This is a genomic window from Yersinia alsatica (assembly GCF_025133195.1).
Taxonomy (GTDB): domain Bacteria; phylum Pseudomonadota; class Gammaproteobacteria; order Enterobacterales; family Enterobacteriaceae; genus Yersinia; species Yersinia alsatica.
Genome location: NZ_CP104006.1, coordinates 4,035,784 through 4,093,454, shown reverse-complemented (window position 1 = coordinate 4,093,454; position 57,671 = coordinate 4,035,784). Strand labels below are relative to the sequence as shown.

Below are 57,671 nucleotides of genomic sequence, written 5' to 3'. Positions count from 1 at the left end.
TGCTCCCTTAACTCGGCAGGGATATATTTTTCGCCAGCGTATTAATAGCTATTTCATTAGTCATGCTCATCTTGACCATGTTTCTGGTCTGATCATTGGCTCGCCAGAAGACAGTAAAAAAACCATTTATGCCTCGGTAGATACCATTGATGTGCTGCGAAACTACTATTTTAACTGGCGTGTCTGGCCCAATTTTACTGACAGTGGCAGTGGCACTCGATTAGGAACTTATCGGATGCAATTGGTGCGTCCGGCTCAGTCGTTGAGTATGGGGCTGACCCGCTTAACCGGCGAGATGTACCCGCTGAGCCATGATAAATCACCCTCTTCGATGCTACTTATCAGCAGTAACAATGCCAATTTTGCCTATTTTGGCGATACCGGGCCGGATGAAATAGAAAAGTCGAAAAATCTGGATACGGTGTGGCGTAAACTGGCTGAAAAGGTTAAACAGCAGCAACTAAAAGGGATGATTATTGAGGTTTCCTATCCCAATGATGCCCCGGACAGCAAGTTGTATGGCCATATGACGCCAAAATGGTTGCTGAAAGAGCTGAAGAAACTCGCCGCCTACAGCGGGGAAGGGGAACCATTAAAAGATTTTCCGGTGGTGATTAGCCATATCAAGCCGTCACTCCAACAAGGGCCAGATGTGCGTAAAACCATTGCCGCTGAATTAGCACAGGGTAATGATATGGGCATTAATTTTATCATTATGGAACAAGGCGATAGCCTGAAGTTCTAAAGCAAAAGCACCTAAACAGATATTTTAAATTTATACTTTCCACCAGTATTGATAATTAACGAGACTAAAAAATGCGTAACACGGAACTGGAAACCCTTATCAATAATAAGCTGGATATCACGGCTTTTCAGGATTACGCACCCAATGGTTTGCAGGTTGAGGGGCGTGAAGAGGTGCGTCGTATCGTCACCGGAGTGACTGCCAGTCAGGCATTGCTCGATGCAGCTGTTGGGCAGCAGGCCGATGCTATTTTGGTGCATCACGGTTATTTCTGGAAAAACGAACCGACGGTGGTTCGTGGGATGAAGCGCAACCGCCTGAAAACCTTGCTCGCCAATGATATTAATCTGTATGGCTATCATTTGCCGCTGGATGCCCATCCAGAGTTAGGTAATAACGCGCAGCTAGCAAAATTGCTTGATATCCGAGTGTTGGGGGAAATTGAAACTCTCTTACCTTACGGTGAATTTGATACTCCGGTAAATGCCGTCATTTTACGTGAGCGGTTAGAAACATTATTGGATCGTCAGGTGCTGCATTGTGGTGATCATGCACCAGCAAGTATCCGCCGTATTGCTTGGTGCAGCGGCGGTGGGCAAGGTTATATTCAGCAAGCCGCAGAGTTTGGTGTGGATGCATTCATAACTGGCGAGGTTTCTGAGCAGACAATTCATATCGCTCGCGAGATGGGTGTGAATTTTTATGCGGCGGGGCATCATGCAACTGAGCGTTATGGCATCAAAGCTCTTGGTGAATGGCTAGCAGCTCAACATCAACTTGAGGTTATCTTTATTGATATCCCTAACCCAGCCTGAGTCTGGGTTAGCTCTGTCTAAGCACTGGTGATGAAGATTACCGGTACTTAATGTAATCTGCAGTCCGCAGTCTTGACATTAAACACTTAACCACAATAAAAATAAGGACTTAATCACTGTCAGGCTGCTTAAAATAATCATCTAGTCATAGTTGTATGATAAAACTGCAATTTATAAGAATATTTCCCCGCTGAACTCTGATTTTAAATAAGAAATAAATCGCCTCACACCCTCAAACATCATTAAAAAACCATGAAAACAACTATTCATAGTGATTAATATCGCCATTACATTCAGAACTAGTGATTGCCCGCAATTATTGGTTGATTCACTTCTATTGACAGCGGCTAGGTGCTAACGCATAAATATGTACTTATGGCTGTTATTTATCTAAAAATTAAAACTATAAATTAATCAGGGGGACGGGAGTGCAACGAGCACGATGTTATTTATTAGGAGAGAGTGCGGTGGTTCTGGAGTTGGAACCGCCGGTAACATTAGCCAGTCAGCAGCGGATTTGGGGCTTAGCTGATCGTCTGATTCATCACCCGGATATCCTTGAAGCGATTCCGGGCATGAATAATCTGACTTTATTGCTGACAGATCCGCAAAATACCGCGTGGGATGCGATTGAGCGCCTGCAACGCTGGTGGGAAGAGAGTGAGTCATTAGTACCTGAGTCGCGTGATATCACCATTCCCGTGATTTATGGCGGTGAGGCTGGCCCTGATCTGGCTGAAGTGGCACGCCATACCGGTATGACCGAGCGGCAGGTAGTTGAGTGCCATGCAGAGGCGAGTTATATCGTCTATTTCCTTGGTTTCCAACCGGGCTTCTCCTATTTGGGCGGTATGCCTGAGCAGTTGGCTACCCCACGACGCGCCGAGCCACGTTTGGTGGTTCCGCCGGGTTCTGTCGGGATAGGTGGCAGCCAAACGGGGATCTATCCACTGGCGACCCCTGGCGGCTGGCAGTTAATTGGCCGAACCTCACTGGCACTGTTTAACCCGATAGAGATGCCGCCAACCTTGTTGCGGCCGGGTGATAATGTGCGCTTCCTGCCTTTAAAGGAGGGCGTATGCTGAATATTATTCGTTCAGGTATTTATACCACGGTACAAGATAGTGGCCGTGGCGGTTTTCGTCGTTTGGGTATCAGTCAGGGCGGGGCGCTGGATTTACCGGCGCTGATGATGGCGAACATGTTGGTCGGGAATGATGCAGGGGCGGCTGGGCTGGAAATCACGCTTGGTCAGTTTACTGCTGAATTTACCCAACCGGGCTGGATAGCCTTAACTGGCGCGGGTTGCGATGCGCGGCTTGAGGGCCAACTGCTCTGGACGGGGTGGCGTTATCCGGTCAAACCCGGGCAACAGTTGAAACTCAGTGTGCCACCGCGCGGCATGCGCAGTTATCTGGCGGTTTCTGGCGGTATTGATGTACCGGAAATGCTGGGTTCGCGCAGCACAGATCTGAAAGCGGGCTTTGGTGGTTATCAGGGGCGGTTAATTAAAGAGGGCGACCGCCTACCACTCGGCAAGCCGACACGTTTGCCCCGTGAATCCGTTGGTATCAAACAATTGTTATTCGGTAATCGTGTACGCGCTGTAGCGGGGCCGGAATATCATGAATTTGACGACATTGCCCAGGGCGCTTTCTGGCGTGAAGCCTGGCAACTCAGCCCGCAAAGTAACCGGATGGGGTATCGCCTGACGGGGCGCGAGTTAATGCGCACCACCTCCCGCGAGATGTTATCCCACGGTTTATTACCTGGCGTGGTGCAAGTCCCGCATAACGGTCAGCCGATTGTCTTGATGGCGGATGCCCAAACCACGGGCGGTTATCCGCGTATTGCCTGTGTTATCGAGGCCGATCTCTACCACTTAGCGCAACTTCGCCTCGGTGAACCGGTGCATTTTGTCCAATGTAGTGTGGAAGAGGCGCTGCGGGCCAAGACAGAACAGCAGCATTTCCTGCAACAGATTGAGTGGGGTTTACAGCAAGGTTTCGATGCCACGGAGGCCAAATGAACGTTGATTTAAATGCCGATTTGGGTGAAGGCTGTGCCAATGATCAGGTGCTGTTGCAATTGGTCAGTTCCGCCAATATAGCCTGTGGTTTCCATGCCGGTGATGCACAAACTATGCGCCAGTCGGTGCGTTGGGCTATCGAATATGGGGTGGCTATTGGCGCGCACCCGAGTTTCCCGGATCGCGAGAATTTTGGGCGCACGGCGATGCAGTTGCCGCCAGAGACCGTCTATGCCCAAGTGGTTTATCAGCTTGGTGCTCTTGCCGCCATTGTGAAAGCGGAAGGCGGCGTGATGCAGCATGTTAAGCCCCACGGCATGCTGTACAACCAAGCCGCAGTTGATCCGCAGTTGGCTGATGCTATTGCTCAAGCAGTCAAGGCGGTAGACCCAACATTGCGATTGGTCGGGTTGGCAGGGGGCGAATTGATCCGTGCCGGTGAACGCGCGGGATTAGCCACTCGTCAGGAAGTGTTTGCCGATCGCCGCTATCAATCTGACGGTACTTTAGTGCCGCGCAGCCAGCCGGATGCCTTAATTGAAAGTGACGAGCTGGCTTTGTCACAAACCTTGGCTATGGTGCAGCACCAGCAGGTTCAGGCTCGCGATGGTCATTGGGTGCCAGTGCAGGCGGATACGGTCTGCGTACATGGTGATGGTGCCCATGCATTGAATTTTGCCCGCCGTTTACGTGAGAGTTTTCAGCAACACAACATCGATGTCACTGCACAATAATTATATAGCTTTTGAATTAACTGCTTTTGGGCATTAAAAACATAACCGCCAAGCCCGGGTGGAATCATATTTTGGGTTAAATAATTACTCAAAGCCATTGGCGTTGCAGCTAACATCCCTGCGGCGTCAAGGACGAAAAGTAATCATATTTTATGACAGGAGAGTCACCTTGGAACAAACGGTAAACTTATGGCCGCTGATTGGTATCGCGGCGATTGTGATTGGATTTTTACTGCGGATAAACGCTGTGTTGGTGGTTATCACCGCCGGGATCATCACCGGTGTAGCCGCATTGATGCCAATAGCAACTATTTTGGAGAAACTGGGTGAAGGGTTTCTTAACACCCGTAACCTGCCATTGATTCTGTTACTGCCTTTGGCGGTTATCGGGTTGCTCGAGCGCCATGGCTTGAAAGAGCGAGCGCAGGCATGGATTTCGCAGATCAAAAGTGCCACGTCTGGCCGCTTACTGATTGTGTATCTGTTTGTGCGTGAGGCCACGGCAGCACTGGGTTTAACCAGCCTTGGCGGCCATGCTCAGATGGTGCGCCCGTTATTGGCGCCAATGGCGGAAGGTGCGGCAACCACTCGTTATGGCGAATTACCAGAGAAAGTGCGTTATCGTCTGCGGGCAATGTCTGCGGCTACGGATAACGTCGGTTTATTCTTTGGTGAAGATATTTTTGTCGCCTTTGGTGCCATTATCTTTATGCACAACTTTATGTTGGAGTCCGGCGGGATTCAGACCGAGCCACTGCACATTGCGCTGTGGGGGATCCCGACCGCAATTTGTGCCTTCCTGATTCATTCTTATCGTTTACAACGTTTAGATAAACACCTCGCCGCTGAATTAACCGCGCTGAATCAGTCTGCTTTGGCTGCCAAAGGAGACGCAAAATGATTTTCCAACAGCAATATTTATACTGGTTGGCGGGTGTCGTATTACTGATAGTCGCGGTAATGTCATTCCGTGATAAAGCCAACCCGCGCCGGATCACCACCGGCCTATTCTGGGGGTTGTACGGGCTGGTTTTTCTGGTGGGGGATTGGACCTACCGTCTGGCAAGTACATTAGGGGGGGAAGGGCCAGATGAAAAACGCATCCTGAATATCACGGTCGGCGTAGTAGTAGTCATCATGGCGCTGATCGCCGGCTTTGGTGGCGTCAAGTTGGGCAGCTACCATCAGCGTACAGCACAAGAACGTGAAGTGAGTGCCAAACGTTTGGGGAATAAGCTGTTTATTCCGGCGCTGACCATCCCTATCGTAACGGTTATCGGCGTGCTGTTGTTTACTAATATTCCAGCATTGGACCAGTGGCTGTTTGGTGCGGGTAATCACTCAACCTTGGTGACCTTATTCTCGATGACGGTCGGCTGTGTGCTCGGCTTGCTGATTGCGGTGGTAATGACCCGCGAGACTGCCGCACAACCGGTGCAGGAAGCTCGGCGTTTGCTGGACTCCATTGGCTGGGCATTTATCTTGCCGCAGATTTTGGCAACACTCGGCCTGCTGTTTACCACTGCTGGCGTTGGCACGGCGATTGCCCATTTAACTCAGGAATATCTGGCGGTAGATCATCGCTTTATTGCGGTGGCGGTCTATGCTATTGGCATGGCGCTGTTGACGATGATCATGGGGAATGCGTTTGCTGCTTTCCCTATTGTGACGGCGGGTATCGGCATTCCAATCTTGGTATTGCAGCACGGGGGTAACCCAGCAGTGATGGCTGCTATTGGGATGTTCTCGGGTTATTGCGGCACCTTAATGACCCCTATGGCGGCCAACTTTAACATTGTTCCTGCCGCATTATTGGAGCTACCGGATAAAAATGCGGTGATCAAAGCGCAGATCCCAACCGGGGTTGCTTTGTTGATTGTTAACGTATTTTTGCTGTATTTCCTGATGTTTCTCTAGGAGAGATGATGAGAAGTGTATTAATTACCGGGTTTGAGCCATTTGGTGGTGAACGGGTGAATCCCTCTTGGGAAGTGGTCAAGCAACTGAATGATTTGATGATGGGTGGCGTCAGAGTGGTGGCCCGTCAGTTACCCTGCGCTTTTGGTGAAGCCCTGACCGCGCTGAATGCGGCGATAGATGATATTCAGCCAGTGTTAGTGTTAGCCATTGGTCAAGCGGGTGGGCGTGCCGATATCACCATCGAGCGAGTTGCCATTAATATTGATGATGCCCGAATTCCCGATAATCAGGGTCATCAGCCTGTCGATCAACCTATCGTCGAAGACGGCCCGGCGGCCTATTTTACCCGCTTGCCTATCAAGGCGATGGTGCAAGGGATTCGTGATGCAGGCATTCCAGCCTCGATTTCCCAGACCGCAGGAACGTATGTCTGCAACCATGTAATGTATGGTTTATTACACCGCTTAAATTCAGCTAATAGCGAGGTTAAGGGCGGATTTATCCATATTCCTTACTTACCTGAACAAGCTGTCGATCACCCCGGTGCACCGAGTATGTCGACACAATCGGTGTTGATAGCCTTGGAATTGGCAATTTCTATTGCCTTGCAAATTGAGCACGATTTGCATATTCCTGGTGGCGCAATTCATTGATTCAGCCATAAAAAACGCCACCGAAAGGTGGCGTTTTGCATTTTCTCAGCGCAATAAAAAACTTACTTTTTCAACTGGCTCTTAAATTCACGCTCTGCATAACCGGTATAAAGCTGACGCGGACGCGCAATTTTGATGCCCTCGTCGTGCATTTCATTCCAGTGAGCAATCCAGCCGATAGTGCGCGCAATCGCAAAGATTACGGTAAACATTGAAGACGGAATACCCAATGCTTTCAGGATGATACCTGAATAGAAGTCAACGTTTGGATACAATTTACGCTCGATGAAATACGGGTCGTTCAGCGCAATATGCTCCAACTCCATCGCCACTTTCAGCAGATCGTCTTCCAGTTTTAACTCTTTCAGCACTTCATGGCAGGTTTCACGCATCACAGTGGCGCGCGGATCGTGGTTTTTATACACACGGTGACCAAAGCCCATCAGGCGGAATGAGTCATTTTTATCCTTCGCACGGCGGATAAATTCTGGAATATGCTCAACAGTTTTAATCTCTTCCAGCATCTTCAGGCAGGCTTCGTTCGCGCCGCCGTGCGCTGGTCCCCACAGGGAGGCAATCCCGGCAGCAATACAAGCAAACGGGTTAGCGCCAGAAGAACCCGCAGTACGAACTGTCGAGGTTGAAGCGTTTTGCTCGTGGTCGGCGTGCAGGATGAAAATACGATCCATTGCGCGTTCCAACACTGGGTTAACTTCATATTCTTCACATGGAGTAGAGAACATCATGCGCAGGAAGTTACCGGCATAAGACAGGTCGTTACGCGGATAAACAAACGGCTGGCCGATTGAATATTTGTAGCACATCGCCGCAACAGTCGGCATTTTGGACAGCAGACGGAAGGCGGTGATTTCACGATGACGCTCGTTATTCACATCCAGCGCATCATGGTAGAAGGCGGCCAGTGCGCCAGTTACCCCGCATAATACTGCCATTGGGTGCGAGTCACGGCGGAACCCACGGAACAGACTGGTGATCTGCTCGTGAATCATAGTGTGGCGGGTGACGGTCGCTTTGAAAGTTTCATACTCTTCAGCCGTAGGGGCTTCGCCGTACAGCAGAATGTAGCAAACTTCCAAATAGGTAGAATTGTTAGCTAACTGGGCAATCGGGAAGCCACGGTGCAACAGAATACCTTCATCACCATCGATATAAGTGATTTTTGATTCGCAGGATGCGGTAGAAGTAAAGCCTGGGTCAAAGGTAAAATAACCTTTCGAACCTAAGGTGCGGACGTCGATAACGTCAGTGCCGAGGGTTGGGGATAGCACGCCCAGTTCGATCGCAGCTTCGCCTTCTAAATTCAGCGTCGCTTTCTTGTTAGCCATTTACAGTCTCCTTAGCGCTTATTTTAAAACCTCTAACAACTGAAATATCTTAGATGTCCGCAAGGCCATCACCTCATCAGCATAGTTCTGTTTTATTCACCATTAAAAATGTGATTTAGGGTACAGAGTATCTTGCCAATGCGGCCGGTGATCCAAAGCTCTGGATCAGCAATCGATGTTATAAAGTTGTTAACGATTTGTCGGATACTTATCGTTTATGGTTCATTGCCTACGATATCTATGGGGATATTTACTAAATACACTGTTGCATAACTTAGGCTTATGGGGAAGTGTATCCGCAGACCTTTAGTGCATCATAGGGCTTATTTCTACCCTAGTTGTAATAGAAATGTTTATTCTTTGTCAAATCAGATAATTAATTTTATATAAATTGTGTAAATCGTGATCCTAATCACTGTTCAGGGGAAATGTTACCAATCAGTTTGTGTGGGAATTGTAATAAGAATGTGAACCACCTATACTGCCGCCAGGTCTCCGGATTACCCTGAAGTAGGAGCACCCAGCGTTATATAGAGCACACCGTTTAAGCATTCAGGATGTTATGTCTAAACGTGTGATGTGAAGGGTTTCGGCTCTTAACGCTGTCTGACCCCCACCCAGATCCGGAGGATGGAAAATAATAAAAGCTGTGTGGGCAAAAACGTGAAAAAACAAAGACCTGTCAATTTGGATCTGCAAACGATTCGATTTCCTGTTACTGCGATAGCGTCCATTTTACACCGAGTCTCTGGCGTAATTACTTTCGTTGCCGTTGGTATCCTCCTTTGGCTGTTAGGTTTGTCTGTTTCCTCGCAAGAGGGATTCATGCAAGCCGCGGCGATCATGAATAGCTTTTTTGTTAAATTCATCTTCTGGGGAATACTCACTGCGCTGGCCTATCACATTTGCGGTGGCATTCGTCACTTGTTAATGGATTTCGGCTATATCGAAGAGAGCTTGGCTGCGGGGACCCGCTCCGCCCAAGTCGCAATGGTGTTAACCTTGGTGCTGTCAGTTTTAGCTGGAGTCCTTGTATGGTAAGCAATGCTTCTGCGTTAGGGCGTAATGGAGTACACGACTGGCTGTTACTACGTGCTTCTGCAATCGTCATCACTCTGTATGTTCTCTATATTCTGGGCTTTGTTGTTATTGTCCCAGATATCACCTACGAAATCTGGCGTGGCTTCTTCGCTTCGCACATCACAAAAGTGTTTACCCTGCTGACATTACTGTCAATTTTGGCTCACGCCTGGATTGGTCTGTGGCAGGTATTAACGGACTATATAAAGCCGCTGGCGGTACGTCTGGTGTTACAACTGGCCGTCGTGATTACGCTGCTGGTCTATCTACTGTATGGAACAATTGTGGTGTGGGGTGCTTAAATGAAACTGCCGGTCAGAGAGTTTGATGCTGTTGTTATCGGTGCAGGTGGCGCAGGTATGCGCGCAGCACTGCAAATTTCACAAATGGGGTTGTCTTGCGCCCTGATATCTAAAGTTTTCCCAACTCGTTCCCATACCGTATCTGCGCAGGGGGGTATTACTGTCGCACTGGGTAACACCCACGAAGATAACTGGGAATGGCATATGTACGACACGGTAAAGGGTTCCGATTATATCGGTGACCAGGATGCCATCGAATATATGTGTAAAACTGGCCCGGAAGCGGTTCTCGAACTGGAGCACATGGGCTTGCCTTTCTCCCGTTTAGAAGACGGCAGTATTTACCAACGGCCATTCGGTGGGCAGTCGCTTAACTTCGGCGGTGGGCAAGCGGCGCGTACAGCGGCTGCGGCTGACCGTACTGGGCATGCACTGTTACATACCCTTTATCAGCAAAACCTGAAAAACCACACCACCATTTTCTCCGAGTGGTATGCGCTGGATTTAGTGAAGAATCAGGACGGCGCTTTTGTTGGCTGTACCGCTATCTGCATTGAAACCGGTGAAGTGGTCTATTTCAAAGCGCGCGCCACGATATTGGCTACCGGCGGTGCCGGGCGTATTTATCAATCAACAACCAATGCGCACATTAATACCGGTGACGGTGTGGGCATGGCCCTGCGTGCCGGTGTTCCGGTGCAGGACATGGAAATGTGGCAGTTCCATCCGACGGGTATCGCCGGGGCGGGGGTATTGGTGACTGAAGGTTGTCGTGGTGAAGGCGGTTATCTGCTGAATAAACACGGCGAGCGCTTTATGGAACGTTATGCCCCGAACGCCAAAGATTTGGCGGGTCGTGACGTAGTGGCACGTTCTATCATGATTGAAATTCGTGAAGGCCGCGGTTGTGACGGTCCTTGGGGCCCTCATGCCAAATTGAAACTGGATCATTTGGGTAAAGAGGTTCTGGAATCCCGTCTGCCGGGTATTCTTGAGTTATCTCGCACCTTTGCCCACGTCGATCCAATCAAAGAACCTATCCCGGTGATTCCAACTTGTCATTATATGATGGGCGGGATCCCGACCAAAGTAACCGGTCAGGCCATCACGGTAAATGAAAAGGGCGAAGATGTTGTTATCCCTGGCTTGTTTGCGGTAGGTGAAATTGCCTGTGTTTCCGTCCATGGTGCAAACCGTCTGGGTGGCAACTCCTTACTGGACTTGGTGGTATTTGGTCGCGCCGCCGGTATGCATCTGCAAGAGTCCTTAATGGAGCAGGGTAGCAGCCGCGATGCCAGTGATTCAGATATTGAAGCTTCACTGGATCGAATGAACCGCTGGAATAACACCCGTTCCGGTGAAGATCCGGTTGAGATCCGCAAAGCATTACAATCCTGCATGCAGAATAACTTCTCGGTATTCCGTGAAGGCGATGCCATGGCAAATGGATTGGAAGAACTGAAAACTATCCGTGAGCGTCTGCGAAATGCCCGTCTGGATGACACTTCCAGTGAGTTCAATACCCAACGTATTGAATGTCTGGAGTTGGATAACCTGATGGAAACTGCGTTTTCCACCGCGGTGTCAGCAAACTTCCGTACCGAAAGTCGTGGCGCTCATAGTCGCTTTGACTTCCCGGAACGTGACGATGCGAACTGGCTGTGTCACTCGCTGTATTTGCCGGACACTGAAAGCATGACCCGCCGTGAGGTAAACATGCAACCTAAGCTACGCGCGGCGTTCCCGCCGAAAGTGCGTTCTTACTGATGCCCGTTACGGAGGAATAGGTCATGAAGCTTGAATTCTCGATTTATCGCTATAACCCGGACGTCGATAACGCGCCGCACATGCAGGATTACACCCTGGAAGCGGAAGAAGGCCGGGATATGATGTTGCTGGACGCACTTATCCAGTTAAAAGAAAAAGATCCGACTTTGTCGTTCCGCCGCTCATGCCGTGAAGGTGTTTGTGGTTCCGACGGCCTGAATATGAATGGCAAAAATGGCTTGGCCTGCATTACGCCGATTTCAGTTTTGCAAAAGGGCAATAAAAAGATTGTGATTCGCCCATTGCCGGGGTTACCGGTGGTGCGGGATTTAGTGGTCGATATGGGGCAGTTTTATACTCAGTATGAGAAAATTAAACCTTACCTGTTGAATGATGGCAAAAATCCGCCAGCACGTGAGCATTTACAGTCGCCGGAGCAGCGCGAAAAACTGGATGGTTTGTATGAATGTATCCTGTGCGCTTGTTGCTCAACCTCTTGCCCGTCATTCTGGTGGAATCCGGACAAATTTGTTGGCCCGGCAGGGTTACTGGCAGCCTATCGCTTCCTGATAGACAGCCGTGATACCGAAACAGCAGCACGTTTGGATGATCTGGACGACGCTTTTAGTGTTTTCCGCTGCCATAGCATCATGAATTGTGTCAGTGTTTGTCCTAAAGGTCTTAACCCGACCAAAGCAATCGGCCACATTAAGTCTATGTTGTTGCAACGTAGTGCATGATGTGAGTTTATTAACCCGGGGAATGTATTCCTCGGGTTGCTTCAAGGTAGGGAATCTCTAAAAGCTGGCGAGCTGTCGGTTTTTAGAGGTTCCTTGAACGGGACCGTTAAGGTCCATAACAGAATGTGCATTGAGCACATCGAGTGAACCGTTTTTACGGCAAACCGTTGATATTACGGTGTATATGTTAACCACGGCGAAAACTGAAGCTTCAAAGCTTAAGGGATCATGATGCAGAACGGCGCAATGAAGGCCTGGCTGGATTCCTCCTATCTGGCGGGCGCGAACCAGTCCTACATAGAGCAGCTCTATGAAGACTTTTTAACCGATCCTGGTTCCGTTGATGATAGTTGGCGTTCAATTTTTCAACAACTACCGACGACGGGTGTAAAACCTGATCAGTTCCACTCTCAAACTCGTGAGTATTTCCGTCGCCTGGCGAAGGATACCTCTCGTTATAACTCATCCATCAGCGATCCTGAAAATGATGCCAAGCAAGTTAAGGTGTTGCAGTTAATCAACGCCTTCCGCTTTCGCGGCCATCAACATGCCAACCTTGACCCACTCGGTTTGTGGAAGCAGGAGTCTGTTCCAGACCTTGAGCCTTCCTATCATAATCTGACCGAAGCCGATTTCCAGAACACCTTCAACGTCGGCTCTTTTGCTATCGGCAAAGAGACCATGAAGCTGTCTGACCTGTACGCAGCCCTGAAGCAGACTTACTGCGGCCCGATTGGCGCTGAGTACATGCACATTACCAACACCGAAGAAAAACGCTGGATCCAGCAGCGTATTGAGTCGGTGGTCGGGAAACCGACATTCAGCGATGAAGAGAAGCGCCGTTTCCTGAGCGAACTGACTGCCGCTGAAGGTTTGGAACGTTATCTAGGGGCTAAATTCCCGGGCGCTAAGCGTTTCTCGCTAGAGGGCGGCGATTCGCTGGTCACTATGCTGAAAGAGATGATTCGCCATGCGGGTAAGAACGGCACTCGTGAGGTCGTGCTGGGGATGGCTCACCGTGGCCGTCTGAACGTATTGATTAACGTGCTGGGTAAGAAACCGGAAGATTTGTTCGATGAGTTCTCTGGTAAGCATAAAGAACATCTGGGTACCGGTGACGTTAAATATCACCAAGGTTTCTCTTCAGATGTCGAAACTGAAGGCGGGCTGGTTCATCTGGCGTTAGCCTTCAACCCATCGCATCTGGAAATTGTTAGTCCGGTAGTTATTGGTTCGGTACGTGCCCGTCGTGACCGCCTCGACGAAGCTCGCAGCAACATGGTATTGCCAATCACCATTCATGGTGACGCGGCGATTGCCGGGCAAGGTGTGGTGCAAGAAACCTTGAACATGTCTCAGGCCCGTGGCTATGAAGTGGGCGGGACGGTGCGCATTGTTATCAATAACCAGATTGGTTTCACCACCTCGAACCCACTGGATGCGCGTTCTACCCAGTACTGTACTGATATCGCCAAAATGGTACAGGCACCTATTTTCCACGTAAATGCTGATGATCCTGAAGCTGTGGCGTTTGTTACCCGTCTGGCGTTGGATTTCCGTAACACCTTTAAACGTGACGTGATGATCGACCTGGTTTGCTACCGTCGCCATGGGCATAACGAAGCCGATGAGCCAAGTGCCACACAGCCAGTGATGTATCAGAAGATCAAAAAACACCCGACGCCGCGCAAAATCTATGCTGACAAGCTGACCGAGCAAAATATCGCCAGCCTGGAAGATGCCACGGAAATGGTCAACCTGTATCGTGATGCTCTGGATCACGGCGACTGTGTGGTGGAAGAGTGGCGTCCGATGAATCTGCAATCCTTCACGTGGTCACCTTATCTGAACCATGAATGGGACGAAGAATATCCAAGCAAAGTTGAGATGAAACGCCTGCAAGAGCTGGCGCGTCGTATTAGCCACGCGCCGGAAGCCATTGAAATGCAATCGCGTGTTGCCAAGATCTATGGCGATCGCGCCTTGATGGCCGCAGGCGAGAAGCCATTTGACTGGGGTGGCGCTGAAACTCTGGCCTACGCCACATTGGTAGATGAAGGTATTCCGATTCGTTTATCCGGTGAGGATGCGGGGCGCGGTACTTTCTTCCATCGTCATGCGGTAATTCATAACCAGAAAAATGGTTCTGTTTACGTGCCACTGGCAAATGTTCACAGTGGGCAGGGTAACTTCCAGGTATGGGACTCGGTGCTGTCGGAAGAAGCTGTTTTGGCATTTGAATATGGCTACGCCACGGCTGAACCTCGCACCCTGACTATCTGGGAAGCGCAGTTCGGTGACTTTGCCAACGGTGCTCAAGTGGTTATCGACCAGTTCATCAGCTCCGGCGAGCAGAAATGGGGCCGGATGTGTGGTCTGGTGATGTTGCTGCCACATGGTTACGAAGGGCAAGGTCCAGAGCACTCCTCTGCGCGACTGGAACGCTATCTGCAACTTTGTGCTGAACAAAACATGCAGGTATGTATCCCGTCAACGCCAGCACAGGTTTACCACATGATTCGCCGTCAGGCATTACGTGGTATGCGCCGTCCGTTGGTGGTCATGTCGCCTAAGTCGCTGTTGCGTCATCCGCTGGCGATATCTTCTCTGGATGAATTGGCGAATGGCAGCTTCTTGCCAGCGATTGGCGAAGTTGACGAGCTGGATCCGAAAGGCGTCAAACGTGTCGTGATGTGCTCAGGCAAAGTCTACTATGACCTGCTGGAACAGCGTCGCAAGAATGGGCAAACCGATGTCGCCATCGTGCGTATCGAGCAACTTTATCCGTTCCCGCATCAAGCTGTGCAAGCGGTGTTGGAACAGTTTGCTCATGTACATGACTTCGTCTGGTGTCAGGAAGAGCCGCTTAACCAGGGTGCCTGGTATTGCAGTCAACATAACTTCCGTGAAGTGATTCCATTTGGTGCTTCCCTGCGTTACGCAGGCCGCCCAGCCTCAGCTTCACCGGCAGTTGGATACATTTCCGTACACCAGAAACAACAACAAGCTCTGGTTAATGACGCGCTGACCGTTGAATAGCGAGCCGGTTAACACATAAAGGATAGAGAATGAGTAGCGTAGATATTAATGTTCCTGACCTCCCTGAGTCTGTCGCCGATGGCTCTGTAGCAACTTGGCACAAGAAACCGGGCGATAGCGTCAAACGTGATGAAGTGCTGGTTGAGATTGAAACGGACAAAGTGATTCTGGAAGTTCCGGCCAGTCAGGACGGTATTTTGGACGCCATTTTGGAAGACGAAGGTGCCACAGTCGTTTCACGTCAGGTACTGGGTCGTATTCGTCCAAGTGACAGTTCCGGCCTGCCGACGGAAGAGAAAAGTCAGAGCACTGAGTCAACTCCTGCTCAGCGCCAGACGGCTAGCCTGGAAGAAGAAAGCAACGATACCCTCAGCCCGGCGATTCGTCGTCTGATTGCTGAGCACTCTCTGGATGCAGCGGCAATCAAAGGCAGCGGTGTCGGTGGTCGTCTGACGCGTGAAGATATCGAGAGTCATTTGGCAAACCGCAAGTCGGCACCCGCAGCGGCAGCAGCCAAAGTTGAAACCGCAGCACCTGTCGCACCTATCGCCGGCCGCAGTGAAAAACGTGTTCCGATGACGCGCCTGCGTAAACGTGTTGCCGAGCGCCTGTTGGAAGCGAAAAACAGCACTGCAATGTTGACGACGTTTAACGAAATCAACATGAAGCCGATCATGGATCTGCGCAAGCAGTATGGCGAAGCTTTTGAGAAACGCCACGGTGTTCGTCTGGGCTTTATGTCCTTCTATATTAAAGCCGTTGTTGAAGCACTGAAACGTTATCCGGAAGTGAATGCTTCCCTCGATGGCGAAGATGTGGTCTACCACAATTACTTCGATGTCAGCATTGCGGTTTCGACTCCGCGCGGCCTGGTAACTCCAGTACTGCGTGATGTAGACACCATGGGCATGGCTGATATTGAGAAAAAGATCAAAGAACTGGCTGTAAAAGGCCGTGACGGCAAACTGAAAGTTGAAGAACTGACTGGCGGTAATTTCACTATTACCAATGGCGGCGTATTCGGCTCACTGATGTCGACTCCGATCATTAACCCACCACAAAGCGCGATCCTTGGCATGCATGCCATTAAAGATCGCCCAATGGCGGTAAATGGTCAGGTAGTGATTCTGCCAATGATGTATTTGGCACTGTCCTACGATCACCGTTTGATCGACGGCCGCGAGTCTGTTGGTTATCTGGTGACAGTGAAAGAGATGCTGGAAGATCCAGCTCGCTTGCTGCTTGATGTATAAAAAAGATAAATGACAAGGTCAGTCTGATTGCAAGGTGTTAATAACCTGCCTCCGCGCAATCAGGCTACCTGGAAGGCTTCGGCCCATCTCAGACCTTATATGGATAGAACATCATGAATTTACACGAATATCAGGCAAAACAACTGTTTGCTCGGTATGGCATGCCCGCTCCAACGGGTTACGCCTGTACCACACCGCGTGAAGCAGAAGAAGCCGCATCTAAAATCGGTGCTGGCCCGTGGGTGGTTAAATGTCAGGTACATGCTGGCGGTCGCGGTAAAGCGGGCGGCGTGAAACTGGTTAATAGCAAAGAAGATATTCGTGCTTTCGCTGAACAGTGGCTGGGTAAAAAACTGGTAACTTACCAGACAGATGCCCATGGCCAGCCGGTTCACCAAATTTTGGTTGAAGCTGCAACAGATATTGATAAAGAGCTCTATCTGGGCGCAGTTATTGACCGTAGCTCCCGTCGTGTGGTGTTTATGGCATCCACTGAAGGCGGTGTTGAAATTGAAAAAGTGGCTGAAGAGACACCAGAACTGATCCACAAAATCGCGTTGGACCCGTTGACTGGCCCGCAACCTTATCAAGGTCGTGAATTAGCCTTTAAACTGGGTCTGACTGGTAAGCAAGTGACTCAGTTCAGCAAGATCTTTATGGGTCTGGCAACCATGTTCCTGGAACGTGATTTGGCAATGGTCGAGATCAACCCACTGGTTATCACCAAACAAGGCGATTTGATCTGCTTGGATGGCAAGCTGGGTGCTGATGGCAATGCTTTGTTCCGCCAGCCTGAACTGCGCGAAATGCGTGACCCAAGTCAGGAAGATGCCCGCGAAGCACATGCTGCGCAGTGGGAACTGAACTACGTCGCGCTGGATGGCAACATTGGTTGCATGGTAAACGGCGCTGGTTTGGCGATGGGTACCATGGATATCGTGAAACTGCACGGTGGCGAACCGGCTAACTTCCTCGATGTTGGCGGTGGTGCCACCAAAGAGCGCGTGACTGAAGCCTTTAAAATCATTTTGTCTGATGACAAAGTGAAAGCGGTTTTCGTTAACATCTTCGGCGGGATCGTGCGTTGTGACCTGATTGCTGACGGCATTATTGGTGCGGTTGAAGAAGTGGGTGTCAACGTGCCGGTCGTGGTTCGTCTGGAAGGGAATAATGCCGAACTGGGTGCCAAAAAACTGGCAGACAGCGGTTTGAATATCATTGCTGCGACCAGCCTGACAGATGCGGCTCAGCAAGTTGTAGCGGCAGTGGGGGCTAAATAATGTCTATTTTAATTGATAAAAACACCAAAGTTATTTGCCAGGGCTTTACCGGTAGCCAAGGGACTTTCCACTCAGAACAAGCTATCGCCTATGGTACCAAAATGGTTGGCGGTGTTACGCCAGGCAAAGGCGGAACCCAGCATCTTGGTCTGCCGGTGTTCAATACCGTTCGTGAAGCTGTAGAAACGACCGGTGCCACAGCCTCTGTTATCTATGTGCCAGCGCCGTTCTGTAAAGATTCAATTCTGGAAGCTATCGACGCCGGTATAAAATTGATCATCTGTATTACTGAAGGCATCCCGACACTGGATATGCTGGTCGTAAAAGTCAAATTGGATCAATCCGATGCGCGCATGATCGGCCCTAACTGCCCGGGTGTTATCACCCCAGGTGAATGTAAGATTGGCATCATGCCTGGCCATATCCACTTGCCGGGTAAAGTCGGTATCGTTTCGCGTTCAGGCACTCTGACTTATGAAGCGGTAAAACAGACTACTGATATCGGTTTCGGCCAATCAAGCTGCGTTGGTATTGGTGGCGACCCAATCCCTGGTTCTAACTTTATCGATATTCTGAAGTTATTCCAGGAAGACCCACAAACTGAAGTCATCGTGATGATCGGTGAAATCGGTGGTAATGCAGAAGAAGAAGCGGCAGCTTATATTAAAGAGCACGTGACCAAACCTGTTGTGGGCTACATCGCCGGTGTAACTGCACCAAAAGGCAAACGTATGGGCCATGCTGGTGCCATCATTGCTGGTGGTAAAGGGACTGCGGATGACAAATTCGCTGCTCTGGAAGCGGCGGGTGTGAAAACCGTGCGTAGCCTGGCTGAAATTGGTAATGCGGTGAAAGCGGTATACCAAAGCAATAAGTAACAGCCGCTACCTCAATAGCACGCTCGACATAAAGGCCACCTTGCGGTGGCCTTTTTAATGCTCAATCAGAACTTATTCAAAGCAGTAATCAGTGCAATATCCGTTTGCGCTTGTTGCTTGGTTTGTTCAGTCGTGGCGCTGGCGGCTTGCTGCTGCAACGCCGTTAATGCCGCATTGTAACTGGCTTTATCCTTAAACAATTTATCTTTAACATTGATTGACGCAATGTTGGTATAACGGCCATCGGCAGTGGACGGTACTGAAATAGTCCCCTGATTAATCAGTTGCTTAACAATCTGCCGCTCTTTGTCATAGCCTTCTAATCCCACTAATTGCCAACGTTGCTGAGGTTTGCCCTCATACTTGCCGGACTTAACCACAGTCAGATAGCGAATAGTCAGATTACGGATAGTGCCTTCTTCTTCACCGTATTGTGCTTTACTGTCGGACAATATTGGGAATTTTTGCCCTTCGAGCACGCCACCTTTTTGTGTCAGATGGCCCATCCGATAACTGTTCATTCCCAGATGAATTGGGGTGATATCAATGACAGGGGTACCATCAGTAAGCCGTAAATCGGTGATCCGCGAACCCACCGGCTGGCGCAAATCAATGGTATAAGTCACGCCATCAAAGAAATCATTGGTTGAATATTTTGAGGCTCGGCGTTGCGGATTAAAGCTGTAAGTGACATCCCCCGGTTTGACTTGGTTAAAGTAGCCCGCCGACCACTCCATATATTGCTTTAACTCTTTGCCGGTTAGAGAATAAACCGTGATTTCACCGCCAGCATATTGATAGTTAAATGCAATGTCTTTAGCGGTGATATCACCGACATCCAGCTTGGGATGGTCATTATCAATCTGCAAGGCGATGACCTGCGCATGGGGAGCATAATAATGAGCTGCTTCCTGATACAGAGCGCTGATACCTGTGTCCTGCACATGCACTTGAGGAATGCCTTTAATCTCATCCGGCGGCACCAGATTGCTACCACTCAACTTAGCAATAACCCGATTAGCATTGGCGCGCAAAATGTCATGGTAAGGCTGGTAAATAGCTTCCAGCGTTTTATCTGACTTAATGCCTTGGATAGGGTAGGTATAGCTGTCTTTGTCGATGAGTTGGTACTTGCCATCTCGCTGTTCAAATTTCAGGTCAATACGGGACAGTGCGCGGCCGTATTTATCCGGCTCGGTAATAATAACGCCATTAACCACGGCCTTATCAATCTTCACATGCATATGGCCAGCAACTATAGCTGCGAGTTCTGGGTTGGCTTTGGCTATATCGCCAACACCCGTTCCTGGCCGCTGATTTTCATTATCTATCCCCATATGAGCAACCAGCACAATGGCATCGACTTGCGGCTGGATTTGCTGAATAACCTTTTTCACTTCCTGCACCGGATCAGTGAAATGGATACCATTGATGCGGCCGGTTCCCTGAGCGAACTCGGCAGTCATTGGGGTATCCATGCCGATGATGCCAATTTTAACTCCTTGGCGCTCAATAATTTTATAAGAGGGTAGGTAGGGTTTACCTGAATCCCAGAAAATATTACCCGCCAGCGCAGTACCGTCGAATTGCTTAAGAGAGGTAGAAAGGATTTTTAAGCCAAAATCAAACTCATGGTTACCCATCACCCAGGCGTCATATTTCAAGGCATTAAAGCCGAGAATCATCGGGCTGATGGGCTCATTCTTAAAGGTTTCAACAAAGTTGCCCTGAATGGTATCACCGGCATCAACCAAAATAATGTTGGGCTGCTCGGCGCGGATTTTCTGCACTTTGGTGGCGATTTGGCTCAGGCTACCGGCCAGATTTTCACTGTCCGTGGCATAGTCCCACGGCACAAAAGTGCCATGTAAATCAGAGGTGCCCAAGATAGTGACGTCGACTTGCGGTGCGGCGATGGCGGTGGTGCTAACACAGAGTAAGGTGGTGAGTGCTATTTTTTTCATTGTAGGGGATTCAATATTTTATCAAGTAATAGCACTTTATCATGCAACAAAATGGCAACACTAGCGAACGCTTCCCTCAGAATAGACTAATATATTCATGTAAAACTCGAAATTGTGATTTAACTCACCCTGAAACTAATAAATTTAAAAGTTAACTTGGATCGCATAATAACGACGTAATAAAGCATTAGATAAACCATAAAATTACATTTTATTAACAGTTCTGGATTATATAAAAACAATCAAACTTTTAATTAACATGAAAAAGAATTAATTGTTCTAAATCAAGTTTTGAATATGGCAATAATGTTCATATGGGCTTAAATTGTTCTGGATCAAACTATGACATTATGGGCAAATGGCCTATTTGTTGACCTGTATCCAGAACTCTAAGCTGGGTCACGTAAAATCCTATTTATTGTGTGGGATTAGAAGCGTACTATTACCGCGGTGTAATACTGGGTAGTTGATATTGTTATTTTTGTTGTGTTTTTTTGGGCATTCACTGCGGGTCAATATGAGATTTCCAATTAACATGGAGGTCGCGTTACCGCAAGTCGGAGTCTTCCTGCGAGGAGCAAGGAGTCAAGATGTTTGATATTGTCGAACTGTCACGGTTACAGTTTGCCTTAACGGCAATGTACCATTTCTTATTTGTCCCACTAACGCTGGGTATGGCGTTTATGTTGGCAATTATGGAATCGGTTTATGTGCTGTCTGGTAAACAAATCTATAAAGATATGACCAAATTCTGGGGCAAGTTATTTGCTATTAACTTTGCTCTGGGGGTTGCCACTGGTTTGACTATGGAGTTCCAATTCGGGACTAACTGGTCATATTTCTCACATTACGTCGGTGATATCTTCGGTGCCCCTCTGGCAATCGAAGGTTTAATGGCGTTCTTCTTAGAATCTACTTTTGTCGGTCTATTCTTCTTCGGTTGGGATCGCCTGAGTAAACACCAGCATTTGGCCGTAACCTGGCTGGTTGCATTAGGCTCTAACTTCTCTGCGTTGTGGATCTTGGTTGCTAACGGCTGGATGCAAAACCCGATTGCGTCTGACTTCAACTTTGAAACCATGCGTATGGAAATGCTGAGTTTCTCAGAACTGGTTCTAAACCCAGTCGCTCAGGTGAAATTCGTTCACACTGTGGCTGCTGGTTATGTTACCGGTGCCATGTTTGTTCTGGGTATCAGCTCTTACTATCTGCTGAAAGGCCGTGATATTCCGTTTGCTAAACGCTCCTTTGCTATCGCTGCAAGCTTCGGTTTAGCTGCAACGCTGTCTGTTATCGTGCTGGGTGATGAATCTGGCTATGAAATGGGTGACGTGCAGAAAACCAAACTGGCTGCGATTGAAGCGGAATGGGAAACTCAACCACCTCCGGCAGCCTTTACGCTGTTTGCCATTCCTAATCAGGAAACCATGGAGAACCGGTTTGCGGTTCAGATCCCCTTTGCATTGGGCATTATCGCTACCCGCTCACTGGATACACCGGTGATTGGTTTGCGTGATTTGATGTCTCAGCATGAAGTGCGGATTCGTAATGGTATCCAGGCTTACCATCTGCTTGAACAGTTACGTAATGGCAATACTGATCCGGCGGTACGTGAAGCCTTCAATAAAGCGAAGCAAGATCTTGGCTATGGCATGCTACTCAAGCGCTATACAGAAAACGTAACAGACGCGACTGAAGAGCAAATCCAGTTAGCCGCCAAGGACTCTATCCCGCGTGTTCTGCCGCTTTACTTCGCATTCCGCATCATGGTGGCTTGTGGCTTCCTGATGTTACTGATCATCGGCCTCTCGTTCTATAACGTGGTTCGTGGTCGGATTGGCGAGAAGAAATGGCTACTGCGTGCCGCATTGTACGGTATTCCGTTACCGTGGATTGCAGTTGAAGCAGGTTGGTTTGTGGCTGAATATGGCCGTCAACCTTGGGCCATCGGTGAAGTGCTACCGACAGCAATTGCAAACTCATCCGTCACTGCTGGCGACATTCTGTTCTCCATGGCACTGATTTGTGGTTTGTACACGCTGTTCCTGGTGGCAGAGATGTACCTGATGTTCAAATTCGCGCGCCTTGGGCCTAGCAGCCTGAAAACTGGCCGCTATCATTTTGAACAGCCGACTGCCCCAGTGCAGGAAGCACGGTAAACAGGAGTCCACTTATGTTTGATTATGAAGTATTACGATTTATCTGGTGGCTGCTGATCGGTGTGCTGCTGATTGGTTTCGCAGTCACCGATGGTTTCGACATGGGCGTCGGTATCCTGCTGCGTATCATCGGTAAAAATGATACAGAACGCCGCATTATGATTAACTCGATTGCCCCTCACTGGGATGGTAATCAGGTTTGGCTGATTACAGCGGGTGGGGCACTGTTCGCTGCCTGGCCAATGGTGTATGCAGCTGCATTCTCCGGCTTCTATATTGCGATGATTCTGGTATTGGCTGCGTTATTCTTCCGTCCGGTCGGTTTTGACTACCGTTCTAAGCTGGAGAATAGCCGCTGGCGCAACATGTGGGACTGGGGCATCTTCATCGGTAGCTTCGTGCCTGCAGTTGTCTTCGGTGTGGCATTTGGTAACTTGCTGCAAGGTGTGCCATTCCACATGAATGAGTACATGCGCCTGTTCTACACGGGTAACTTCTTCCAGTTACTGAACCCGTTTGGCCTGTTAGCAGGGGTTGTCAGCTTGACCATGCTGGTCACCCAAGGGGCAACTTATCTGCAAATGCGTACTCGTGGTGAGTTGCATCTGCGTTCCCGTGCCGCTGCGCAAATTTCCGCGCTGGTCATGGGCGTTGCATTCTTGCTGGCCGGTATCTGGTTAGTTAACGGTATTGATGGCTTTGTGATTACTTCAGTATTGGATAGAGCTGCTGAATCTAACCCGATGCGCAAAGAAGTCGCACATCAGGCTGGTGCATGGTTGATTAACTTCAACAAGTACCCAAGCTTGTGGGCGCTACCTGCACTTGGAGTGATTCTGCCACTGTTCACTATTATACTGTCGCGTCTTGAAAAAGGGGCTTGGGCCTTCTTATTCTCATCACTGACGATTGCTTGCGTGATTCTGACCGCCGGGGTCACCATGTTCCCGTTCGTTATGCCATCAAGCACTATGCCAAATGTCAGTCTGACAATGTGGGATGCAACATCTAGCCTGTTGACGCTGAAAGTGATGACCATTGTTGCGATCATCTTTGTTCCTATCATCTTGATTTACACCAGCTGGTGTTATTACAAAATGTTCGGGCGCATTGATAAAGACTTTATCGAAAACAACAAGCACTCACTGTACTAAGGAGCATAAAGCATGTGGTATTTTGCCTGGATTCTAGGGACACTTCTGGCCTGCTCCTTTGGTATCATTACTGCTCTGGCGCTGGAGCAGAGTGAAGCCAACGCAGCAGCGAAAGCCGCTAACAATGGCAATGATGATGTTGTCCGATAAGCTATACGATTTAATGGATAAGGGCCCTTTACGGGCCCTTTCACTGGTGCTCGCATTTGCTGTGGCTTTCTGTGTATTTTGGGACCCTTCGCGTTTTGCGGCGGCAACCAGCTCACTTGAAGTCTGGCAAGAGGTATTTATCGTGTGGGCAGTGTGTACCGGTGTGATTCATGGCGTTGGTTTTCGCCCTAAGCGGGTGTGGTTGCGTGCTTTTTTCTCACCACTTCCTGCAATTGTGATCTTGGGCGCGGGATTATTCTACTTTTTTGTCTAATCTGAGTACGTTTCGCCTAATCTGAATACAATCTCTCCTTTATGGGCCGCTTGGCCCATAATTATTTTCGTTCTATTCTCGCAAGTGATTCCAAAGCTTAACGCTCTTCAGTATAGTGTGTCCGTTAACTGCATTACTGGGAAGTAGAGTGAGTAATACGTTGTTTCGATGGCCGGTTCGTGTCTATTTTGAAGACACCGATGCTGGTGGCGTGGTTTACCACGCGCGCTACGTTGCCTTTTACGAAAGGGCGCGCACGGAAATGTTGCGCCAACGCAATTTTCACCAGCAGCAATTGCTCAGTGAGCATGTCGCTTTCGCTGTCCGCCGCATGACGGTAGAATACCTGGCGCCTGCACGTCTTGATGATATGCTGGAAGTTCAGAGTGAAATTACCGCAATGCGTGGAGCTTCTCTCACGTTTGCTCAACGAATTCTCGACTCACATGGCAATCTTCTGAGTAGTGCAGAAGTATTGATCGCATGTATCGATCCACACCAAATGAAGCCAAGAGCGCTTCCTAAGTCTATTGTCGCGGAGTTTAAGTAGTGGCTGACATGAACATTCTGGATTTATTCCTGCAGGCAAGCCTATTCGTTAAGCTTATCATGCTGGTATTGATGGGCTTTTCTATTGCTTCATGGGCGATCATCATTCAGCGAACGCGTATTCTGAATGCTGCCACCCGCGATGCAGAGGCTTTCGAAGATAAATTTTGGTCCGGCATTGAGCTGTCCCGTCTGTATCAAGAAAGTCAGGCTCGTCGCGATACGCTTGGTGGTTCCGAGCAAATCTTCCATTCTGGATTTAAAGAGTTTGCTCGTTTACATCGTGCAAACAGCCACGCACCCGAAGCTGTGATTGACGGCGCTTCTCGTGCGATGCGTATCTCTATGAACCGTGAATTAGAAGCGCTGGAAACCCATATTCCTTTCCTTGGTACTGTTGGTTCTATCAGCCCATATATCGGTCTGTTTGGTACAGTATGGGGGATTATGCATGCCTTTATTTCTCTGGGTGCCGTCAAGCAGGCGACCTTACAAATGGTTGCGCCAGGTATTGCTGAAGCACTGATTGCTACGGCAATCGGTTTGTTTGCTGCAATCCCTGCTGTTATGGCATATAACCGCCTGAACCAGCGTGTGAATAAACTTGAACAAAACTATGACAACTTCATGGAAGAGTTCATTGCTATTCTGCATCGCCAGGCTTTTGCCAGCGCCGAGAGCAAATAAGTAGGGGGTTGTATGGCGCGAGTACGTGGTCGTAAACGTCGCGAGCTTAAGTCTGAAATTAACATTGTTCCCTTGCTTGACGTTTTACTGGTGCTATTGCTGATCTTTATGGCGACCGCGCCTATTATCACGCAAAGTGTTGAGGTAGATCTCCCTGACGCGACGGATTCAAAAACCGTTTCCAGTGATGACAATCCTCCGGTCATTGTCGAAGTATCAGGTGTGGGTCAATATTCGCTGGTGATTGACCATCAGCGGATGGAGCAACTGCCTTCAGAGCAAGTCGTGGCAGAGGCTCAAGCAAGATTGAAAGCAAATCCGAAGACCGTGTTCCTGATTGGTGGTGCTAAAGAGGTTCCTTATGATGAAATTATTAAGGCCCTTAATATGCTGCATCAGGCTGGAGTGACGTCGGTGGGCTTAATGACTCAACCGATATAAATTTGTGTTGATATTGGCTGGATTGATAGCAAATCCAGCCAGTAGATACCCTGTTTTTAGCAGTTCCGTTTTTTAGAAATAGAGCGCGGACATCGAGTGTGGAAATCGAGCGTGGGTAAGGCAACCGAGCAAAATGATAAGCTGAATCGCGCCATTATAGTGTCGGTGGTTCTGCACATCATATTGATTGCCCTGTTGATTTGGGGCTCTCTGACGCAGACGACTGAAATGGGCGGCGGCGGTGCAGGCGGCGAAGTTATTGACGCCGTCATGGTCGATCCGGGCGCGGTGACCGAGCAGTATAACCGTCAGCAACAGCAGCAGACGGACGCTAAACGCGCGGAGCAGCAACGCCAGAAAAAAGCCGATCAGCAAGCTGAAGAACTACAGCAGAAGCAGGCGGCAGAACAACAACGCCTGAAAGAATTGGAAAAAGAGCGTCTGCAAGCACAGGAAGATGCAAAGCAGGCGGCTGAAGAACAGAAGAAACAAGCCGCTGAACAGCAAAAAGAGGCCGCAGAGCAACAGAAAACTGCTGCTGCCGCTGCTGCCAAAGCGAAAGAAGAGCAGAAGCAGGCTGAAGCAGCTGCGGCCCAGGCCAAAGCAGAGGCCGATAAACTGGTGAAAGCACAGGCTGAAGCTCAGAAGAAAGCCGAAGCTGAAGCCAAGAAAGAGGCTGCTGTAGCCGCTGCGGCGAAGAAACAAGCTGATGCTGACGCGAAGAAAGCGGCAGAAGAGGCGAAAAAGGCTGCCGCAGAAGCTGCTGAAAAGAAAGCTGCTGCTGATGCTGAGAAAAAAGCGGCCGCCGATGCTAAAAAAGCCGCTGCTGCTGAGGCTAAGAAGAAAGCTGCCGCAGAAGCCGCAGCTGCAACGGATGTTGATGACTTATTTGGCGGCTTGGCAAACTCCAAGAATGCGCCGAAAAGTGGTTCAGGTGCTGGCGCTGCTGCAGCCGGTAAAGGTGGTGGCAAGAAGAGCGGGGCATCAGGTGCTGATGTCAGTGGCTATCTGGGCCAGATAACTGCCGCGATCCAAAGTAAATTTTATGATGCAGATCTTTACAAAGGCCGTACCTGTGATCTGCGAATTAAATTGGCACCAGATGGTCTATTAATTGATGTTAAAGCGGAAGGGGGCGACCCGGCACTGTGCCAGGCTGCAATCGCCGCGGCAAAACAAGCAAAAATTCCTAAACCTCCAACTGCGGATGTTTATGAAGTGTTTAAGAATGCTCCGCTTGTATTTAAACCTCAATAAGGTTTGATTGACTGGGATATAACTCTGTTAATCAACCATGGATTATGTAGTTTTGTTTGCGTTGGTTTGTTAAAATTCTGCTAATTATCGCGGGCATCCCGCTCGGATAAGGGAGATAAGATGAAGCAGGCATTTCGAGTAGCGCTAGGCTTTTTAGTTTTATGGGCTTCTGTTTTACATGCAGAAGTTCGAATTGAGATTACCCAAGGGGTAGACTCGGCTCGCCCAATTGGGGTTGTTCCATTCAAATGGATGGGGCCAGGTACACCACCAGAAGAAATTGGCGCTATTGTCGGCGCGGATTTACGTAATAGTGGTAAATTTAACCCAATTGATGCGGCGCGCATGCCACAACAACCTTCCACAGCAGCTGAAGTAACACCTGCGGCCTGGACTGCGTTGGGTATTGATGCCGTTGTTGTTGGTCAGGTTCAACCAAGTGCTGATGGCAGCTACGTGGTTTCTTACCAGTTAGTGGATACTTCTGGTGCGGCCGGTAGCGTTTTGGCGCAAAATCAGTATAAAGTAACCAAGCAATGGCTACGTTATTCTGCGCATACTGCCAGCGACGAAGTATTTGAAAAGTTGACAGGGATTAAAGGTGCTTTCCGTACCCGTATTGCCTATGTTGTGCAAACTAACGGCGGCAAATTCCCACATGAATTGCGGGTTTCTGACTACGATGGCTACAACCAGTTTGTTGTGCATCGTTCTCCTGAACCTTTGATGTCACCAGCCTGGTCTCCAGATGGTAGCAAAATTGCTTATGTAACTTTTGAGAGTGGCAAATCAGCACTGGTTATCCAGACGCTGGCCAATGGTGCAATTAGACAAGTGGCTTCATTCCCTCGTCATAATGGTGCTCCAGCCTTCTCACCGGACGGTTCTAAACTGGCCTTCGCGCTATCTAAAAGCGGCAGCCTGAACTTGTATGTTATGGATCTGGGGTCTGGCCAAATAAGCCAAGTGACTGATGGTCGTAGCAATAACACCGAACCAAGCTGGTTCCCGGATAGCCAGAATTTGGCTTATACCTCGGATCAGGGTGGCCGTCCACAAGTGTATAAAGTGAATATTAATGGCGGTGCACCTCAGCGAATCACGTGGGAAGGTTCTCAGAACCAGAACGCAGATGTGAGTCCTGATGGTAAATTCCTGGCATTGGTTAGCTCCAATGGCGGGGCACAACACATCGCCAAACAGGATCTAGTAACGGGAGCCGTTCAAGTATTAACGGACACGTTCCTGGATGAAACGCCTAGTATCGCGCCTAACGGCACCATGGTTATCTATAGCTCGACACAAGGGCTGGGAGCCGTGTTACAGCTGGTCTCGACTGATGGGCGTTTCAAAGCGCGTCTTCCGGCAACTGATGGACAGGTCAAATTTCCTGCCTGGTCGCCGTATCTGTGATGCATGTGTAAATACGTATGTATGGCAAACTATAAAAAAGGATCAAAGAGATGCAACTGAACAAAGTGCTGAAAGGGCTGATGTTGGCATTGCCAGTTCTGGCTATCGCTGCTTGTAGTTCTAACAAAAGCGCAAATAATGACCAATCTGGCATGGGCGCTGGCACTGGTACAGAAAATGGCAGCAACCTGTCTTCCGAAGAGCAAGCGCGTCTTCAGATGCAAGAACTGCAAAAGAACAATATCGTTTACTTCGGCTTCGATAAATACGATATCGGTTCTGACTTCGCTCAAATGCTGGATGCACATGCTGCATTCCTGCGTAGCAACCCATCTTACAAAGTTGTTGTTGAAGGCCACGCGGATGAACGCGGTACGCCAGAATACAACATCGCGTTGGGCGAGCGTCGTGCAAACGCAGTGAAAATGTATCTGCAAGGTAAAGGCGTTTCTGCTGACCAGATCTCTATCGTTTCTTACGGTAAAGAGAAACCAGCAGTACTGGGCCATGACGAAGCAGCGTTCGCTAAAAACCGTCGTGCAGTTCTGGTTTACTAAGAGAATCGCATGAACAGTAACTTCAGACGTCACTTAGTGGGTCTGTCGTTACTGGTTGGCGTAGCGGTCCCATGGGCCGCTACTGCCCAAGCGCCAATCAGTAATGTCGGCTCCGGCTCGGTAGAAGATCGGGTCACTCAACTTGAGCGTATTTCCAACGCTCACAGCCAGCTATTAACTCAACTTCAGCAACAATTATCAGATTCGCAACGCGATGTAGATAGTTTACGCGGTCAGATCCAAGAAAATCAGTATCAGCTCAATCAAATTGTTGAGCGGCAAAAACAGATCTATCAGCAGATGGATAGTCTGGGTAGTGGTCAGGGGGCGTCGACTTCAACGCCTGCGGCTGCTGGCGCTGCGACAGATAATGCAGCGACAGGAAGTTCTGATACTGCCACCGCAGGCGCAGCAGCGGCTACAGCGGCACCTGCAGCAAGTACTGGTGATGAAAACAGCGATTATAATGCTGCGGTTTCTCTGGCGCTTGAGAAAAAGCAATATGATCAAGCGATCACTGCTTTCCAAAGTTTTGTGAAGCAGTATCCAAAGTCGACTTACCAGCCTAATGCCAACTACTGGCTAGGGCAGTTGTATTACAACAAGGGTAAGAAAGACGATGCCGCATATTATTATGCTGTTGTAGTAAAAAATTATCCCAAGTCTCCAAAAAGTTCAGAAGCAATGTTTAAAGTTGGGGTGATCATGCAGGATAAAGGCCAAAGCGATAAAGCGAAGGCGGTTTATCAACAAGTGATCAAGCAATATCCCAATACCGATGCTGCTAAACAGGCACAGAAACGTTTATCTGCTCTTTAGCCTTTTTCGAGCCCAGGAATTGGTCGCATTGACTAATTTCTGGGCTTTAGCGAGCGAAGAACAAGCAGTTAAACGTATTAACAGAAATTTAAGTTGCACTGTGAAGAGAAATTAGTAATATATGCCGCCGTTGCCAAGACAACTGTAAAACGTTAAAGCAGCAGGAAATTATAGTAGGCAGTAACGCATAATGGGTCGTTAGCTCAGTTGGTAGAGCAGTTGACTTTTAATCAATTGGTCGCAGGTTCGAATCCCGCACGACCCACCATTATGTTTTGTAGTAAAGAATTAAGCAGTACCGCATGACAGCGGGTCGTTAGCTCAGTTGGTAGAGCAGTTGACTTTTAATCAATTGGTCGCAGGTTCGAATCCCGCACGACCCACCATTTATATCGAATAGGCAGGATTTCAAATCGTTGGGATGAGAACCGTTAAAGGTTCGAGTCGAGCGAAGCGAGACAACAATGCATAGCGTTGGCCTGAAAGGTGAGTCCGCAGGACGAATAATCCCGCACGACCCACCATTCTTCCGAAGTTCGGTTTGAATGTAAGAAGTTGAAATCATCGCAACGATATTCCTCTTCCTGTTTTGTCTCGCAGTATTTTCTAAAGTGTTTAAGCAATAATACATAATGGGTCGTTAGCTCAGTTGGTAGAGCAGTTGACTTTTAATCAATTGGTCGCAGGTTCGAATCCCGCACGACCCACCATTATGAAGAACTGTAGGGCGATCAAATCGTGGGATGAGAACCGTTAAAGGTTCGAGCCGAGCGAAGCGAGACAGCAACGCGCTAGCGTTGACCCGAAGGGCGAGTCCGTAGGACGAGTAATCCCGCACGACTGGCAATGAATTGTCATTAAGCAGCAATACATAATGGGTCGTTAGCTCAGTTGGTAGAGCAGTTGACTTTTAATCAATTGGTCGCAGGTTCGAATCCCGCACGACCCACCATTATATCAAGTACCTCAATAACTCCTCCAAACCCAGAAATCACATACACAAAATCGTGTGGGTGAGACCCTGCGTTCAGGTTCGAGCCGAGCGAAGCGAGACAGCAACGCGCTAGCGTTGACCCGAAGGGTGAGTCCACAGGACGAATCATCCCGCACGACCCACCATTATGTCGTAAGCAGTACCGCATTATTCTCCCAATCACTCTCTTCTCTTTTACTCATCCCACTCAAAAACCTTTTTATCCTCTTCTTATTCTCAATATAAACCCTATAATCTTCTAATATCTCTTCTACCACTTAATTTCCCACCTCATTTTTAACTCTATTAAACATTTTTGCCATTATCAGACAAAATTTGGCGACTTTTTGCTAAATATTGAGTATTTTGTTTAGGATAAAAAACAAACCAATCTTACTGGCGACCTGAGATGTACAATGGCGCCGGAATCACTGGCAATAGAGATGTGAGCGATGAGCGAAACTTTTGATGTGAATGCGGCTATTTATCCTTTCCCTCCGCGACCTGTCCCGCTGGATGTGGATCAAAAAGCCTTTTACCGTGAGAAAATCAAAACACTGCTAAAGCAGCGCGATGCCGTGTTGGTCGCTCACTATTATACTGACCCCGAAATCCAGGCTTTAGCCGAGGAAACCGGCGGTTGTGTGGCTGACTCCCTTGAAATGGCGCGATTTGGTAATAATCACCCTGCATCTACCTTGCTGGTCGCTGGCGTACGCTTTATGGGGGAAACCGCCAAAATACTTAATCCAGAAAAACAAGTATTGATGCCTACTCTCAATGCTGAATGCTCACTGGATTTAGGTTGCCCGGCAGATGAGTTTGCCGCGTTTTGCGACAGTCACCCTGACCGCACTGTTGTGGTATACGCCAATACTTCGGCCGCCGTAAAAGCCAGAGCCGATTGGGTGGTAACCTCCAGTATCGCCGTTGAATTAATTGAACACCTCGATAGCTTGGGCGAGAAAATAATCTGGGCCCCTGATCGTCATCTTGGCAATTATGTACAGAAAAAGAGTGGGGCGGATGTACTGTGCTGGCAAGGGGCGTGTATCGTCCATGACGAGTTTAAAACCCAAGCACTGGCCCGGATGAAAGCATTACATCCCGATGCTGCGGTATTGGTCCACCCGGAATCACCACAGGCGGTGGTTGATATGGCTGATGCTGTCGGATCGACCAGTCAATTGATTCAGGCGGCAAAAACACTGCCGCAGAAAAAACTGATCGTGGCAACAGACCGGGGCATTTTTTACAAGATGCAGCAGGCTTGCCCGGATAAAGAGTTATTCGAAGCACCGACCGCCGGTGAAGGGGCAACTTGCCGAAGCTGCGCACATTGCCCATGGATGGCGATGAATGGTCTCAAGGCGATTGCTGAGGGGCTGGAGCAGGGTGGGGTGATGCATGAGATACATGTTGATGAAGAATTGCGTCAGCAGGCGCTGATACCCTTGAATCGCATGCTGGATTTTGCCAATCAACTCAAATTGCAGATCAAAGGTAATGCCTGAGCAGTGAAGAGTACCTAATAACCCTCATACTCAGCTAATGACCCCCAAAGAACTTGGCGTTGCAGGTAGGCGGCTAATCACCTCGCGGCTTTAAGTACGAAGGGCAGAAGATAAAAGGACTGTCAGATGGATTTCTTCAGTACAAGCAACATATTGGTACATATTCCGCTAGGGGCAGGAGGCTATGACCTGTCGTGGATTGAGGCCATTGGGACGCTATTTGGCTTGTTGTGTATCTGGTTCGCCAGCAAAGAGAAAATCATCAACTATTTGTTTGGTTTGATTAACGTGACGCTGTTCGCGGTGATTTTCTTCCAGATCCAGCTTTATGCCAGTTTATTACTCCAGCTGTTCTTCTTCGTAGCCAATATTTATGGTTGGTATGCCTGGAGTAAACAAACCCCCGATAACCAAGCTGAATTGAAAATTCGCTGGTTGTCCTTGCCAAAAGCATTGGCGTGGGGAGCGGTCTGTGTGGGCGGTATCACTTTGATGACATTGCATATTGATACGGTATTTGCCTGGCTTACCCGTGCGGCGGTGACGGTAATGCAAAGCTTGGGTGCTAATGTGCAAATGCCAGAGTTGCAGCCAGATGCCTTCCCATTCTGGGACTCCACCATGATGGTCTTGTCGATTGTGGCGATGATCCTGATGACGCGCAAATATGTTGAAAACTGGCTGATTTGGGTGGTGATTGATGTTATCAGTGTGGCAATTTTCGCCTATCAAGGTGTCTATGCCATGGCGTTGGAATATGTGTTACTGACGCTGATTGCGCTGAATGGTTCTTGGTTGTGGATCAAGAGCGCGGCGCGGAATCATTCTCGCCCACTGTCCCCCCAAAGTTAGCAATACCAAAGTTCAATAGATTTTGCGTGAAAGTATTCGTCAGGCGAGCTTCTGTCAGTGGTCAGCCACCGCAGAATACTCGCCTGATTGGCTTTCACCTTCAATGATGGTGATGGTGGTGCCCTTCGGTGCTGACGGCCTGATTGATAGCACAATCAGGGGCTCGACAGTGCTGATATTCCATCTGAATGGTGGCATGACCAATATTGTAATGGTGCAGTAAATAATGCTGGATACGTTGCAATAACTCATCATTATCTTGTGGCGGGATCACCTGCACATGCAGTGTCATTAGCCGCTGGTCGCCGACTTGCCATAGATGGATATGATGGGCATCCCGCACTTCATATATATTGGTGCATAAGTCTTTGCGCAGTTTGTTGATATCAATCTCTTGCGGCGCACCTTCCAACAGCTCGTGAAAACTCTCTTTCAACAACCGCCAGGCACTGCGTAGCACCAAGACGGAGACCAGGACCGACAGAATCGGGTCAATTGGTGTCCAGCCGGTGGTGAGGATAACCACCGCCGCGACAATGGCTCCTACAGAGCCTAATAAGTCGCCAAGTACGTGCAAGGCGGCGGCTCGGACATTGATATTCTTCTCTTCCTCTCCCCGATGAAGTATCCAGAAGCAGAAAATATTCGCGAATAACCCGAGGATAGCGATGACTAACATCGGAATTCCCATGACCTCATGGGGGGAAAAGAAGCGGCGAACCGCCTCCCAAACAATCAATACTACAATCAGCAACAATGCTGCTGCATTAACAAAAGCCGCCAGCGTCGTCAGACGCAAATAGCCAAAGGTATGGCGAGAGTCGGGTTTTCGCTGTGAAAAATGCACTGCCATTAATGCAATAAAGAGCGCAGCAGAATCGGTCAGCATATGCCCAGCATCAGCCAACAGTGCCAGTGAACCCGATAGCCAGCCACCAATGGCCTCTGCCACCATAAATACCGTGGTGACAGCGAAGGCAACCAGCAGCCGCTTACTATTGCTGTCTTGCGGGAAAAACGATGATGCAGCCATATTTATCCTTTCACCATGGGTCATAAAATGCGAGCACAAAACCAGATGGTTGATGTTAACTCTGATAGGATTTCATTCAAAGATTGATACGCATTATAGATTAATGTGAGTGTTGCGGTTTTTCTGTGCTGAGCCTCTAATGCAATAAAGTAGATTTACAGCGGTCAATTCACCCGCTAGATTGGTTCAGTTAGATTGCTAAAATAATGGTTGTGCGATGACCGTCAGAGACTTAATGGAAGAACTATGAATTACCTGAATGATGACCTACGGATTAATGAAATTAAGGAACTCCTGCCACCTGTTGCTTTGTTAGAGAAGTTTCCGGCCAGTAATCATGCCGCCGAAACTGTCGCCAAGACTCGCACGGCTATTCACAACATTTTGCGCGCTCAAGATGATCGCCTGCTGGTGGTGATTGGCCCATGCTCGATTCATGACACTCAGGCGGCAAAAGAGTATGCGGCTCGTTTACTGACGCTGCGTGAAGAGCTACAAGGTGAGCTGGAAGTGGTAATGCGCGTGTATTTTGAAAAACCGCGTACTACGGTAGGTTGGAAAGGTCTGATTAACGATCCGCACATGGATGGTAGTTACGATATCAATGATGGTCTGCGTATTGCGCGTAAGTTGCTGTTGGACATTAATGATAGCGGCTTACCGGCTGCGGGTGAGTTTCTGGATATGATTACCCCGCAATATTTGGCTGACCTGATGAGCTGGGGAGCTATTGGCGCTCGGACGACGGAATCTCAGGTTCACCGTGAGCTGGCTTCTGGCCTCTCTTGCCCGGTTGGTTTTAAAAATGGTACTGATGGCACCATTAAAGTGGCTATTGATGCCATCAATGCCGCCAGTGCGCCGCACTGTTTCCTGTCAGTGACCAAGTGGGGTCACTCTGCGATTGTTAATACCGCAGGTAACGATGATTGCCATATCATTCTGCGCGGCGGTAAAGAGCCAAACTACAGCAGCGCACATGTTGCTGAAGTTAAAGCTGGGCTGAGCAAAGCAGGTCTGGAACCACAAATCATGATTGATTTCAGCCATGCTAACAGCAGCAAGCAGTTTAAAAAGCAGATGGAAGTGGGTACCGATGTGTGCCGCCAGATTGCTCAGGGCGAAAAGTCTATTATGGGCGTGATGATCGAAAGTCATCTGGTGGAAGGTAATCAGAATCTGGAAAGTGGCGAGCCACTGACTTACGGCAAGAGTGTCACCGATGCCTGTATTGGCTGGGAAGATACGGAAGTGTTGCTGCGTCAGTTGTCGAACGCGGTGAAAGCGCGTCGTCAGTAAGCTTTTGTGCTGGTCATTTAAGTTGCTCGACAAATAAAAACCCCCGACATTAATGATGTGCGGGGGTTTTTTAATGGCGCTAATCAGGAGTAATTACTTAGCTTTACCCTGATTGGCAACAGCAGCAGCTTTCGCGGCGATCTCTTCCGCATTGCCCAAATAGTAGTGCTTGATGGGTTTGAAGTTTTCATCAAACTCATACACCAATGGCACGCCAGTTGGGATGTTCAGCTCAAGAATTTCTTCTTCGTTCAGGTTATCCAGATATTTGACCAGAGCACGCAGCGAGTTACCGTGGGCGGCGATAATCACACGCTCACCACTGGCAATACGTGGTTTGATAACTTCTTCCCAGTAAGGGATAACACGTTCAATGGTCAGTGCCAGGCTTTCAGTGGTTGGCAGCTCTGCATCGGTTAATTTTGCATAACGTGGGTCATGGCCTGGGAAACGCTCATCGCTTTTTTCCAGCGCAGGAGGGGTGATAGCAAAACCACGACGCCACAATTTAACTTGGTCATCACCGTATTTAGCTGCGGTCTCGGACTTATCCAGACCTTGCAGAGCGCCATAATGACGTTCATTCAGCTTCCAGGTTTTTTCGGTTGGCAACCAAGCTTGGTCCAACTCATCCAGAATGCTCCACAGGGTGTGGATTGCGCGTTTCAGTACTGAGGTGTAGGCGAAATCAAAAGTAAAACCTTCGTCTTTCAACAGCTTACCCGCTGCTTTTGCTTCAGTACGGCCTTTTTCAGACAAATCAACGTCATACCAGCCAGTGAAGCGGTTTTCGTTGTTCCATTGACTTTCACCGTGACGTACCAGAACCAGCTTTGTTACTGCCATAGTTCGAACTCCTCAAGTAACTAATTTATTCAATGATAACTATTATCATTATATTGCGGGATTGCCGCAGACAGCAATCGTTTGTGTTTAACCATAGCCAATTTTTTACATTAGCGTAAGAGTGGGCGTCGAATCGATTCTGCAAAATCTGTAACCAATTAATATATGGAATATTAAATACCCCATATACCCGTAGCTTGTGAAGCCGCAGGGGCGTTAGCTGCGCCTACCTGCGACTCCAAGGGCTTTGGTTATGAATGGTTATTATAGAGGGGGGGGTTAAGCCGCTTTTTTCAGGCAAGTGCTCATAAAGGTTTTGCGGGCATCGCCTTTTAACTCTTTGGTGGCGGCTTCCGCGTTACAGCTTTTCATTTTCTGCTGCTGCGGCGTCAGCGCTTTTTCATCAGGATGAACCTGTGCTTTTAGGCACTGGCTCATGAATTTCTTCCGGTCATCGCCTTTCAGTGATTGGGTGGTCGCCTGCTGATTACAATCGGTCATTTTTTTCTGCTGGGCGGCTTGTGCGGGCGAGGGGGTCTTAGCCGTCTCTGCTGCCATCACATTGGCACTGAGTAATAATCCGGCAGAGAGCAACCATAGGGTAGTTAGACGCATATGAGTTCCCTTTATTGAGGCACTGTTTATATAAGGAAAGTTGGATTCTGCGAGGCGTCAGTACGGCTGCCTGACAGATGCTGTTAAGCGTAGTCGGCAGCCGTAAATAAAAACAGTTATAACGCAATAAAGTGATAAACGGTGGTCGCGTGGTAGGTTTTCCCCGGTTTTAGCCAACAATCGGGTTGCGGCCATTCAGGGTGGTTGGGGCTATCGGGCAGGAATTCACTTTCCAGTGCGACGCCGGTGTAACTGGCGTAAGTTCCGCCATTACGTGAGGGGGTTCCGCCCAAGAAATTGCCGCTATACAACTGCAATGCCGGAGCCGTGGTATAGACACTCATCTGGACCTGATTATCTGACGACCACAAATGAGCCGCCGGGCTTTCGGTGGCGCCACAAGTACGATGCAGCAGATAGGCATGGTCATAGCCTTTCACCCGCTGCTGGCAGCGGTCTTGCAGGAAGTCTCGAGCCAAGGTTTTGGCTTGGCGGAAATCCATACCGGTTTTCTCAACGTTAGCTAGCCCACCGGTTGGAATCCCGTTACTGTCGACCGGCAAATATCTGTCGGCAAACAACTGCAACCGGTGTGCCCGAACATCATGCCCTTCGCCATCAAGGTTAAAGTAAGCATGATTGGTCAGATTCACTGGGCAGGTTTTGTCGACCTGTGCCTGATAGTGAATTTCTAATCGGTTATCTTCAGTTAAGAGATATTGGACTTCAGCAGTGAGATTGCCGGGGAAACCTTGATCGCCATCGGGAGAATGCAGTTGGTAAGTGACCTGCTTTTCATCCTGTTTAACTTTTTGCCAGCGTCGAGTATGGAAGCCTTCAGGGCCACCATGCAGTTGGTTAACACCTTGATTGGGTATCAGGTGAAGGATTTCGCCGTCCACCGTGATTTGTGCATTAGCAATGCGATTGGCATAGCGGCCGACGGTTGCCCCAAGATATGCTGCTTGACGCAGATAATCAGCAGGTGTCTGGCAGCCCAGCAGTAACTCACGCTTTTCGCCCCCTTTGAGTGGCAATATTGCAGACAACCAAGTTGCGCCCCAATCCATCAGCGTCACACTCATACCTGCTTTATTATGCAATTCGGTCAATTCAAAGGGGTGACCATCCGGTGCTAACTGGTCAACACTGCTTAATGATGCAGCGTCGTTTTTCAGCATAAACCCGCTCCTTGTGAAGCCTGACAGACGTAGAAAGTTTCTGTTCGCCCGTCGCTGTACTGCGGATATTCCCGCGCCACGGCAGTACGAACCGGTTCGACCAGCGATGTTGGCATTAGCGCGACAATACAGCCACCAAAGCCACCGCCAGTCATTCGAACACCACCTTGCTCTCCAATGACGGATTTCACAATATCCACCAAGTGGTCGATCGGCGGAACTGTGATCTCGAAATCATCACGCATTGAAATATGAGACTCGTGCATCAATTGCCCCATCAATTTCAAATCCCCGCCAGCTAATGCATCTGCTGCTGCCAGAGTACGTTCATTTTCAGTAATCACATGGCGAGCGCGTTTAGCTACGACGGGATCGAGCTCATCCTGGATCGAGAAAAACAGGTTAGGATCAACATCGCGTAACGCTTTGACGCCAAAGAAACGAGCCGCAGTTTCGCATTGCTGACGGCGAGTGTTGTACTCGCTATCAACCAGACCCCGTTTCACATTGGAGTTAATAATCACCACCGCCACATTTTCTGGCATAGGTACTGCACGAGTTTCAAGGGTGCGACAGTCGATCAGTAGCGCGTGATCTTGCTCGCCCAGCGCTGAAATCAACTGATCCATAATGCCGCAGTTACAGCCGACAAATTGGTTCTCAGCCTCTTGCCCATTCAGCGCCAGCTCCACGCCACTCAGGGGAAGTTGGTAGAGTGACTGCAACGCCTGACCCACCGCCACCTCTAAGGAAGCGGAAGAGCTTAAACCGGCCCCTTGTGGCACATTGCCACTGATCACCAGGTCAGCACCGCCAAAATCGGCATGGCGTAACTGTAAATGTTTTACCACGCCCCGCACATAATCAGCCCAGCGGTAGTCTGGATGCGAGACGATAGGCGCATCGAGCGAGAATATATCTTGCTGATTTTCATAATCAGCCGCAATAACACGAATCTGGCGGTCATCGCGTTTACCGCAACTGATTACAGTTTCATAATCAATGGCACAGGGCAGGACAAAACCATCATTGTAATCGGTATGCTCGCCAATGAGATTGACGCGGCCCGGTGCTTTAATGGTGATGTCAGGTTCATGATTAAACTGTTGACGGAAAATGGCCTGGGTATGCTGCTTTAAACTCATTATTTGACTCCAGCTTCTCGATAATGAACATCACTTACTGCCCGCAGGTGTTCAGCCGCCTGTTCTGCTGTAAGGTCTCGCTGGGTTTCAGCCAGCATTTCATAGCCCACCATAAATTTCCGCACTGACGCTGAGCGCAGCAGTGGTGGATAAAAATGCGCGTGTAACTGCCAATGCGTATTGTCATCCGTGTTGTAAGGTGCACCGTGCCATCCCATTGAATAAGGGAATGAGCATGAGAACAAATTGTCGTAGCGGCTGGTCAGTTTTTTCAATGCAATAGCCAGATCGCCGCGTTGTTCATCGGACAATGCCTCTAGTCGCAGGACATGAGCTTTTGGCAGCAGCAAAGTTTCAAATGGCCATGCCGCCCAGTAGGGCACTACCGCCAGCCAGTGTTCGGTTTCAACCACGGTTCGGCTACCGTCGAGGCGTTCACGTTCAACATAGTCGAGTAGCATGGGGGATTGATGCTGCTGAAAATACTGCTGCTGCAAGCGGTCTTCGCGCGCGGCTTCATTCGGTAAAAAGCTATTCGCCCAAATTTGCCCATGAGGATGCGGATTGGAGCAACCCATTGCCGCGCCTTTATTTTCAAACACTTGTACCCATGGATACGTTTTACCCAGTTCGGCACTTTGCTGCTGCCAGGTTTGGATGACGTGCTCCAACGCCGGTAATGTCAGTTGCGGCAAGGTTTTGCTGTGATCCGGCGAGAAGCAAATGACTCGGCTGGTCCCGCGTGCACTTTGGCTACGCATCAGTGGGTCATCACTTTGTGGCGCGTCAGGCGTATCGGGCATCAGTGCCGCAAAGTCATTGGTAAATACATAGGTTGACGGGTAGTCAGGATTCACATCACCGGTCACTCGGGTATTGCCGGGGCATAAGAAGCAATCAGGGTCATGCGTCGGTAAACTCTCGGTAGCAGGTGCTTCCTGCTGGCCTTGCCAAGGGCGTTTGGCCCGATGCGGCGACACCAGCACCCACTGATCGCTCAGCGGGTTATATCTGCGATGTGGATGATCCACAGGGTTAAAATCAGTCATAAAAATACCTTAATCGGGATAGCCCTGAGGATTATTGGATTGCCAGCGCCAGGTATCTGCCGCCATTTCATCGAGTGAGCGGCTGACCCGCCAACCCAGCCGCTCTGCCGCCTTGGTGGGATCGGCCCAATAAGCGGGAAGATCACCCTCACGACGTGGGGCAAAATGGTAGGCCAGCGGCTTGCCACAAGCTTTGCTGAATGCCTCGACCACTTGTAAAACACTGTGGCCGACGCCCGCGCCAAGATTGAAAATATGCACGCCGGGCTGATTGTGTAGCTTTTTCATTGCAGCGACATGGCCATCAGCCAAATCAACCACATGAATATAATCACGCACTCCAGTGCCATCGGGGGTTGGGTAGTCATTGCCGAAAATGGACAAAGATTCACGACGGCCCACAGCCACTTGTGCAATAAATGGCATCAGGTTATTCGGGATACCCTGTGGATCTTCCCCCATCAGCCCCGACGGATGCGCACCGACCGGATTGAAATAGCGTAAAATGGTCATATTCCACTGTGGATCAGCCAGTTGCACATCTTGCAGAATCTGCTCAACCATCAATTTGCTCTGACCATATGGGCTGGAAGGCGTGCCCGTCGGGAAGCTTTCAACATAAGGAATTTGTGGTTGATCGCCATAGACCGTGGCAGAAGAGCTAAAGATAAAGTTTTTGACTTGTGCGGCGCGCATCGCTTCCAGCAAAACTAAGGTGCCATAAACATTATTATCGTAATATTCCAGCGGCTTACTGACAGATTCCCCCACCGCTTTTAAGCCAGCAAAATGAATGACGGCATGAATAGGATGAGCGGCAAATATTTTGTCGAGCAGTGCGCGATCGCGGACATCCCCCTGATAAAGCTCAGGGGTGTAGCCGGTCAAACTGTTGATCCGAGCTAATACGCTGGATTTGCTGTTGCAAAGGTTGTCGAGGATCACCGGTTTATAGCCAGCTTCAATCAATTGCACACAGGTATGGCTACCAATGTAACCGCTACCACCTGTTACCAGAACGTACATAAAAGACTCCTCGAATGACTTTTGTCTAAGAAAGATAACATGCCATTATGTGAGAAAAGGTGATCTGCGCTCAATAATGGAATCGTTTACATTTAAATTCTTTCTAGCTTAATCTCTGTGGGAGCATAAATACAGGGGGAATAAACTAGGATAGGTAAAAAATCGTAGAAATCTCGGGCATGACAAAGATAACTGAAGTGGTAGCGTTCTCATCCATCAATTTAGCAGGAATGTCCTATCCCCTGCGTCCTTGGCACCAGAGAGTTGTTAGCTGCTTTCACTCACCCGAATCACTGACTTGGGTCGGGTCATCGGGATGAGTTTGTTTGCTAGCTATCGGCTGTTGAGGATAGTTGGGTCATTAAGGATTAATGAGCCACGTACAATGGATAGGTAAAGAACAGCAGATGCATCAAGTTCAGGCCGAAATGGAATGCGACGGCTACCCACAAACGGCCACTCCACAACCACGCCAGACCATAAATCACCCCAGCTAATGCCGCGAACACCATTAACAGTGGGCCGCCAGCAAAATGTGCAGCACCAAAGAGTAGCGCGGTGAGCAGCAGTGCCGGGTAGTTGCCAAGACATTGGCTTAAACGTTGTTGCAAATAACCCCGGAAAAGCGCTTCTTCGGCCAGGCAAACAAAGAAAACATTGGCGATAACAAAAGAGCCAAACCATGCTGGCGTGTGCATCTCAATTTTTAAGCCGCCTAAGGCGACAGCCAGCAGCAGTAGCGCAGGTACGCTGACTATCAAGCTAATCCAGCCAAGTTTACTGACTGATAGCTGCTTTTTAGCCACAAATAAGGTTGGCAAACAGGCGAGCAGGATAAAGGGCACCAGTGCCTTATCCAGATTGTAATACATGCTAAAGGCCGCACTGAGTGGCCCGACATTCACTTTATCCAATACTTTCAGATTGTTAAATCCGGGTACCAGATGCAGGAACAAGGCGATGGCGGCTAACACCAAGAGCAGCTCAAGGCCAGCAGCCAACCATTTCCGTTGGCGGTATTTTTTCAGCAGTAGTGCCGCAACCAACGTTAGCAGCAAGAATGCCGCTGATGGCAGTGTCAGAACCCCATGATAAAGCGCAATCGATAAGGAAAGAGCTAAGAGAAACAGGGAGAGTACCCGGTTAATTGATAAGAAAAGCAGTGATGCAGCTAGTACGCCCCACATAAGTCATCCCTTTACTATTAAGTCCATATTCTAAGCCAGCTAATATAAAGCGGTTATCCGCCGTCAGCATCAATGATGGCTGACAGCGGGAATAGTAGCATAGCCGAATGCCAATGACTCTCAGCTCCGTTGAGAAAAATTCTCATTATTTCTGGAGTAATATCATGAGATATATTTTTTACTCATATTTAATGAGGAAGTTCCTCTTGGTGATAGCGATAAATATCGCCATCAGGCACAAAAGTTAAACGATGAGTAATACACAGTGGCGCATCTTCAGCATGGTGAGAGACAAACAGCAGTTGAGTATCGCCCTCGCCAATCATCACATCAATAAAACGCCGTACTAACAAACGGTTAAGCGGGTCTAAACCTTGCAACGGCTCATCAAGAATCAATAGCGCAGGGTGCTTAACAAGTGCTCGAGCGATTAATGCCAATCGCTGCTGGCCCCAGGATAAACTGTGGAAAGGCAGGTCTGCTGTATTGGCAGAAAAACCAAGTAAGGCAAGCCATTGATCAGCAAGTTGTTGTTGGCGATCAGATACCGCCTGATAAATACCAATTGAGTCAAAGAAACCTGATAAAATTACCGTCCGCAAGTTAGTGCTGACCCGATAATCCAAATGTAGGCTGCTGCTGACATAGCCGATATGGCGTTTGATGTCCCAGATGGTTTCACCACTTCCCCGGCGGCGGCCAAATAAGGTTAAATCATTACTATAACCTTGCGGATGGTCGCCGGTAATCAGGCTGAGTAAGGTTGATTTCCCCGCACCATTCTGGCCGATAATCTGCCAGTGTTCGCCGGGGTTAACCTGCCAGCTCAGGTGGTGCAAAATCGGACGGTCATTGTACTCAACTACCCCATTACGCAAAATAATCAGCGGCTTATCTTGAGGTAAGCGAGCTTGCTGTTGTGGGGATTCAGTTTCCGGTAGTTGTAGCCCATCAATATTTTCACTGTGCGCGAGCTGAGCAATCAGAGCTTCGGACAGAATCTGTTGGCGCGGGCCGGTGTGGGATAAGTGGCAATCCGCCAGCACGCCGACATGCTGCACAAAATCTGGGATATCATCAAAGCGGTTAAGCACCAACACCAGCGTGACACCTTGCGCTGAAAGGGTGGATAGCATTTCCGCCAACTGAGCACGAGCGGAGATATCCAGGCCATCAAACGGCTCATCCAAAATCAGCAAGTCGGGTTGTGGCATTAATGCACGGCACAACAATGTCTTGCGCGTTTCCCCGGTAGACAGATATTTAAAACGACGTGACAGTAAATGACTGATACCAAATTGAGTTGCCAGTTGCTGACATCGCGATGAATCGCTCACTTCTTCCTGAATGATTTCAGCGGTCGTGCGCCCAGTATCGTCTTCATCAGCACTGAGTAAATCGGTGTTATTGCGCTGCCATTCTTCACTGACTAACTGTTGCAGTTGTTCGAATGATAAACGCACAATATGGTTGAAATTGCTCTGGCGGGTGCCTGTCAGTAGAGTCAGTTCCCCGGATAGCGCTTTGGCGAGCGCCGATTTACCACTGCCGTTAGCCCCGACAAATGCCCAGCTATCGGCAGGTTGTCCTTTATCACCAGAAAGAATGCGTAACTCTGGCAAGGTGAGTGTCCGGGTGTCACTCAGGCGAAAACAACCTTGCGATATTTGCAACTCAGACATCGTCTTTCCCATATTCTGCAACACAATAATAGTGTTAGGGATATGCGGAAAGGGGGAAAAAGTCAACAGGTAAATATTCTGTTAACGTTGAGTGCTTTTGCTTAATTATTTAGCAAAGTGTCGCGATAATGACTCTATCTGCGTTGAATTGTGCAATAACGTCACTACCCACTCGCAAATTCAGTTTATGTAATTCACTGTTGCTTTGTGTCGAGCAGAGACTAGCCCCTCCTGCCAGAGCCACGATAACTTCACTGTGTTCATTACCCGGCTCAATACTTGCCACCTTACCGGGCAGGGAGTTATCAGCAGCTCCGGCCAGTGCTTGATCTGTAACCAGCTTTATCCACGGGGCTTTGATCAAGGCTAGCACTTCCTTGCCAGCAGAAAGCTGGAGTCGATCGGCACTTTGCTGGGTTAGGGCGGCAGATAAACGGGTCTTACCATCAGATAGCAGAATATTGATATGCTGTTGAACTTGCTGATGGTCGCGCTCAATCACGGTACCGAAAAACTGATTGCGGGCGCTGGTTTGCAGTGAAAAACGTGAAATAGCGGCTAACAGACTATCCAGCGGCATAGAATCATCTTTCAGAGTATCAAAGGCTTTTTGTTGAATTTTTTCAAGTAAATCATAGAGCTGAATTAAACGCTCACCATAGCCGGTCAAAAAGGCACCGCCACCACCTTTGCCGCCAGTTGCCCGTTCAACTAGTGTTTCTTCCGCCAATGTATTCATTTCATTGATGGCGTCCCAAGCACTTTTGTAGCTAATGCCAGCCAGTTTTGCCCCCTGACTGATAGAACCTGTGTTCTGTATTTGCTTTAGTAATGAAATGCGGCGGGGATCGGCAAACAGTCGCTGCTGAAGTTTTAGAGTGAGTAGGATTTCGGCCTGCATATTTTTTGCTCCAGCGGGAAACGGTTATTGTGACTCAATAGGTTGTGTATATCCAATCAACGGCAAGTACGCAAGGTTGAGCCACAAACCGCACGTTTGGCAGGTTACATTCTTTTATTGTTGGTTAAAATAACCGAGCTTATTCATTGCTGATATAATTTACAGTGAATACATAATGTTTATTGTGATAACGTGGGTTATCGCTCTTTAAGTAGTAAACTGAGAGGCTGGCATGTTAGAACTATTGAAAAGTCTGGTCTTTGCTGTAGTCATGGTTCCCGTAGTGATGGCAGTGATTTTGGGCTTGATCTATGGGCTGGGTGAACTGTTCAACATCATTTCCAAGACCGGTCATAGCAAAGAACGCTCCTAATTAATTAGGTCTGTTGTATACGATTTCTGAATGCCTGGCGTGTGAACGCTGGGCATTTTCGTTTTTGCCTTTTGTTTCATTTCCCTGCATGACTCCTATAACTCAAGAAAGCTCACATCTTGTCGATAAACTGCATGACCTGCCTATAATGTTACGTTATATTTCAATGTATATAACGATTTCATTAACCCGGAGAACAACATGAAAAATCAATACGGAAAAGTGAGTAAATGGGTAGCAAGTGCAGCATTGCTGGCAGCTTTTTCCGGCACGACGATGGCCGCCGAAAATATTACGGTTTTTGCTGCGGCTTCTCTGACTAATGCACTACAAGACATTGCCGCGCAGTATAAAAAAGAGAAGCAGGTTGATGTGGTCTCTTCCTTTGCCTCGTCTTCAACACTGGCACGCCAGATTGAGCAGGGTGCTCCCGCCGATCTGTTTATTTCTGCTGACCAGCAATGGATGGATTATGCGATTGATAAGCAACAAATAGTTGCCAATACGCGCTATACTTTGTTAGGTAACGAATTGGTGTTGATCGCGCCACAAGACAGCAAAATTGATAAAGTTGAGATTGATAAAAAAACCGACTGGAAGAAATTGCTGGATGGCGGCCGCTTGGCTGTCGGCGATCCTGACCACGTTCCGGCGGGTATTTACGCCAAAGAAGCACTCGAGAATTTAGGTGCCTGGGAAACGCTAGCACCGGTAATGGCGCGTGCTGATAACGTACGTAATGCCATGACATTGGTTGAGCGCTCAGAAGCACCACTGGGTATTGTGTATGGTTCAGATGCCATAGCCAGTAAGAAAGTGAAGGTTGTTGGAATATTCCCGGAAGCAACTCATAAGCCGGTTGAATACCCAATGGCAATTGTTAAGGGCCATGAAAATCCGACCGTTACTGCTTTCTATGATTATCTGAAAACCCCAGCAGCGGCCGCTATTTTCAAAAATTATGGATTTACCCCACGCTAATGATATTGAGCGAGTATGAGTGGCAGGCAATTATTCTTAGCCTGAAGGTTTCTGGTGTTGCGGTGGTGTGGAGTTTGCCATTAGGTATCCTGATGGCATGGATTCTAGTGCGCTGCCGCTTCCCCGGTAAATCATTGTTAGATAGCATTATTCATTTACCGCTGGTATTGCCTCCCGTCGTCATCGGTTATTTGTTGCTGGTGAGCATGGGGCGGCGCGGCTTTATTGGTGAATGGTTGTATAGCTGGTTTGGCATTAACTTCAGTTTCAGTTGGCGCGGTGCCGCGCTAGCCTCGGCGGTGGTGGCTTTCCCGCTGATGGTCAGGGCTATTCGTCTGGCGCTAGAGGCGGTGGATACCCGTTTGGAGCTAGCAGCGCGGACCTTAGGCGCGAATCCGTGGCGGGTATTTTTCACCATCACGCTGCCGCTTTCTTTGCCTGGGGTCATTGCCGGAACAGTATTGTCGTTTGCCCGCTCGCTGGGGGAATTTGGCGCAACCATCACCTTCGTGTCGAACATTCCCGGTGAAACGCGCACCATTCCGCTGGCGATGTATACCCTGATTCAAACGCCGGGAGCGGAGGCCGCTGCGGGGCGTCTGTGTGTTATTGCTATTATTCTTTCATTGGTTTCTCTGTTGTTGTCTGAGTGGCTGGCTCGTTGGGGTAAAAAACGCATGGGGGCACCATGCTAGAGTTGGATTTCAGTCAACAACTGGGTGACTTGCATTTGCAAGTGTCCACTAATTTACCCGCACAGGGTATCACCGCGATTTTTGGTTTGTCTGGCGCGGGTAAGACCTCACTAATCAATGTGATTGGTGGCTTGACTCGCCCACAGCAAGGCAAAGTGGTGCTTAATGGCCGGGTGCTGGTGGATGCCGAGCGGCAAATTTATCTGCCACCGGAAAAGCGGCGGGTAGGGTATGTGTTTCAGGATGCCCGTCTGTTTCCCCATTATAGTGTGATAGGCAATTTGCAGTACGGTATGAGCCCGTCAATGCGCGGGCAGTTTGATACTATCGTCGGGTTGTTGGGGATCGAGCCGTTATTACGGCGTTTTCCGTTAACACTTTCTGGTGGAGAGAAGCAGCGAGTGGCGATTGGCCGTGCATTGCTGACGGCACCAGAGCTGCTGTTGATGGATGAGCCACTCGCCTCACTGGATTTGCCGCGCAAGCGGGAGTTGCTGCCTTATCTGGAGCGGCTGGGGAAAGATGTTAATACCCCCATTCTGTATGTCAGCCACAGCATGGATGAGATTTTGCGTTTGGCTGATCAAGTGGTAGTGATGGATGCCGGTAAAGTTCGCGCTGTCGGCGAGTTAGAAGAGGTGTGGGCCAGTAGTGCACTACGTCCGTGGCTGCAACGGGAAGAACCCAGCAGCATATTACGGGTGAGTGTGATTGGTCACCATGACCGCTATGCGATGACGGCACTGGCTTTAGGTGACCAGCGTTTGTGGGTTGGTAAGCTGGATGCGCAAGAGGGTGACTCAATGCGTATCCGTATCAATGCAGCGGATGTTTCATTGATATTGCAGCCGCCACAAAACAGCAGTATCCGCAATATCTTGCCGGTAAAAATAACCGAGTGTCTTGAGGTTGATGGGCAGATTGATGTCAAACTTGCTATTGGCGATCAATGGCTATGGGCGCGAATTACGCCATGGGCCAGAGATGAATTAGGGCTAAAACCCGGTCAATGGGTCTATGCACAGATAAAAAGCGTATCGTTTAATCGCAAGAACTAACCTCAGCATCGATACTGTCGAAGTAACCAAAAAGCGCCCTTAATTGAGGCGCTTTTGGTTGGTAGCCAACATGGCTGCAACATGAAAGATGCAGGGGATCAGGTTAGAACATGCTGGCGGATAACGGCAGCAATCCCCGGCTGTTCATTATCGGCAATCACCAAGTCAGCCCGCTGTTTGATGGCATCGGCGCTGTTGCCCATCGCCACACCCAGACCCGCGCTCTCCAGCATACTTAAGTCGTTAAAGTTGTCACCAAAGGCGATGACATCTTTCATACTCATCCCCTGCGACTCGACCCATTGTTGCAGGCGATTCCCTTTGCTGTTCCCGGCCTGAGCGATATCCACCTGATCGTGCCATGACCATTCACCGGCCAGCCCCATTTCATCTTCTACCATGGTAGCAAAAGCTTTTAGCTGCTCGATATCTGCATGGGACGTAGCGAATTTCCAGATGGCAGTGGCACTGTGGGCGGCATCCAGCAAGCTATCGACATGCAGAAGTGTCGGGCGTTGTGCTGCTGGCAATGACTCGGCCCAGCTAAGAGAGCGAATAACATGCCCACTGGTTTGTTGATAGAGCATGGCATCATCTACATACATCAGCCCATGAATATGGGTTTGCTCCAGCAGTTGCAAGACTTGAACCGCCTGCTGAGGCTGCAATGGATTGGAGTCCATCACTTTTTTAGCATGATAGTCATAAATGTAGGTGCCGTTACAGCAAATAGCCGGAGTGTCGAGTTGTAGCGCCTGATAAAACGGATGAATCGCTACATGATGACGGCCTGTAACCACCACCACTTTCACGCCCTCAGCGCGTGCTTGCGCTAATGCGGATAAGGACTCCGGCAGAATACGTTTTTTGCTATCTAACAGTGTGCCGTCCAGATCCAATGCAATTATACGGTATGTCATAGTGGCCCTAATTCTAAGTGTGAAAATAATATGTCTGAATAGTATTTTCTGATAGTACACCGGATAGGCGGCTGATTAAACTAGCCCGGCGAGGTCAGCATCAGCTCGACATTAGCCTAAAAGCAGATAATGCAGTTATTTTTACACTCAAGAAATATTTAAATGTGATTGGGTTTAATAACTCTATTTTAAATGAAACATAAACGAAACATCAAAGCTGCTAATGAACTTTTAAATGATCTTAATCAACTAATTGTCATTTTTGTTATGCCTTGCAATGTGTAAGTTTAAGTCAATTTATTGAATTTAAATTAAATAAATTTGAATTAAATAAAGTGTAGGAAGATTCATACAGCTAATGGTGATGCGTTCTTACATTATTTACTTGCCGATTGGTGCTACATTCCGCTTGAAATTAATAAACTCTTCTATTTGTTTTTTTAGGAAAATAAAAAAGACCCTAGTTCTATTAAAAATAAAAAATTCACAAAAGTTACAAGCCTTAATTTGTTTTAATTTTGCACAGAAAAACCAGGACATTAATATGAAGAATTCACCCGCTAGAATTTTTAGAAAGAAAAGAATAACTATTATCATTTCATTGGCGATGGGCTTATTTAGTGCCCAAAGTTTTGCTGGATGTAATTTAACCATTTGTACTGACACCACTTTTTGGGAAGGTACTTTTGGCGACGGCTACTCTATTACCAATACACTTAATTTAGTTTCCAGTCCGACTAATGCCGTTGTCGGGTTATATAAGAACCAGGCCGGTGAGATGAAATTTGGCAATTATCTGTACATCAGTGTATCAGGTATCAAAGCTGATGCGATACAGGTAAAATCAGCGGCGCCTGCTAGTAATCCGGCCATCATTACTGTTGGCAATAATGCCACTATTTATGCATTAGGGTCTTCGGGTGACGGCATCAATGCCGGTAACAGCACGGGTTCAAGCCTAATTACACTGGGTAGTGATGCAGAAATCTTCGCTAAAGATGGTATTGGTGTACGTGCCAATCTTACCAATACCGCAGGGCAGTATAATAATATTGTCTTAGGCGACAGGGCTAACATCAGAACTGAAGGTTCAGGAGCAAATTCTATTGATGGCCTGGGTTATGGTGTTTATGCCGGTAACCGTGAAGTGGGTGATACTGGGCAAACAGGATCGGCCAGTGTGACTATCGGTAAAGATAGCTCAATTACAACCTCTGGTAATTCAGCCGATGGAGTTTTTGCCAATAAAAGTGGTGTTGTGAATTTAGGTGATGGCACCAAGGTGAAGACCAGCGGTACTAGTGCTAACGGTCTAAAAGCAAGTGCCGGGACTACTACCAATACCCGTGGTGGTATCATTAATATACTGGGTGGCTTGGCAATTAACGTGAGTGGCAATAATTCGAATGCCATTTACGCTACAGGTGCGGGTTCAGAAATAAAGTCTTATGATGCTGTGAATAATCAATCAACTACCGGCGTTTTCCATATTGATGGCAATATTCTGGCAGAGAAAGGCGGCTTAATTGACTTGAGCCTTGCGGAAGGTTCTGTTTTTAACGGGACAACTAAAAGTCTTGGCAGTACCAGCAGTAATAATGGCACCATTAATTTGGCGATGAGTGGTGATTCCAGTATTTGGAATATGTCCGGCGATTCAAACTTGAGCTCCTTGAATTTAACCAATGGAGCCATTGTTAATTACGTTAATAATAGTTCCACCTTTAAAACATTGACGGTGACCGGCAATTATCACAGTGACGGCGGCTATATCTATTTTAATACCGCACTGAATGACGATGCTTCAGAAACCGATAAACTCTTAATTGAGGGCAACACCTCTGGGACGACTTACGTCGTAGTGAGAAATGCCGGTGGGGCGGGTAATGAAACCCTCGAGGGTATTGAGTTGATTCGGGTTAATGGCGAGTCTGATGGTGAATTTATCCAATCAGGGCGTATCGTCGCTGGTGCTTATGACTACAGCTTGAATCGTGGGCACGATAGCAGCTTAGGCCGCAGCCATGATGGTAATAGCAGCCACTGGTATTTAACTAATGCTTCTGCGCCGATCATTACTCCGCTCGACCCACCTGAGCCAACCGATCCGACTGAGCCTGTCGATCCAACCTCTCCGGGTGTGGTTGAGCCTGACCAGAAACAGAAAGTTGAGCGCCCGGAAGCTAGCGGCTACTCCGCTAACCTGGCCGCAGCCAACAATATGTTTGTCACGCGGTTGCATGACCGTTTAGGGGAAACTCAATATATCGATGCCTTCACAGGTGAGCAGAAAGTCACCAGCCTGTGGATGCGTAATGAGGGCGGGCATACTCGTTCCAGAGACAGCTATGATCAATTAGGTACTCAGAGCAATCGCTATGTGCTGCAACTGGGGGGCGATATTGCGCAGTGGAGCAATAATGATGCCGATCGTTTCCATCTGGGCATCATGGGTGGCTACGGTAACAGCAAGAGCCGGACCGAATCCCGTGTATCTGGTTACAGTGCTCGCTCCTCTGTCGATGGTTATAGCCTTGGAATGTATGGCACTTGGTATGCCAATGAAGCCGATAAGTCAGGCTTATATGTGGATAGCTGGGCGCAATACAGCTGGTTTAATAACCGGGTTGAAGGACAGGATCTGGCAGCCGAAAGTTACAAATCCAGCGGTGTTACAGCCTCTGTCGAGACAGGCTATACCTTTAAAGTAGGCGAAAACTTGAACAGCAGTTACTTTATTCAGCCGAAAGCTCAGGCCGTCTGGATGGGAGTGAAAGCTGATTCCCATAAAGAAGATAATGGCACCAACGTTTCAGGTATTGGTGATGGCAATATCCAAACCCGCCTTGGGGTGAAAGCCTTTATGCAGGGTTACAGTAGCCAGGATAAAGGCAAGGAGCGGGTATTCCAGCCATTTGTTGAAGCTAACTGGATCCACAATACCAAAGATTTTGGCACTGTTATGGATAATGTCACCGTCAAACAAGCCGGGGCCGCCAATATCGCTGAACTGAAACTGGGCGTAGAGGGTCAGCTCAATAAGCGGCTTAATTTGTGGGGTAATGTTGGCCAGCAGATTGGCAATAAAGGCTACAGCGACACCAGCGCGATGCTGGGCGTGAAATACAACTTCTAATCACCTCGATTTAAGGGGGCAATCATTATGATTGCTCCTTTTTTTGTCTACTTCTTCAGCTCTTTCCTTATTAACTCCGCTCAGTGCCGATAAAAAAGCAGGATAAGTTTAATCAGCGCGATGGCGGACTGTTGTTATGTCTGTTCAGTCAGGTAAGCTAGGCTAAAATGATGAGTTAATGAAAAACATTTGGCTAAGGGCTTATTTGGCGCGCAAGACAAATTTGCCTGGACAGAATTGCCCAACAGGCTCGACTAAGGAGTAAAGATGAAGCAAGTGGTTTACGTGGCAAGCCCAGACAGTCAGCAGATTCACGTCTGGCAATTAGGTTCCGCTGGTGAATTAACCTTACTGCAAACAGTGGACGTGCCGGGTCAGGTGCAGCCAATGACAATCAACCCGAATCAGCGTCATCTCTATGTTGGGGTTCGTCCTGATTTTGGTATCGTCAGCTATAACATTAGTGATGAAGGGACTTTGACTGCCGCCGGTATGGCACCACTTCCTGGTAGCCCGACCCACATTGGTACCGATTTACAAGGTCGTTTCCTGTTCTCTGCTTCTTATAGCTTCAACTGCGTCAGCATCAGTCCTATTGATGTGCATGGTGTGGTACAAGCACCTATTCAGCAATTAGATGGTTTACCGGCACCTCACTCAGCAAATATTGACCCAACTAATCAGATTCTGTTGGTGCCTTGCCTGAAAGAAGACAAAGTGCGGTTATTTGATTTGAGTGTTGATGGCAAACTGACGCCACATACACAGGCAGATATCACTGTTGCTGCGGGTGCTGGCCCACGTCATATGGCTTTCCATCCAAATCATCAGGTTGCTTATTGTGTGAATGAGCTGAATAGCTCGGTCGACGTCTATCAAATCAGCAATAATGGGCAGAATTATCAGCTAATTCAAACATTGGATGCGATGCCGGCTGACTTTACCGATACCCGTTGGGCGGCAGATATTCATATCACGCCAAATGGCCGTCATCTGTATATTAGCGACCGTACTGCCAGCTTGCTGGGCATTTTTAGTGTTTCTGACGATGGGCGTGAAATTGCACTGGTTGGGCATCATCCGACTGAAGCACAACCGCGCGGCTTTAATATTGACCACAGCGGTAACTTCCTGATCTCTTCCGGTCAGAAATCCGATCACATTGAAGTGTATCGTATCGACCAGAACAGCGGTCAACTGACAACGTTGGCGCGCTATCCGGTAGGTAAAGGCCCAATGTGGGTAAGTATCCTGGCGCGATAGGCTATTTTACTTGTCATTTTGAATTTGGGCAGTGCTCGTAATCCTCACGTACTCTGTGTACGCTCCGGTTACTGTGCGCTGTCCGCATCCAAACTGACGTCGACAATAACGCCTATTAAATTATTTTGTTAGCGCTTGCCTACCGCCGCAATCACGGCATCAGTAAGCTGGGTTAGTGCTTGTGGCGAAATAATATAAGGCGGCATCAGGTAAATAAGTTTACCAAAGGGCCGTATCCACACCCCGTGTTTGACAAAACCGCGTTGCAGATGGGCGACGTTAACTGCCTCTCGCATTTCCACGACGCCGATAGCCCCCAATACCCGCACATCAGCGACGGCTCTGTGTTCTGCCAGTGGCAGTAATGCTTGCTGTAATTGACTTTCTATCGCCGCAACCTGCTGCTGCCAGTGATTCTCAGCCAGCAAACTCAGGCTGGCAGAGGCGACAGCGCAAGCCAGTGGATTGGCCATAAATGTTGGCCCGTGCATAAAACACCCGGCATCACCGTTACTGATAGTTTCTGCCACTTTGCGGGTTGTCAGAGTGGCTGATAGTGTCAAATAGCCGCCAGTCAGCGCCTTACCCAAACAGAGAATATCCGGCACCACCTCGGCATGTTCACAAGCAAACAGCTTACCGGTACGGCCAAAACCGGTGGCGATTTCATCGGCGATCAACAAAATATTATGTTGATCACACAATGCCCGAACCTCGCGCAGATAAGCAGGGTGATAGATACGCATCCCGCCCGCACCTTGCACTATTGGCTCCAAAATCACTGCCGCAATTTCACTGGAATGCTTGGCTATCATCGCGGCAAAATCTGTGATGTCTTCAGGGTTCCAAGGCTCGTCAAATCGGCATTGTGGTGCGCAAGCAAACAGATTTTCGGCCAGATAACCGCGATACAAACTGTGCATGGAATTCTGAGGGTCACAAACCGACATCGCGCCAAAGGTATCGCCGTGGTAGCCATGGCGCAGCGTCAAAATACGCGAGCGCGATTCCCCTTTTGCCTGCCAATATTGCAGCGCCATTTTCAGCGCAACTTCTACCGCCACCGAGCCGGAGTCAGCTAAAAACACGCATTCCAGTGCTGCAGGCGTCATATCGACCAACTGCCTACAGAGTTTGACTGCTGGGGGGTGGGTAATTCCGCCAAACATGACATGCGACATTTTATCCAACTGCTGGTGTGCCGCCAGGTTGAGTGCCGGGTGATTGTAACCGTGAATAGCGGCCCACCATGACGACATGCCATCAATCAAGCGCCGACCGTCTGCCAGTTGTAGCTCAACGCCCTCGGCCGCTACCACCGGATAGCAGGGGAGCGGGTCAGTCATTGAGGTATAGGGATGCCAGATATGGCGTTGATCAAAAGCGAGGTCAGAAGGTGTCATAAGAACCTATTGTAAACCAAATTAATGCAAGAATGGTTGACAGTATATCGGATTTATTTACACTGACGACACTTTTTTCTCTTCCTTGGAGAAGCCGTAATGGCAAATTATATTCGCTGGACAGTAGGGCAAGCCCAGGCCCTGTTTGAAAAACCCTTGTTGGATTTACTGTTTGAAGCGCAGCAAATTCATCGTCAGCATTTTGATCCGCGCCAAGTGCAAGTCAGTACGCTGCTGTCGATTAAAACCGGTGCTTGCCCGGAAGATTGCAAATATTGCCCGCAAAGTTCTCGCTATAAAACCGGGCTGGAAAGTGAGCGACTCATGCAAGTTGAGCAAGTATTAGAATCAGCGAAAAAAGCTAAAGCCGCCGGTTCAACCCGTTTCTGTATGGGGGCGGCTTGGAAAAACCCACATGAGCGTGATATGCCTTATCTGGAAAAAATGGTGGAAGGCGTCAAAGCGATGGGCATGGAAACCTGTATGACGCTCGGTACACTGGATAAGCAACAAGCTCATCGGCTGGCAGACGCCGGGCTGGACTATTACAACCATAATCTGGACACCTCGCCAGAATTCTACGGCAATATTATTACCACTCGCAGTTATCAGGAGCGGCTCGACACACTCAGCGAAGTGCGCGATGCCGGTATTAAGGTGTGTTCTGGCGGGATTGTCGGGTTAGGGGAAACCGTACGCGACCGCGCTGGATTATTGGTTGAGCTGGCGAATTTACCTAAACCACCGGAAAGTGTGCCGATTAATATGCTGGTAAAAGTAAAAGGTACACCGCTGGAAAATAACGAAGATGTGGATGCTTTTGAGTTCATTCGCACCATTGCGGTTGCCCGAATCATGATGCCAACGTCTTATGTGCGGCTCTCTGCCGGGCGTGAGCAAATGAATGAGCAAACTCAGGCGATGTGCTTTATGGCCGGCGCTAACTCCATCTTCTATGGCTGCAAACTACTGACCACTCCCAATCCGGAAGAAGATAAGGATTTGCAGTTATTCCGCAAATTGGGGCTGAACCCGCAACAGACAGCAACGGATAAAGGTGATCACGAACAGCAGCAAGTGTTGACCGAGCAATTATTGCATGCCGACAGTGCACAATTTTATAACGCGGCAGTCTGATGAGTTGGCAAAACAAGATAGCAAGTGGGCTGCAACAGCGGCGCGAGGCCTCGGCCTATCGTTCTCGTCAAGTGAATGACTGCGCCAATGGGCGCTGGCTGCAATTAGCTGGGCAAAGTTATCTTAACTTTTCCAGCAATGATTATCTGGGACTCAGTCAAGATCCCGAGGTGATTGCCGCCTGGCAGCAAGGGGCGTCGCGCTATGGTGTTGGTAGCGGCGGTTCTGGTCACGTCACCGGCTATAGTCAGCCACATGCTCAATTGGAACAGCAGCTTGCGGACTGGTTGGGTTATCCACGCGCCTTATTATTTATCTCCGGCTATGCCGCGAATCAGGGAGTGCTGGCGGCGTTAGCTGGTGCCGATGACCGGATTTTGGCAGATAAACTCAGTCATGCTTCTTTGCTGGAAGCGGCGGCGCACTCTCCCGCCCAACTGCGGCGTTTTGCCCATAATCAAGCTGATTCACTGCAAAACCTGCTCAATAAGCCCTGTTCGGGGCAAACTTTGGTGATTACCGAAGGGGTTTTTAGTATGGATGGCGACAGTGCGCCATTGGCCGCTTTGCAGCAACACACTGCCGCCAGCGGGAGCTGGTTATTAGTCGACGATGCACATGGCATTGGCGTCCGTGGCGCTGCTGGCCGGGGGAGTTGCTGGGATCAAGGTGTTAAACCTGAACTGCTGGTGGTCACTTTTGGTAAAGCATTTGGCCTAAGTGGTGCGGCAGTATTGTGTCAGGAATCAGTAGCCGAATACCTGCTGCAATATGCTCGCCACCTGATTTACAGCACCGCGATGCCGCCGGCTCAGGCCTGTGCCTTACAAGCCGCATTGGCACGTATTCAACAAGGTGATGATTTACGCCAGCAGCTGCAACACCGTATTGCGCAATTTCGTCGTGGTGCGGCTGAGTTGCCACTGCAATTAGCGGCATCTGAAACGGCAATTCAGCCACTGTTGGTGGGTGACAACCAGCAAACGTTGGCATTGGCAGAGCAACTGCGCGTTGCAGGTTTATGGGTTACGGCTATCCGCCCGCCGACGGTTCCACCGGGTGGTGCCAGGTTGCGCATTACTCTGAGCGCCGCTCATCAGAGTGATGATATTGACCGGTTGCTGGAGGTGCTTTATGGCATTTGCCACTGAAAATCTGCGGTCGATGTGGGTAAATAAACCGCAAGCGAATAAATCAACAATCAATAAACCGGCAATTGCTGCGGCATTCAGTCGCGCGGCAGGCAGCTACGATACAGCCGCTGACTTACAGCGTGAAACGGGCGACATCTTATTGGCATTGGCGGCGCAGCACCCCGGGATGTCGGTGCTGGATGCCGGGTGCGGTACCGGTCATTTTAGCCGTCGCTGGCGTGAGTTAGGTAAGCATGTGATTGC

At 48.9% G+C, this 57,671-nt stretch carries 53 protein-coding genes, 4 tRNA genes and 3 other RNA genes (2 of these 60 only partly in view); 46 read left to right on the top strand and 14 right to left on the bottom strand.

The annotated features are described in order from the left end of the window. The 8 genes from N0H69_RS18340 to pcp form a co-directional block, all read left to right on the top strand. Positions 1 to 745: the 3' portion of an MBL fold metallo-hydrolase gene (locus N0H69_RS18340; protein WP_050151598.1), read on the top strand. It extends 296 nt beyond the left edge of the window; 745 of the gene's 1,041 nt are visible here — the last part of the coding sequence; its start codon lies off the left edge, out of view; it ends in the stop codon at positions 743 to 745. A 71-nt stretch (positions 746 to 816) separates the two neighbouring features. Continuing rightward, positions 817 to 1,560: a type 2 GTP cyclohydrolase I gene (locus N0H69_RS18335; RefSeq protein WP_050107784.1), complete on the top strand. Its 744-nt coding sequence runs from the start codon at positions 817 to 819 to the stop codon at positions 1,558 to 1,560. 428 nt (positions 1,561 to 1,988) lie between these two features. Beyond that, positions 1,989 to 2,645, top strand: coding sequence for a 5-oxoprolinase subunit PxpB (pxpB, locus tag N0H69_RS18330; RefSeq protein WP_050151599.1), 657 nt, complete (start codon positions 1,989 to 1,991; stop codon positions 2,643 to 2,645). Next, positions 2,639 to 3,589: a 5-oxoprolinase subunit PxpC gene (gene pxpC / locus N0H69_RS18325; RefSeq protein ID WP_050151600.1), complete on the top strand. Its 951-nt coding sequence runs from the start codon at positions 2,639 to 2,641 to the stop codon at positions 3,587 to 3,589. The genes pxpB and pxpC overlap by 7 nt, the downstream gene beginning before the upstream one ends. Then, positions 3,586 to 4,323 carry a 5-oxoprolinase subunit PxpA gene (gene pxpA / locus N0H69_RS18320; RefSeq protein ID WP_050151601.1) on the top strand — a complete coding sequence of 246 codons (738 nt, stop codon included), beginning with the start codon at positions 3,586 to 3,588 and terminating at the stop codon, positions 4,321 to 4,323. Before pxpC ends, pxpA begins: the two co-directional genes overlap by 4 nt. A gap of 169 nt (positions 4,324 to 4,492) precedes the next feature. Further along, positions 4,493 to 5,224 carry a DUF969 domain-containing protein gene (locus N0H69_RS18315; protein WP_050107776.1) on the top strand — a complete coding sequence of 244 codons (732 nt, stop codon included), beginning with the start codon at positions 4,493 to 4,495 and terminating at the stop codon, positions 5,222 to 5,224. Continuing rightward, on the top strand, positions 5,221 to 6,240 hold the full coding sequence (locus N0H69_RS18310; protein ID WP_050107774.1) for a DUF979 domain-containing protein: 1,020 nt from the start codon (positions 5,221 to 5,223) through the stop codon (positions 6,238 to 6,240). Before N0H69_RS18315 ends, N0H69_RS18310 begins: the two co-directional genes overlap by 4 nt. Positions 6,241 to 6,248: 8 nt before the next feature. After that, complete coding sequence (gene pcp, locus N0H69_RS18305) at positions 6,249 to 6,896, top strand: pyroglutamyl-peptidase I (protein ID WP_050107772.1); 648 nt, start codon at positions 6,249 to 6,251, stop codon at positions 6,894 to 6,896. 62 nt (positions 6,897 to 6,958) lie between these two features. On the opposite strand, the gene N0H69_RS18300 is transcribed toward pcp, so the two are convergent. After that, positions 6,959 to 8,242, bottom strand: coding sequence for a citrate synthase (locus tag N0H69_RS18300; protein WP_050107770.1), 1,284 nt, complete (start codon positions 8,240 to 8,242; stop codon positions 6,959 to 6,961). 630 nt (positions 8,243 to 8,872) lie between these two features. On the opposite strand from N0H69_RS18300, the gene sdhC reads away from it, so the two are divergent. The 8 genes from sdhC to sucD all read left to right on the top strand — a co-directional run bounded on the left by sdhC (position 8,873) and on the right by sucD (position 18,581). After that, a complete protein-coding gene (sdhC, locus tag N0H69_RS18295; protein ID WP_172460456.1) occupies positions 8,873 to 9,283 on the top strand; it encodes a succinate dehydrogenase cytochrome b556 subunit in 411 nt (136 codons plus the stop codon). After that, positions 9,277 to 9,624 (top strand): succinate dehydrogenase membrane anchor subunit, encoded by a 348-nt coding sequence (gene sdhD / locus N0H69_RS18290; protein ID WP_025377606.1) that lies wholly within the window; start codon positions 9,277 to 9,279, stop codon positions 9,622 to 9,624. The genes sdhC and sdhD overlap by 7 nt, the downstream gene beginning before the upstream one ends. Next, on the top strand, positions 9,625 to 11,391 hold the full coding sequence (gene sdhA / locus N0H69_RS18285) for a succinate dehydrogenase flavoprotein subunit (protein ID WP_050107768.1): 1,767 nt from the start codon (positions 9,625 to 9,627) through the stop codon (positions 11,389 to 11,391). A 23-nt stretch (positions 11,392 to 11,414) separates the two neighbouring features. Further along, on the top strand, positions 11,415 to 12,131 hold the full coding sequence (locus N0H69_RS18280; RefSeq protein WP_050107767.1) for a succinate dehydrogenase iron-sulfur subunit: 717 nt from the start codon (positions 11,415 to 11,417) through the stop codon (positions 12,129 to 12,131). A gap of 231 nt (positions 12,132 to 12,362) precedes the next feature. After that, a complete protein-coding gene (gene sucA, locus N0H69_RS18275; protein WP_050107765.1) occupies positions 12,363 to 15,170 on the top strand; it encodes a 2-oxoglutarate dehydrogenase E1 component in 2,808 nt (935 codons plus the stop codon). 29 nt (positions 15,171 to 15,199) lie between these two features. Then, a complete protein-coding gene (odhB, locus tag N0H69_RS18270; RefSeq protein WP_050122430.1) occupies positions 15,200 to 16,423 on the top strand; it encodes a 2-oxoglutarate dehydrogenase complex dihydrolipoyllysine-residue succinyltransferase in 1,224 nt (407 codons plus the stop codon). A gap of 113 nt (positions 16,424 to 16,536) precedes the next feature. Further along, on the top strand, positions 16,537 to 17,703 hold the full coding sequence (gene sucC, locus N0H69_RS18265; RefSeq protein WP_050107761.1) for an ADP-forming succinate--CoA ligase subunit beta: 1,167 nt from the start codon (positions 16,537 to 16,539) through the stop codon (positions 17,701 to 17,703). After that, complete coding sequence (gene sucD, locus N0H69_RS18260; RefSeq protein WP_025377611.1) at positions 17,703 to 18,581, top strand: succinate--CoA ligase subunit alpha; 879 nt, start codon at positions 17,703 to 17,705, stop codon at positions 18,579 to 18,581. The genes sucC and sucD overlap by 1 nt, the downstream gene beginning before the upstream one ends. 65 nt (positions 18,582 to 18,646) lie before the next feature. Here sucD and N0H69_RS18255 read toward each other — a convergent pair whose 3' ends face one another. After that, on the bottom strand, positions 18,647 to 20,545 hold the full coding sequence (locus N0H69_RS18255; protein WP_050151602.1) for a bifunctional metallophosphatase/5'-nucleotidase: 1,899 nt from the start codon (positions 20,543 to 20,545) through the stop codon (positions 18,647 to 18,649). Positions 20,546 to 21,135: 590 nt separating this feature from the next. On the opposite strand from N0H69_RS18255, the gene cydA reads away from it, so the two are divergent. The 20 genes from cydA (at position 21,136) to pnuC (ending at position 33,344) form a co-directional block, all read left to right on the top strand. Beyond that, positions 21,136 to 22,704 (top strand): cytochrome ubiquinol oxidase subunit I, encoded by a 1,569-nt coding sequence (gene cydA, locus N0H69_RS18250; RefSeq protein ID WP_050107757.1) that lies wholly within the window; start codon positions 21,136 to 21,138, stop codon positions 22,702 to 22,704. 14 nt (positions 22,705 to 22,718) lie between these two features. After that, entirely contained in the window at positions 22,719 to 23,858 is a 1,140-nt protein-coding gene (gene cydB, locus N0H69_RS18245; RefSeq protein ID WP_050107756.1) for a cytochrome d ubiquinol oxidase subunit II, read from the top strand. Between the two features lie 12 nt (positions 23,859 to 23,870). Continuing rightward, complete coding sequence (gene cydX / locus N0H69_RS18240) at positions 23,871 to 24,008, top strand: cytochrome bd-I oxidase subunit CydX (RefSeq protein WP_004712290.1); 138 nt, start codon at positions 23,871 to 23,873, stop codon at positions 24,006 to 24,008. Further along, positions 23,995 to 24,282: a cyd operon protein YbgE gene (gene ybgE, locus N0H69_RS18235; protein WP_172665444.1), complete on the top strand. Its 288-nt coding sequence runs from the start codon at positions 23,995 to 23,997 to the stop codon at positions 24,280 to 24,282. Before cydX ends, ybgE begins: the two co-directional genes overlap by 14 nt. Before the next feature lie 148 nt (positions 24,283 to 24,430). Continuing rightward, positions 24,431 to 24,832 carry a tol-pal system-associated acyl-CoA thioesterase gene (ybgC, locus tag N0H69_RS18230; RefSeq protein WP_005165498.1) on the top strand — a complete coding sequence of 134 codons (402 nt, stop codon included), beginning with the start codon at positions 24,431 to 24,433 and terminating at the stop codon, positions 24,830 to 24,832. Next, positions 24,832 to 25,518 carry a Tol-Pal system protein TolQ gene (gene tolQ / locus N0H69_RS18225; protein ID WP_004393307.1) on the top strand — a complete coding sequence of 229 codons (687 nt, stop codon included), beginning with the start codon at positions 24,832 to 24,834 and terminating at the stop codon, positions 25,516 to 25,518. Before ybgC ends, tolQ begins: the two co-directional genes overlap by 1 nt. A gap of 12 nt (positions 25,519 to 25,530) precedes the next feature. Next, on the top strand, positions 25,531 to 25,959 hold the full coding sequence (gene tolR / locus N0H69_RS18220) for a colicin uptake protein TolR (RefSeq protein ID WP_004712292.1): 429 nt from the start codon (positions 25,531 to 25,533) through the stop codon (positions 25,957 to 25,959). Between the two features lie 111 nt (positions 25,960 to 26,070). Further along, the gene (gene tolA / locus N0H69_RS18215; RefSeq protein ID WP_050122425.1) at positions 26,071 to 27,216 is read left to right on the top strand and encodes a cell envelope integrity protein TolA; all 1,146 of its coding nucleotides are present in this window, start codon (positions 26,071 to 26,073) and stop codon (positions 27,214 to 27,216) included. A gap of 120 nt (positions 27,217 to 27,336) precedes the next feature. Further along, positions 27,337 to 28,629 carry a Tol-Pal system beta propeller repeat protein TolB gene (gene tolB / locus N0H69_RS18210; protein ID WP_004712294.1) on the top strand — a complete coding sequence of 431 codons (1,293 nt, stop codon included), beginning with the start codon at positions 27,337 to 27,339 and terminating at the stop codon, positions 28,627 to 28,629. 50 nt (positions 28,630 to 28,679) lie between these two features. Continuing rightward, the gene (gene pal / locus N0H69_RS18205; protein WP_004393299.1) at positions 28,680 to 29,186 is read left to right on the top strand and encodes a peptidoglycan-associated lipoprotein Pal; all 507 of its coding nucleotides are present in this window, start codon (positions 28,680 to 28,682) and stop codon (positions 29,184 to 29,186) included. A 9-nt stretch (positions 29,187 to 29,195) separates the two neighbouring features. Then, complete coding sequence (gene cpoB / locus N0H69_RS18200; RefSeq protein ID WP_050107752.1) at positions 29,196 to 30,005, top strand: cell division protein CpoB; 810 nt, start codon at positions 29,196 to 29,198, stop codon at positions 30,003 to 30,005. A gap of 192 nt (positions 30,006 to 30,197) precedes the next feature. Further along, a tRNA-Lys gene (locus tag N0H69_RS18195) sits at positions 30,198 to 30,273 on the top strand. A gap of 42 nt (positions 30,274 to 30,315) precedes the next feature. After that, positions 30,316 to 30,391: transfer RNA gene (locus N0H69_RS18190), tRNA-Lys, on the top strand. A 15-nt stretch (positions 30,392 to 30,406) separates the two neighbouring features. Further along, a non-coding RNA gene (locus tag N0H69_RS18185) (RtT sRNA) lies at positions 30,407 to 30,529 on the top strand. Positions 30,530 to 30,639: 110 nt separating this feature from the next. Beyond that, positions 30,640 to 30,715: transfer RNA gene (locus tag N0H69_RS18180), tRNA-Lys, on the top strand. A gap of 14 nt (positions 30,716 to 30,729) precedes the next feature. Continuing rightward, a non-coding RNA gene (locus N0H69_RS18175) (RtT sRNA) lies at positions 30,730 to 30,852 on the top strand. 29 nt (positions 30,853 to 30,881) lie between these two features. Then, positions 30,882 to 30,957, top strand: a tRNA-Lys gene (locus N0H69_RS18170). Positions 30,958 to 30,998: 41 nt separating this feature from the next. After that, positions 30,999 to 31,124: non-coding RNA, RtT sRNA (locus N0H69_RS18165), on the top strand. 306 nt (positions 31,125 to 31,430) lie between these two features. Beyond that, entirely contained in the window at positions 31,431 to 32,492 is a 1,062-nt protein-coding gene (nadA, locus tag N0H69_RS18160) for a quinolinate synthase NadA (RefSeq protein ID WP_050151603.1), read from the top strand. A gap of 126 nt (positions 32,493 to 32,618) precedes the next feature. Continuing rightward, the gene (pnuC, locus tag N0H69_RS18155) at positions 32,619 to 33,344 is read left to right on the top strand and encodes a nicotinamide riboside transporter PnuC (RefSeq protein ID WP_050107748.1); all 726 of its coding nucleotides are present in this window, start codon (positions 32,619 to 32,621) and stop codon (positions 33,342 to 33,344) included. A 100-nt stretch (positions 33,345 to 33,444) separates the two neighbouring features. Here pnuC and zitB read toward each other — a convergent pair whose 3' ends face one another. Next, positions 33,445 to 34,377, bottom strand: coding sequence for a CDF family zinc transporter ZitB (zitB, locus tag N0H69_RS18150; RefSeq protein WP_050107747.1), 933 nt, complete (start codon positions 34,375 to 34,377; stop codon positions 33,445 to 33,447). Between the two features lie 246 nt (positions 34,378 to 34,623). Here zitB and aroG point away from each other — a divergent pair, with 246 nt between their 5' ends. Further along, positions 34,624 to 35,676: a 3-deoxy-7-phosphoheptulonate synthase AroG gene (gene aroG, locus N0H69_RS18145; RefSeq protein WP_050122423.1), complete on the top strand. Its 1,053-nt coding sequence runs from the start codon at positions 34,624 to 34,626 to the stop codon at positions 35,674 to 35,676. A 93-nt stretch (positions 35,677 to 35,769) separates the two neighbouring features. Here aroG and gpmA read toward each other — a convergent pair whose 3' ends face one another. From gpmA to modE, 9 genes are all read right to left on the bottom strand, one after another. Continuing rightward, a complete protein-coding gene (gene gpmA, locus N0H69_RS18140; RefSeq protein WP_050107745.1) occupies positions 35,770 to 36,522 on the bottom strand; it encodes a 2,3-diphosphoglycerate-dependent phosphoglycerate mutase in 753 nt (250 codons plus the stop codon). 279 nt (positions 36,523 to 36,801) lie between these two features. Then, entirely contained in the window at positions 36,802 to 37,137 is a 336-nt protein-coding gene (locus tag N0H69_RS18135) for a PsiF family protein (protein WP_050107743.1), read from the bottom strand. A 116-nt stretch (positions 37,138 to 37,253) separates the two neighbouring features. Next, on the bottom strand, positions 37,254 to 38,318 hold the full coding sequence (gene galM / locus N0H69_RS18130; protein ID WP_050133370.1) for a galactose-1-epimerase: 1,065 nt from the start codon (positions 38,316 to 38,318) through the stop codon (positions 37,254 to 37,256). Continuing rightward, entirely contained in the window at positions 38,312 to 39,463 is a 1,152-nt protein-coding gene (gene galK / locus N0H69_RS18125; RefSeq protein ID WP_050151604.1) for a galactokinase, read from the bottom strand. The genes galM and galK overlap by 7 nt, the downstream gene beginning before the upstream one ends. After that, positions 39,463 to 40,512: a galactose-1-phosphate uridylyltransferase gene (gene galT, locus N0H69_RS18120; protein WP_050151605.1), complete on the bottom strand. Its 1,050-nt coding sequence runs from the start codon at positions 40,510 to 40,512 to the stop codon at positions 39,463 to 39,465. Before galT ends, galK begins: the two co-directional genes overlap by 1 nt. Before the next feature lie 9 nt (positions 40,513 to 40,521). Further along, complete coding sequence (gene galE, locus N0H69_RS18115) at positions 40,522 to 41,538, bottom strand: UDP-glucose 4-epimerase GalE (protein WP_050107734.1); 1,017 nt, start codon at positions 41,536 to 41,538, stop codon at positions 40,522 to 40,524. Positions 41,539 to 41,906: 368 nt separating this feature from the next. Then, positions 41,907 to 42,725 carry a CPBP family intramembrane glutamic endopeptidase gene (locus N0H69_RS18110; RefSeq protein WP_050151606.1) on the bottom strand — a complete coding sequence of 273 codons (819 nt, stop codon included), beginning with the start codon at positions 42,723 to 42,725 and terminating at the stop codon, positions 41,907 to 41,909. A 188-nt stretch (positions 42,726 to 42,913) separates the two neighbouring features. Continuing rightward, on the bottom strand, positions 42,914 to 44,407 hold the full coding sequence (gene modF, locus N0H69_RS18105; RefSeq protein ID WP_050151607.1) for a molybdate ABC transporter ATP-binding protein ModF: 1,494 nt from the start codon (positions 44,405 to 44,407) through the stop codon (positions 42,914 to 42,916). A 109-nt stretch (positions 44,408 to 44,516) separates the two neighbouring features. Next, positions 44,517 to 45,308, bottom strand: a complete 792-nt coding sequence (gene modE, locus N0H69_RS18100) for a molybdenum-dependent transcriptional regulator (protein WP_050107728.1) — start codon at positions 45,306 to 45,308, stop codon at positions 44,517 to 44,519. Positions 45,309 to 45,540: 232 nt separating this feature from the next. Here modE and N0H69_RS18095 point away from each other — a divergent pair, with 232 nt between their 5' ends. The 4 genes from N0H69_RS18095 (at position 45,541) to modC (ending at position 48,415) form a co-directional block, all read left to right on the top strand. Then, positions 45,541 to 45,681 carry an AcrZ family multidrug efflux pump-associated protein gene (locus N0H69_RS18095; protein ID WP_050107726.1) on the top strand — a complete coding sequence of 47 codons (141 nt, stop codon included), beginning with the start codon at positions 45,541 to 45,543 and terminating at the stop codon, positions 45,679 to 45,681. 201 nt (positions 45,682 to 45,882) lie between these two features. Next, positions 45,883 to 46,662 carry a molybdate ABC transporter substrate-binding protein gene (gene modA, locus N0H69_RS18090; protein ID WP_050107724.1) on the top strand — a complete coding sequence of 260 codons (780 nt, stop codon included), beginning with the start codon at positions 45,883 to 45,885 and terminating at the stop codon, positions 46,660 to 46,662. After that, entirely contained in the window at positions 46,662 to 47,357 is a 696-nt protein-coding gene (gene modB / locus N0H69_RS18085) for a molybdate ABC transporter permease subunit (protein ID WP_050107722.1), read from the top strand. Before modA ends, modB begins: the two co-directional genes overlap by 1 nt. Beyond that, positions 47,351 to 48,415 carry a molybdenum ABC transporter ATP-binding protein ModC gene (modC, locus tag N0H69_RS18080; RefSeq protein ID WP_050107720.1) on the top strand — a complete coding sequence of 355 codons (1,065 nt, stop codon included), beginning with the start codon at positions 47,351 to 47,353 and terminating at the stop codon, positions 48,413 to 48,415. Before modB ends, modC begins: the two co-directional genes overlap by 7 nt. 98 nt (positions 48,416 to 48,513) lie before the next feature. Here modC and N0H69_RS18075 read toward each other — a convergent pair whose 3' ends face one another. Beyond that, positions 48,514 to 49,335, bottom strand: coding sequence for a pyridoxal phosphatase (locus N0H69_RS18075; RefSeq protein ID WP_050151608.1), 822 nt, complete (start codon positions 49,333 to 49,335; stop codon positions 48,514 to 48,516). Between the two features lie 607 nt (positions 49,336 to 49,942). Here N0H69_RS18075 and N0H69_RS22220 point away from each other — a divergent pair. Together N0H69_RS22220 and pgl are read left to right on the top strand one after the other, a co-directional pair. Next, positions 49,943 to 52,471, top strand: a complete 2,529-nt coding sequence (locus N0H69_RS22220; RefSeq protein ID WP_050151610.1) for an autotransporter outer membrane beta-barrel domain-containing protein — start codon at positions 49,943 to 49,945, stop codon at positions 52,469 to 52,471. Between the two features lie 267 nt (positions 52,472 to 52,738). Then, on the top strand, positions 52,739 to 53,734 hold the full coding sequence (gene pgl / locus N0H69_RS18065) for a 6-phosphogluconolactonase (RefSeq protein WP_050122401.1): 996 nt from the start codon (positions 52,739 to 52,741) through the stop codon (positions 53,732 to 53,734). Positions 53,735 to 53,862: 128 nt separating this feature from the next. Here pgl and bioA read toward each other — a convergent pair whose 3' ends face one another. Continuing rightward, complete coding sequence (bioA, locus tag N0H69_RS18060; RefSeq protein ID WP_050151611.1) at positions 53,863 to 55,137, bottom strand: adenosylmethionine--8-amino-7-oxononanoate transaminase; 1,275 nt, start codon at positions 55,135 to 55,137, stop codon at positions 53,863 to 53,865. 99 nt (positions 55,138 to 55,236) lie between these two features. Here bioA and bioB point away from each other — a divergent pair, with 99 nt between their 5' ends. The 3 genes in view from bioB to bioC are tightly spaced (at most 13 nt apart) and all read left to right on the top strand, a layout consistent with a single transcriptional unit that may run on beyond the window. Further along, positions 55,237 to 56,274: a biotin synthase BioB gene (gene bioB / locus N0H69_RS18055; protein WP_050107711.1), complete on the top strand. Its 1,038-nt coding sequence runs from the start codon at positions 55,237 to 55,239 to the stop codon at positions 56,272 to 56,274. Then, a complete protein-coding gene (gene bioF, locus N0H69_RS18050) occupies positions 56,274 to 57,425 on the top strand; it encodes an 8-amino-7-oxononanoate synthase (protein ID WP_050151612.1) in 1,152 nt (383 codons plus the stop codon). Before bioB ends, bioF begins: the two co-directional genes overlap by 1 nt. Positions 57,426 to 57,438: 13 nt before the next feature. Next, positions 57,439 to 57,671, top strand: the beginning of a protein-coding gene (gene bioC, locus N0H69_RS18045; protein ID WP_172665445.1) for a malonyl-ACP O-methyltransferase BioC. Its footprint extends 550 nt past the window's final position; only the first 233 of its 783 coding nucleotides appear in the window; it begins with the start codon at positions 57,439 to 57,441; its stop codon lies off the right edge, out of view.

What these genes read in the sequence shown, in the direction of transcription:
- sucC (WP_050107761.1), top strand. Translation starts at nt 16,537, where the DNA reads ATGAATTTACACGAATATCAGGCAAAACAACTGTTTGCTCGGTATGGC.
- sucD (WP_025377611.1), top strand. Translation starts at nt 17,703, where the DNA reads ATGTCTATTTTAATTGATAAAAACACCAAAGTTATTTGCCAGGGCTTT.
- odhB (WP_050122430.1), top strand. Translation starts at nt 15,200, where the DNA reads ATGAGTAGCGTAGATATTAATGTTCCTGACCTCCCTGAGTCTGTCGCC.
- pxpC (WP_050151600.1), top strand. Translation starts at nt 2,639, where the DNA reads ATGCTGAATATTATTCGTTCAGGTATTTATACCACGGTACAAGATAGT.
- pcp (WP_050107772.1), top strand. Translation starts at nt 6,249, where the DNA reads ATGAGAAGTGTATTAATTACCGGGTTTGAGCCATTTGGTGGTGAACGG.
- cydA (WP_050107757.1), top strand. Translation starts at nt 21,136, where the DNA reads ATGTTTGATATTGTCGAACTGTCACGGTTACAGTTTGCCTTAACGGCA.
- modA (WP_050107724.1), top strand. Translation starts at nt 45,883, where the DNA reads ATGAAAAATCAATACGGAAAAGTGAGTAAATGGGTAGCAAGTGCAGCA.
- bioF (WP_050151612.1), top strand. Translation starts at nt 56,274, where the DNA reads ATGAGTTGGCAAAACAAGATAGCAAGTGGGCTGCAACAGCGGCGCGAG.
- N0H69_RS18110 (WP_050151606.1), bottom strand. Translation starts at nt 42,725, where the DNA reads ATGTGGGGCGTACTAGCTGCATCACTGCTTTTCTTATCAATTAACCGG.
- pgl (WP_050122401.1), top strand. Translation starts at nt 52,739, where the DNA reads ATGAAGCAAGTGGTTTACGTGGCAAGCCCAGACAGTCAGCAGATTCAC.
- galM (WP_050133370.1), bottom strand. Translation starts at nt 38,318, where the DNA reads ATGCTGAAAAACGACGCTGCATCATTAAGCAGTGTTGACCAGTTAGCA.
- sdhA (WP_050107768.1), top strand. Translation starts at nt 9,625, where the DNA reads ATGAAACTGCCGGTCAGAGAGTTTGATGCTGTTGTTATCGGTGCAGGT.
- N0H69_RS18095 (WP_050107726.1), top strand. Translation starts at nt 45,541, where the DNA reads ATGTTAGAACTATTGAAAAGTCTGGTCTTTGCTGTAGTCATGGTTCCC.
- pal (WP_004393299.1), top strand. Translation starts at nt 28,680, where the DNA reads ATGCAACTGAACAAAGTGCTGAAAGGGCTGATGTTGGCATTGCCAGTT.
- cydB (WP_050107756.1), top strand. Translation starts at nt 22,719, where the DNA reads ATGTTTGATTATGAAGTATTACGATTTATCTGGTGGCTGCTGATCGGT.
- N0H69_RS18255 (WP_050151602.1), bottom strand. Translation starts at nt 20,545, where the DNA reads ATGAAAAAAATAGCACTCACCACCTTACTCTGTGTTAGCACCACCGCC.
- sdhC (WP_172460456.1), top strand. Translation starts at nt 8,873, where the DNA reads ATGGAAAATAATAAAAGCTGTGTGGGCAAAAACGTGAAAAAACAAAGA.
- N0H69_RS18135 (WP_050107743.1), bottom strand. Translation starts at nt 37,137, where the DNA reads ATGCGTCTAACTACCCTATGGTTGCTCTCTGCCGGATTATTACTCAGT.
- cydX (WP_004712290.1), top strand. Translation starts at nt 23,871, where the DNA reads ATGTGGTATTTTGCCTGGATTCTAGGGACACTTCTGGCCTGCTCCTTT.
- modF (WP_050151607.1), bottom strand. Translation starts at nt 44,407, where the DNA reads ATGTCTGAGTTGCAAATATCGCAAGGTTGTTTTCGCCTGAGTGACACC.
- pnuC (WP_050107748.1), top strand. Translation starts at nt 32,619, where the DNA reads ATGGATTTCTTCAGTACAAGCAACATATTGGTACATATTCCGCTAGGG.
- bioA (WP_050151611.1), bottom strand. Translation starts at nt 55,137, where the DNA reads ATGACACCTTCTGACCTCGCTTTTGATCAACGCCATATCTGGCATCCC.
- tolR (WP_004712292.1), top strand. Translation starts at nt 25,531, where the DNA reads ATGGCGCGAGTACGTGGTCGTAAACGTCGCGAGCTTAAGTCTGAAATT.
- modB (WP_050107722.1), top strand. Translation starts at nt 46,662, where the DNA reads ATGATATTGAGCGAGTATGAGTGGCAGGCAATTATTCTTAGCCTGAAG.
- sucA (WP_050107765.1), top strand. Translation starts at nt 12,363, where the DNA reads ATGCAGAACGGCGCAATGAAGGCCTGGCTGGATTCCTCCTATCTGGCG.
- gpmA (WP_050107745.1), bottom strand. Translation starts at nt 36,522, where the DNA reads ATGGCAGTAACAAAGCTGGTTCTGGTACGTCACGGTGAAAGTCAATGG.
- ybgE (WP_172665444.1), top strand. Translation starts at nt 23,995, where the DNA reads ATGTTGTCCGATAAGCTATACGATTTAATGGATAAGGGCCCTTTACGG.
- cpoB (WP_050107752.1), top strand. Translation starts at nt 29,196, where the DNA reads ATGAACAGTAACTTCAGACGTCACTTAGTGGGTCTGTCGTTACTGGTT.
- N0H69_RS18300 (WP_050107770.1), bottom strand. Translation starts at nt 8,242, where the DNA reads ATGGCTAACAAGAAAGCGACGCTGAATTTAGAAGGCGAAGCTGCGATC.
- galT (WP_050151605.1), bottom strand. Translation starts at nt 40,512, where the DNA reads ATGACTGATTTTAACCCTGTGGATCATCCACATCGCAGATATAACCCG.
- N0H69_RS22220 (WP_050151610.1), top strand. Translation starts at nt 49,943, where the DNA reads ATGGGCTTATTTAGTGCCCAAAGTTTTGCTGGATGTAATTTAACCATT.
- N0H69_RS18335 (WP_050107784.1), top strand. Translation starts at nt 817, where the DNA reads ATGCGTAACACGGAACTGGAAACCCTTATCAATAATAAGCTGGATATC.
- aroG (WP_050122423.1), top strand. Translation starts at nt 34,624, where the DNA reads ATGAATTACCTGAATGATGACCTACGGATTAATGAAATTAAGGAACTC.
- N0H69_RS18310 (WP_050107774.1), top strand. Translation starts at nt 5,221, where the DNA reads ATGATTTTCCAACAGCAATATTTATACTGGTTGGCGGGTGTCGTATTA.
- bioB (WP_050107711.1), top strand. Translation starts at nt 55,237, where the DNA reads ATGGCAAATTATATTCGCTGGACAGTAGGGCAAGCCCAGGCCCTGTTT.
- galE (WP_050107734.1), bottom strand. Translation starts at nt 41,538, where the DNA reads ATGTACGTTCTGGTAACAGGTGGTAGCGGTTACATTGGTAGCCATACC.
- galK (WP_050151604.1), bottom strand. Translation starts at nt 39,463, where the DNA reads ATGAGTTTAAAGCAGCATACCCAGGCCATTTTCCGTCAACAGTTTAAT.
- pxpA (WP_050151601.1), top strand. Translation starts at nt 3,586, where the DNA reads ATGAACGTTGATTTAAATGCCGATTTGGGTGAAGGCTGTGCCAATGAT.
- sdhD (WP_025377606.1), top strand. Translation starts at nt 9,277, where the DNA reads ATGGTAAGCAATGCTTCTGCGTTAGGGCGTAATGGAGTACACGACTGG.
- modC (WP_050107720.1), top strand. Translation starts at nt 47,351, where the DNA reads ATGCTAGAGTTGGATTTCAGTCAACAACTGGGTGACTTGCATTTGCAA.
- N0H69_RS18280 (WP_050107767.1), top strand. Translation starts at nt 11,415, where the DNA reads ATGAAGCTTGAATTCTCGATTTATCGCTATAACCCGGACGTCGATAAC.
- nadA (WP_050151603.1), top strand. Translation starts at nt 31,431, where the DNA reads ATGAGCGAAACTTTTGATGTGAATGCGGCTATTTATCCTTTCCCTCCG.
- tolB (WP_004712294.1), top strand. Translation starts at nt 27,337, where the DNA reads ATGAAGCAGGCATTTCGAGTAGCGCTAGGCTTTTTAGTTTTATGGGCT.
- zitB (WP_050107747.1), bottom strand. Translation starts at nt 34,377, where the DNA reads ATGGCTGCATCATCGTTTTTCCCGCAAGACAGCAATAGTAAGCGGCTG.
- modE (WP_050107728.1), bottom strand. Translation starts at nt 45,308, where the DNA reads ATGCAGGCCGAAATCCTACTCACTCTAAAACTTCAGCAGCGACTGTTT.
- N0H69_RS18075 (WP_050151608.1), bottom strand. Translation starts at nt 49,335, where the DNA reads ATGACATACCGTATAATTGCATTGGATCTGGACGGCACACTGTTAGAT.